Raw genomic sequence first — 46,889 nt, 5'->3', positions numbered from 1 at the left:
AGCGGCCCGACGAGGTCGCGTTCCTGCGCGCCGTCCTGGCCGATCTCGGGGCCGAGGGGCGCGTGCGGGTCGCCCGTTTGCGCAGGGACGGTCGGATCCTGGCCTCCGCGATCCTGCCGCTCACCGGCCCCGAGGCCTGGGTGCTCAAGATCGCCCACGACGAGGCGGATTCGGAGGCCGCCCCCGGGGTACAACTCGTCCACCGCCTGACCGAGGCGGTGCTGGCCGGGGAGGGGATCGACCGGATCGACTCGTGCGCGCCACCGGATTTCGCCCTCGGCTCCACCTTCTGGACGGAACGGCGGCCGATCGCTCACCTCTTGGTCGAGGCCGGGCGCGACCCGCTGTTCCCGCTGGCCCGAACCCTGGAGCGCGCCCGCGAGCGTGTGGCGCGGGCACGCCTCACCAGCCGAGGCGACCGATCTGCGTGAGTCGCGCCTGCGTCGCCGCCTCGTCGCGGCCGATGCGCGCGATCCGCTCGGACAGGGCGTAGCAGGTCGCGCAGAACGGCAGCTGGATCACCGCAACGCCCTCGCTGCGCGCCCGGCCGACCGAGGCGATCAGGCAGGCGACGACCGGCTCGTCTGCGGGCGTACCGAGGCAGTCGGCGCGCGGGCTGCCGAAGAGCGGACGGTTCGGCCAGGTCAGCTGAAGCGTGGTGCCGCCGCGCCGGTCCGGGGCCGGCGCCAGGGTATAGCTGCGCAGGAACAGCCCGCAGGTCAGCAGGACGAGCCCGGGCAGGATCAGGGCGGCGCGCATCGGGCTCAATCGCCCTCATCGAAGCGGCTTCGAAAGAACACCTCGCGGCCGGCACCGTCGATCACCCGCACGGCCTGGGCCGGCTCGCCGGAGCGCTGGGGGACCCGGGCGCGGGCGAACAGGCGCAGGGCCCGCTCCTGGGCGGTCTCCAGGCTGCCGACGCGCACCGAGATCCGCGTCTGGACCTCGTCCGCCTCGGGGCCGAGGACTTCGATATGGAAGGTCTCGCGCAACGGCACCTGCCTGATCAAGAACGCCGGTCCGGCGCGGATGGGGGCTGAGCCCGGGTTGGATGGCGACCTCGGAGCCAAGTCCAATTGCAACGCGATCGCGGGCGGCTCTAAGAGGGGCGCCCCCGACATAGGGGAGATTGTTCGAGGAGTCCCGTGGACCCGCTGAAGGCTGCCGCCGCGACTGCCGTCTGCCTCGTCCTGTTCTGGCTGGCCTTCCGGCTGACCCGCCGCCTCGTCGATATGGCGATTGCCGGCGGCTACGCGGAGGAGCGCCGGCGGCTGGCGGAAGAGGAGGCTCAGGCCGCCTTGGACGCCGTGCCGCAGGCCTCGGTCACCTGCGCCACCCCGGCGAGCTTGGGGGCGAACGGCGACCCACCGTCCGTCTCCGCGATCGGCATCGTGCAGGGCGCGCCCGCGAAATAGGGATGGTCGAGCCGCGGAGCCGGCGATGGCGCCGACCCGCCCCTATCGCGCCGGCTTGCCGGGATCCGCTTCAAAGCCGCCGGTCTGCCGCAGGGCCTCGCCGGTGATCATTGCGGCCGCCACCGCGACGTTGAGCGAGCGCAGGCCGGGCCGGATCGGCACCACCACCCTGGCATCGGATACCGCGTGGACGGCGTCGGGCACGCCGGCAGATTCGCGCCCGACCATGATGCAATCGTCCGGGCGGAACCCGAACGCCGTGTGGGGCAGGGCGCCCGCCGTGGTGGCGAGCACCAGCCGCAGGCCGGCCTCGGCCCGCCACGCCTCGAAGGCCGAAAACGAGCGGTGCCGGGTGATCGCCACGTGGTCGAGGTAATCGAGGCCCGAGCGGCGCAGGTGCCGGTCCGAGACGTCGAAGCCCGCCGGCTCCACGATCTCGACCGCCAGCCCGAGGCAGGCGGCCATCCGCAGCATCGTGCCGGTGTTCTGGGGGATGTCGGGTTGGTAGAGGACGAGGCGGAGCATGGGGTGAGGCTTGTGATGGGCCGGCGCCCCGTCGTCAAAGCCCCGTGCTCGCGATCCGGGCTACGGCAGGCCGCCCGGCTGGTTGACGGCCAGGAGCATCGTTCCGAACAGCGTCAGGATGACGCCGATCACGCGGTTGAACAGGATCTGGCGGCGCAGGACAAAGTCGCGCACACCCGGCTTCGAGAGATACGACGAGACCAGGGCGAACCACGCCAGGTGGGACAGCGATATGAACAGGCCCCAGGCGACCTGCTGCTGCAACGCGGCGTCCGGACCCAGCGCCTGGCTGTAGATGCTGATCACGAAGATCGAGGTCTTGGGATTGAGCCCGTTCGTGAGCAGTCCGGTGACGACGCCGCGCGCGCTGAAGGCGGCGGGCGGTCCGGCCGCCTCCGGCTCGGCCGCCCGGCTGCGCAGCGCCATCGAGACGCCCATGACGATGAGGTACGCGGCGCCCAGGATCCGGATGAGGCCGAAGGCGTGGGGGATCGTGCGCTCGATAAGCGCGATCCCGACGATCGCGTAGGCGACGTGGAACCAGCACGCGAGCGCGATCCCGGTGCTGACGGCAAAACCCGCCTGCCGGCCGTACAGACAGCTGTTGCGCGACACCATGGCGAAATCGGCGCCGGGGCTGAGCACGGCCAGCCAGACGACGGGAACGATCAGGGCGGCCTGCTCCATCGCGGATTCCTCAAGGCTCGCGAATCCGGCCGCGCGTCGTCGCCGACGCGCCGGTGCGCGGTGTCGCTGGTGTCGGGGTAGGGCCACGGCTTCGGGGCGCCACGGTCCAGCGCATGGAAGCACAGGCCCCGGACCGAAAAAATCGAGTTGCTCTCACCGGGATGCGTGAGGAAAGCTCACCGGATGAACGCCCCGGACCCCATGCGCGAACGCCTGCCGCAACTCGGCGCGCTGCGGGTGTTCGAATCGGCCGCCCGGCACGGAAGCCTGACCCGGGCCGCGGAGGAGCTGCACGTCACCCACGGCGCCGTCAGCAAGCAGATCAAGAACCTCGAGGCGGATCTCGGCGAGGCGCTGTTCGTGCGCCGCAACCGGGGGGTGTTCCTGACGGAGCGCGGGCGCGCTCTGGCCGCCCGGCTCCGGAGCATCTTCGGCGATCTGGAAGACACCCTCGCCGACTTCCGCACCAGGGGCTCGGGGCAGCCCCTCGTCGTGTCCTGCGAGCCGACCCTGTGCCTGAAATTCCTGATCCCGAGCCTCGGCGCGTTCCAGCAGGCCACCGGGATCGAGGTGCGGGTGCTGGCGGCCGGCGGACGCATCGATTTCCGGCGCGACCATGTCGATCTCGCGATCCGTCGGAACGACTTTCCGATCGACGGCGCGCTCCATGCCCGGGTGATCTGCGACGAGGCGATGGGGCCGGTCTGCGCGCCGGAGGCACTCGCCGGGTTCGAGGCGAAAACGGGCCGGTTCCCGCTTCCGGCGCTCCACACCCGCAGCCGGCCCGATGGCTGGGCGACCTGGAAGCGCCTGAACCGCCCAGTGATCGCCTGCACCTCGGACCGGACCTACGAGCATTTCTACCTCGCCATTGAGGCCGCCCTGGCCGGGCAGGGGGTCGCCCTCGCGTCGATCCACATGGTCGAGCGGGACGTGGCGGCCCGGCGCCTGTGCAGTCCGCACGGCTTCTGGCCGGACGGGACCCAGTATGTCGCCCTCTCGGCGCATCCGATCGAGGATGACGCGCGGGCGAGCCGCTTCGTGGACTGGCTCTCCGCGCGTATGAACGCGACCCTCGCGGCCGCGATGCCGTCACTCGGCGAGTCCCGGGCCGCGGTCGCTCAGCCGGCAAAGGGGCGGGTAATCCACGGTACGCGGTGAGAATCGGCGGAACTTACGCTGCGCCAGAGCCTTAAGGCGGCGCCACCCTCGTTCGCGGCCCTCCGTCCGAAAGTCCTGACCCGATGCGCACTTCGCTCCTCGCCTCGGCCCTCCTGCTGGCCGGCCTCGCAACCGCCGCGGCGCAGACTGCCAGCCCGACCCCGAATGCCGGCGCGCCCGCGGCGCCGGCCCCCGGTCAGCCGGCCACCATGGCCGACAACCTGCGCCCGACCTTCGTGGCCCAGACCCCCGACGACATGGTCGCCAGCAAGCTGATCGGCGCCAACGTCACCAACGCGGCCAACGACACGATTGGCCAGATCGCGGATTTCGTCCTCGACCAGAAGGGCAGCGTGAAGGCCTGGATCATCGGCGTCGGTGGCTTCCTCGGTATCGGCTCGAAGTACGTGGCGGTCGACCCGTCGGTGATGAAGCTCGACCGGACCGACGATAAGACGCTCCAGGCCCGCATCGACACGACCAAGGATCAGCTGAAGGCCGCGCCGGAATATATCTACCTCGGCAAGGAGCCGCCGAAGGGTGCAGCCGCCGCCCCGCCCGCCGGGGAGCCCGCCGCCAAGCCCTGACATCGGGTCCCAGGCGAGCCGGCTTGCCTTCGCGCGCCGTTCCGTGCTGTGCCAGCCGCTGCACGGAGGTCGGAGTCGAAAAAAGATGCGCCGCGCCTTGATCCCGCTCCTCGCCTTCTGCCTCGGTCTCGTCGGCCTGACCGGGGCGGCGGTGTTCGCGTTCATGCCGGACCGGGCGCCCGTAGGCGTGCCCGGTGTCGGCGGCCCGTTCACGCTGATCGACCAGGACGGGCGCACCGTCACCGAGCGCGATTTCACCGGCGCGCCGCACCTGGTGTTCTTCGGCTTCACCCATTGCCCGGACGTGTGCCCGACGACGCTCCAGCAGGTCTCGGACGTTCTCGCCGCCCTGGGGCCGAAGGCTGCGCGCATGCGCGTCGCCTTCGTCACCGTGGATCCCGAGCGCGACGACCCGGCGAGCCTGAAGACCTACCTGTCGAGCTTCGATCCGCGTATCACCGGCCTCACCGGCAGCCCCGAGCAGGTCGTCGCCACCGAGAAGGCGTATCGCGCCTATGCCCGCAAGGTGCCCGGCAAGGACGGGGACTACACGATGGAGCACACCGCGATCGTCTACGTGATGGACGCGCAGAACCGCTTCCTCGGCGCCCTGGACGTCTCGCGCCCGGCCGAGGAGACCGCGGCGCAGCTGGCGAAGAAGATCTGATCTGTCTCTAGGGAAACCCTACAGCGTCATCCCGGCATGGAAGCGGTCGGGGGAGAGCGGCAGCAGGAACTGCACGCCGAAGCCGCCGTCGAAGTAGCGCACCAGCCGTCCAGGGGTGCTGCCCACCGTCACAGACGCCCCAAGATGCAGCGTAGCCGAGCTGGCGATCGCCACGCCCGACATCGAGATATCGATGAGCCGGGCCTGGATCTCCCGTCCGCTCTCGACCCGCAGGGTCACCGCCGTCTGGGTCGGCACCAGACGCTCGTGGGACCGTCCCTCGGGCAGGCCCAGGATCTCCCGGTTGGCGAGCCAGGTCAGCTGGGACGCGATCTTGTCGCGCTTGCGCGGCGTGGCGTTGAGCTGGACGGCGAAGCCGCCCTCGCTGAAGCGCGCGATGACGCCCTCGATCCGCCCGATATGCTCGAGGTAGAGCACCACACGCTCGCCGATCTCGCCCACCACCGCGCAGGTCAACCGGACGCCGCCCGGCGACATGTCCACGGTTTGGCAGGGATATTCCCGCCGGTCGGCCAGCATGTAGCGGCCGAGCACGGAGACCCGCACGCGCTGGTGGCGGCGCTGGTCGGCGGCGTTGCGCCCGCGGCTGGCCGCGCGGCCCGCATCCGTTCCGGCGGTGGCGTCGACCGCGATCATACCGAGATGGGCTCCCCGCCGCGACAATCGTTATCGCAGGCTAGACGCGGACTGTTACGAAAGTCTTTTTTCCGATTCAGCAATATCCGCCGCAGGGTGAATTTTTCTGTCCTGCGCGGTCGTGCGATTCGGCTTGGCCTGTACAGGCTCCTATTTGTGCCGAGCGCATTCGATATCTCGCCGAAAAAGTGCTGTTTAATATATCGAATTCAGAATTTGTCTCACGGTATCAGGCCCGCCCGCCGGCATGGACGAGCAGGTGCCCCCGGCGCACCGGGCCGGGAAAGCCGGCCGGGCCCCGGATCGCCGCCCGTGCCGGCGGGGCGGCCTCCACCCGGCGGCCGGGCAGGATGCGCAGGGAGGTGGTTTCCGCCTCCACGAGCGGGCGCAGGCCGATCCAGTGCGGCGTGGTCTCGAGGCTCAGGGTCCCCAGTGCCCGGACCTGCATGCGCCCGCGATGGCGCAGGGGCAGGAGCAGCAATTCGAGATCTACCGCCTCGCCGGCCGTGTTCTGGCCGCGCAAGCCCGCCACCACGCCCAGGGTGTCGCTGGCGACGATGTCGACGATGCGCCAGGGATCGGGCGCCTCCGAGCCCCACAGGCTGGCGAAGGTCGCGCCCTTCAACTCCCGGCCGTAGAGGGCGCAGACCCGGGTGCCGGCGAGCCGGATGGTGGCCGAGCGCTCCGCCATGTCGAGTTCCAGGATCAGGCTATCGGCCAGCAGATGCCGGATCTCGCCCGGCTCGATCTCGGCCCGCTCGGGCGCGGCGCGCTCACCGCGCAGGCGCTCCCAATAGGCATGGAGCATGCGGCTCGTGGGATGTTTCATCGGTCGTCCCGGATCGATACGCCTGTTGTCCGTCCCCGGGTCAATCTGGCACATCCGCGGGGGAGGGGCCGGCGATCCGGGGCGATCTCGGGCTTCAGGGCGCATGCGCCGTGCCGCCCGGCGCGGGACGGTTTGGGGATCGAGATTGGCGCGATTTCGGATGCGTGGCGGTGCGGGGACCGGAGCGATGTTCGGACGCTCTCAACGGCGCCACTGCACCGGAACACCACCCGAAAAGGCTTCAATACGTCGCCGGGACTTGCCCGATCCCCCTTAGCCCCGACATGGTGCCGGGATGGATGCCTCCCCCGAATTCCCGCGCCAGAGCCGCGTGCCCGTGTTCAACATGCCGGGGGTGGTGACGCTCTCGATCGGATTGCTGATGGCGATCCAGGCGGTGCGCGAGTTCCTGCTGCCGGACACGCTCGACATCCGGGTCGTCCTCGACCTCGCGCTGGTGCCCGCCCGCTGGACGGTGTGGTTCGATCCCGGGAAGGCCGCCGAGGTGATCCAGGCGGCGGCCGGAATCGGCGACCCGGACATGGAGGCCGCCCGCGAGGCGTTCGCCCGCTACATCACCTCCGAGCACGCGCTGCAGCCCTGGACGCTGGCGACCTACGCTCTGCTGCACGGCTCCTGGATGCATGTGATCTTCAACAGCGTCTGGCTGGCCGCCTTCGGATCGCCGGTGGCCCGGCGCTGCGGCGCTGGGCGCTACGTCCTGATCGGGCTGGCGGGAACGGTGGCCGGCGGCGTGCTGCACGTGCTGATCGATCCCTTGAGCGCGGGGCCGCTGGTCGGCGCCTCGGCGGGGATCTCGGCCCTGATGGCGGCGGCCGCCCGCTTCGTGTTCCAGCCGCCCGCCTCCGGGTATTCCGGAGCGCCCTGGCAAGTGCCGCCGCACCGGCCGGCCGAGACGATCCCCGAGCTCCTGCGCAACCGCACGGCGGTGGCCTTCCTGGCGATCTGGCTCGCCACCAACCTGCTGTTCGGCCTCGTGAGCGTGCCGCTGGTGGGTGAGAACGCCGCCATCGCCTGGGACGCGCATCTCGGCGGTTTCATCGCGGGCTTCCTGTTGTTCCCGCTCCTGGATCGGCGCGAGAGGGTGCCGACCTAAGCACCTTGCCAACGCGGCGGTTCGGTCACACACTCGCCATAATGTGAACGAGCCGGGGCCTACCCGGACGACAGCGTAACGAAGGCGCCGCGGCTGACGGCGCACGCACCGCGTCACAGGGAGAGAGTCATGACCGTCGCCCGCATCCTCGCCGAGAAGGGAAGCTCCGTCGTCACCGTGAGCCCCGACAAGACCCTCGAAGAGGTGATCCAGATCCTGGCCGAGAAGCGGATCGGTGCACTCGTGGTCGCCCATCCCGACGGGTCGGTGGCCGGCATCATCTCGGAGCGCGACATCATGCGGGCGCTGGCCCGCCACGGGGGCGCGACCTTCGACGCCCCGGTCTCGGACCACATGACCACCCAGGTCACCACTTGCGGCCGCAGCAGCACCATCGAGGAGGTGATGGGCCTGATGACCGAAGGGCGCTTCCGCCACGTCCCGGTCTGCGAGGAGGGCCGCCTCATCGGCCTGATCTCGATCGGCGACGTGGTGGCGCGCCGCATCGCTACCGTGGTGGCCGAGCACCAGGCCCTGCGCGATTACATCACCATGGCGTAGGCCACGCGCCGGCTGGGTGTCCGGCCGGCGCGCGTCGCCCTCACGCCTTCGCGGGGTCGAGGGTGACGTGCCACAGGTCGGTATCGGCCGCGTCCTTGAGGGTCACGGTCATCTGCTCTGTGGCGCCGTCCACCGCGACGTGGCCGAAGAACTGGTAGCCGGCGGCCGGGGACAGGTTCACCTGGCCCTTGTCGGGCGCCTTCACGTAGCGCAGCTGCGGCCCGAACGTGTTGTCCAGCGCGTTGGGGCCGTAGGTGCCGGCGTGCAGCGGCCCCGAGACGAACTCCCAGAACGGGTCGAAATCCTGGAACTGCGCCTTGTTGGGGTCGTAGTAGTGGGCGGCCGTGTAGTGCACGTCCGCCGTCAGCCAGACCGTGTTGCGGATCTTGGCCTGCTTGATGAACCGCAGCAGGTCGGCGATCTCCAGCTCGCGCCCGAGCGGCGGCCCGTCGCCCTGCGCCACCGCCTCCGAGCCGAAATCGCGGTCGACGTCATAGGTCACCACGAGGCCGAGCGGCATGTCGGCGGCGATCACCTTCCAGGTCGCGCGCGATTCGGTGAGCGCCCGCTTCAGCCAGGCGATCTGCTGCGGCCCGAGGAAATACGCGTCGGGGCCGTATTGCTTCTGCAGGTTCTCGCCGTTCGGGCCCCGGTAGGAGCGCATGTCGAGCATGAACACGTCGACCAGGGGGCCGTAGGCGATCTTGCGGTAGACCCGGCCGGGCTCGGCCGGCTCGAAGCGCATCGGCATGTATTCGTGGAAGGCGCGAGCCGCGCGCAGCTGCATCGAGAGCACGTTCGGGTCGGCGTATTTCTTCTTCAGGTGCTCGGCCCGGGTGAGCGGCTCGCCCGGCCACCAGTTGTTGGTGACCTCGTGGTCGTCCCACTGCGCCAGGATCGGCACCGAGGCGTTCATCGCCAGCACGTTCCGGTCGGTGAGGTTGTACTTGTGGCGGCCGCGGAACTCAGCGAGCGATTCGGCGGGCTTCGACACCTCCTCGGTGACGCGGTTGCGCCAGAGGCTGCCGTCCGGGAGCTTCACCTCGGCCTGGATCGGCCCGTCGGCGTAGATCGTGTCGCCGGAATGGATGAAGAAGTCCGGCCGGTTCTTGAGGATCGCGGAGTAGATCGTCATGCCGCCGCGGGCCTCGTCGATGCCCCAGCCCTGGCCGACCGTGTCGCCCGACCAGCAGAACGAGACCGAGCGCTTGTCCGCCGGCGCGGTGCGGAACCGCCCGACCTGCGCAGGCCCGACGATGGTCGGCGCGGCGACATCCTGGAGCCGGACCCGGTAGAACACGTCCTGCCCCGGCGGCAGACCGGTCAGCGCCACCTTCACGGTGCCGTCGCTCTCGGGCAGGGCATCCGCGAAGACGCCGCCGCGGATCTCGGAGAAGCTCTCGGTGGTCGCCCACTCGATGATCGCCCGGGCCGGCCGGTCGGAGCGGGCCCACACCACCGCCGAATCGGTGCCGACATCGCCGGACTGGAGGCCGTGGCTGAGGAGCGGCCGGTCGGCGGCCCGGCTCAGGCCGGGACGGGCCAGGCCGGTGGCCATCCCGACGAGGCTGGCGCCTCCGGACAGGAGGATCTGGCGGCGGCTCGTATACATTGGAAGCCCTCTAGGTCGGTGAGGGCCCATCGCAACCGGCCGCGACAACCGCGTGACGATCCTGGCGCGAAGCCGATCGAAAAGATTGCTAGGCTCGCGCGGCGGCGCCGTTCACGACGGCGCGGATCCGGGGCAGGGCCGCCCGGGCCGCCCGGTAGCCGATATCGATCCCCTCGGCGGCCTTGTGGAAGTCGAACAGGCCGAAGCCGGCGACATCCGGGCCGATGGCGATGTCCGGTGGGTCGCGCTCCAGCCGCGCCCGGGAGATCCGGTCCTGGGTGATGTTGAAGGCGCCGAGCACCACGCGGGCGATGCCGGGAACCGGGATCTCGGGCTCCTGGGGCTCGAAGCCCGGCAGGCGCTCGCGGATCACCTGAAGGAAGCTGCGGCGCGGGGCCGGGGTCGGCACCTCGTGCACCACCGGGCCGCCGGTATCGCCGTTGAGGTTCACGCAGATCACGAGGTCGGCCCCCAGCGAACGGGCCAGCGCCACCGGCACCGGGTTGACCAGGGTCCCGTCCATCAGCACGCGGCCCTCGTGGGTCACCGGCGGGAACAGGCCGGGGATCGCGTAGGAGGCGCGCACCGCCTCCACGGTCGGGCCCTCGGTCAGGCTCACCTCCAGGCCGCTGCCGAACTCGGTGGCGACGCAGCCGAAGCGGATCGGCAAGCTCTCGATCCGGCGCGTGCCGAGATCGGCGAACAGCCGCCGACGCAGGCGGTTGCCGGCGATCAGCCCGGAGCCCGGAAAGCGCGGATCGATCAGCCGGACCACCCGGCGCCGGGTGAGTTCCCGCGCGAAGGTCTCCAAGCGGTCGAGGCGCCCCGCCGCGTAGCAGGCGCCGACCACGGCGCCGATCGAGCAGCCCGCCACCACGGTGGGATGGATGCCGCCTTCCTCAAGGGCGCGGATTACCCCGATATGGGCCCAGCCCCGGGCCGAGCCGCCGCCCAGCGCGAGCCCGATCCGGGGGCCGGCACTGGGCAGGGGCCGGATCGGCTCGACGGTGCCGGGGAGGAAATACGGGACGGCCGGACACGCTTGCCACTGCAAGGCAAGGGACGCGCTCATGCCCCGGCGGCCTCCAGGGTGATGGCGCCATCGGCCCCGCGGACGACGCGGCGGTAGAAGCAGGCCCGGCGGCCGGTGTGGCAGCAGCCGCCGTCGCCGCCGACCTCGACGCGGATCAGCAACGCGTCCTGGTCGCAGTCGACCCGCATCTCGACGACGCGCTGGATCTGCCCGCTGGTCGCGCCCTTGTGCCAGAGCTCCTGCCGGGACCGCGACCAGTACCAGGCCTCCCCGGTGGCGATGGTCCGGGCCAGCGATTCGGCGTTCATGTGGGCGAGCATCAGCACCCGCCCGTCATGGGCGTCGACCGCGATGCAGGCGACCAGGCCGTCCCGGTCGAAGCGCGGGGTGAAGGCCTTACCCTCCTCGACCTCGGCCCGGGTGCCGGGGGGAGCGAAAGCGCTATCGCTTGCGGTCATGGCGGCAGACGCTGGTCCGGTGAAGCTTGAGCCGAGGCTATTGGGTGCAGGCTGATCGATGAAAGCCGCGTGACGGTGCGGCCTGGTCGGGCCGTCCCGCCTGCGGTTACTTGGTCCCGCCGCGCACCAGGGTGAGGAAGCGCACCTGCTCGCTGGCGTCGTCCTTGAACACGCCGCGGAACTGGCTGGTGATGGTCGAGACGCCGGCCTTCTGCACGCCGCGCATCGCCATGCAGAGATGCTCGGCCTCAACCATCACGGCGACGCCGCGGGGCTTGAGGATGCTCTCGATCACGTCGGCGACCTGGGCGGTCATGGTCTCCTGCGTCTGCAGGCGGCGCGCAAAGGTATCGACCACGCGGGCGAGCTTCGAGAGCCCGACGACGCCGCGGGTCGGATAATAGGCGATGTGGGCGAGGCCCATGAACGGCACCATGTGGTGCTCGCAATGGGAGTAGAACGGGATGTCGCGCACCAGCACGATGTCGGAGTAGCCCTCGACCTCCTCGAAGACGCGCGCCAACAGGGCCTCGGCATCCATCTCGTAGCCGCCGAACAACTGCCCGAACGCCTTGGTGACCCGAGCCGGGGTATCGCGCAGGCCCTCGCGGTTCGGGTCGTCGCCGGCCCAGCGCAGGAGCGTGCGCACGGCGGCTTCGGCCTCGGCGCGGCTCGGGCGGCCGGTCTCGATGCCCTCGGGCACGCGGGTGGCGGAGGCGGGCTCCGGCGCGACCTCGACCGCAGCGGGGCGGCCGTCATCGAGCGGTCGGTTGTCGTTGCGCATACCCGTCAGACTCTGTCCCAAATCCTGCCCATCGAGGCCGCCACGGTCCAGGCCGTTTCCCTCGCCCCGGTAGGACAATGATTTAAGCGCCGCATCCATGGCATCTCCGGCCCGCGCCACACGGGACTTCATCGTGGTGCTGTCAGGCTTGGCATACATCGTCGGATCGCGTCGGGCTGTGAGGGAGATCCCGGGCTCGAAACAGGTTCGAGCCGGCGTCCCGGTTGGACTAGAGCCGTTGGGAACTACCCTGGCCGTGGGCGCAACCCTGGTCGACGGGCCGCCTCCTCGCGAAGCGACCGTATGCGGCCTATATCATTGTTCGCGCGGCAACACGCAATGCACGCGTCGCGCGGCAGACTCCCGATGGGCAAAAGCCGATCGGATGACGCACCCGGCCGAGGCCCCGATGCTCGACGACATCTACAACCGCCGTATCCTCGAACTGGCCGCCGACATCCCGCGTCTGGGGCGCCTGGAACGGCCCGACGCCAGCGCCACCGCGCATTCCCGCCTGTGCGGCTCGACGGTGACCATCGACCTCGTGCTCGGCGAGGACGGCCGCGTGGCCGATTTCGCCCAGGAGGTCCGGGCCTGCGCCCTCGGCCAGGCTTCCTCGTCGCTGATGGGCCGCCACGTGGTCGGCGCCACCGAGGACGAGCTGCGCGGCGTCCGCGAGACCATGCGGGCGATGCTGAAGGAGAACGGCCCGGCCCCTGATGGCTCCTGGGCGGACCTCGCCGTTCTGGAGCCGGTGCGGGATTTCAAGGCGCGCCACGCCTCGACTCTGCTGACCTTCGACGCGGTGGTCGACGCCCTCGACCAGATCGCCGCCAAGCGCCAAGTCCCTGCAAAGACTGCGGCCGCGTAGAGCCCGATGGTCCGGCGCGCGGCGCATTGGGCGATTCGCGCCTACCAGCTCACCCTGTCGGGCCTGATCGGCCGCCAGTGCCGCCACTGGCCGAGCTGTTCCGAATACACCGACCAGGCCATCGCCCGACACGGGCTCTGGCCGGGGGCCTGGATGGGCTTTTCGCGGATCTGCCGCTGCGGCCCGTTCGGCACCCACGGCATCGATCTGGTGCCGGACCGGCTGCCGCCGGCCGCCGCCTGGTACCGCCCCTGGGCCTATGCCCGCTGGCGCGGCGTCGAGGCCCCGCCGTCGCCGTTTGCCTGCGAGGCAGTGGAGGCGGGAGAGGCGCCGGCCGAGCGCCGCCGGTTTCAGGACGGGGCCGGGTTACAAGATTGAAGAAAGATTTTCCAAAAACAACGACGCCCTCCCAAAGTCTTTCTCATAACGTCCGCGATGCAGGCGGCGGCCTCGTAAATCACCGTGTCATTCGGGGTTGCGCAGCGCCCCCCGATCGGACGAGCCCTGGCAACCGATCACGCCCATTCCGGTTGTCCCTCCAGACAGCCCGGCCCGACTGCGGCTGAGCGCCAATCCAGAGTGTGCGAACCATGTCCACCGAGTTCAGAGGCAAGACGCATATCGACATCTTCGACCGGGTCATGCGCGAAGAGTGGGCCCAGCGCTTCGGCGTCAGCGAAGAGCGGCTTCGCAAGGCCGTGACCATGGTGGGGAGCCGGATCACCAGCGTCGCCGCCTATCTCGACAAGCCGGCCTCCTGATGAAGACGACGGCGTCGGAATCCGAACCCGACCTACGATCCTCCCCGGAGCCCGCCGCTCCGGGGAGCGGTCCACGTCCGCCCTCGAACCGGTCCGAGGACAGGACTGCGCCGGATGCGATTCCGTTCGAGGAGATCCGGGAGCGCGCCTACGAATTGTGGGAGCGCAACCACCGGCCCGAAGGGTTCGAGATCGAGTTCTGGCTGCTCGCCGAGCGAGAGCTGCGCAAGGAGCGCAACCGCAGGAAGGCCGACGAAGCCCAGCTTCCCCCGGCCGCCGATCCCGAGACGCATTAAGGCCCTCGACGGCGCGGCTGCCGCAGCGAGCGCGAGCGGCACGCTGGTTCAGGCGAGGCCGGGGAGCGCCCGCGCTCAACCCGGAGCGCTTGCTGGCGCCCCGACCTCCCAGGTCGAGCTCAGCCCGTGGCTGACGCTTCACGCGATCGACAATGCCCACGGCACTCCGGGCGCCGGCCTCGTCTGCGACCTGTCGATCCGCGCCGGCGACGTCTACCGGCCGATCAAGACGGTCACCACCCAGGCCAATGGCCGCCCAGACGGACCGCTCCTGTCGACGATGCGCTGAAGCCCGGCCGCTACGAACTGCTGCTGCCTGTCGAGGCGTATTTTGCGGCGCCCGGCGTGACGCTCTCGAGCCCGAACTTTCTGGGCCTCGTGCCGATCCGCTTCCAGATCCGCGATGCGCGCCAGCACTACCATCTGCCGGTTCTGTTTACGCCCTGGGGCTATTCGGAATATCGCGGCAGCTGAGGCCAGGCCTGATCTCGCGGCGGTTAACCGGATGGAGGCCGCGGCCGTCGACCGATTGAACGCAGCCTATCGGGCGCGGTTCGGCTTCCCGTTCATCATCGCGGCACGGCTTATCCGGGACCCGGCGGTCGAGGAGGCGACCGCCCGGGAGGAGGTCGCCCAGATCACCCGCATGCGCCTGGACGGGCTGGTCGCGGGCTGAGCCTCAGGCTCCGGCCGCCGCCTTGGCCTCGACCAGGGCCGCCTCGAAGCTGGTGAACGCCGTGGTCGCCTCGTCCCAGGCCTGGGCGCGGACGTGCCGGGCCAGGGCAGCGGCGAGCTCCCGAGCCCGCGTCAGGGCCGATTCCACCGCGGCCGGGCGGCTCGGATCGGCCGGGATGCCCACCGGCGGCGTGTCCGCCGCGCGCATTCCCACCAGGGTCGCAGCCATGGCGCGGCGCCAGGCGGCGCAATCGGCCGGGATGCGGGCGAGCCGCATCGCCGCGTCGCTCCCGGCCTGCCGGTCGAGCAGGGTGCGGCCGAGATCCTCGATCCGGTCGAGCTGGCCGAGCGCGTCGCCGATCTCCCGGCGGCCCTTGTCGGTGCCCTCCGCGATCCGGCCGACGCTCCGGGCGATCTCGCCGGTGGCCTGGATCTGCTGGCCCATGATCTCGGAGGCTTCGCGCATCTGCGCCGCCACGGTGGCGACGGCGCCGCTCTCCGCCTCGACCCGGACATTGGCGCGCACCATGGCGGCGGCACCGGTCTCGACGGCGCTGCGGCTGCGCGTCACCGCCGCCTGCATCGCCGCCATCTCTTCGCGTAATCCGCCGAGACGGGCGCGGATTTCGTCAGTTGCCTTCGCGGTCTGCGCGGAGAGCATCTTCACTTCCGCCGCGACGACCGCGAAGCCGCGGCCCGCTTCGCCGGCCCGGGCGGCCTCGATGGTCGCGTTGAGCGCCAGCAGGTTGGTCTGAGCCGAGATCGCCGCGATGGTTCCGGCCATCTCCTCGATCCGCAGGGCGGCGGCCGAGAAACTGTCGAGCCGGCTGCCGATCTCGTCGGTGCCCTGCTCGATCCCGCGCATGCCGTCGCTGGCGCGCTGGAGGTCGTCGACGCAGGTGGCGATGCCGGCGCGGGCGGTCTCGGCGGTCTCGGCGGCGGAAGAGGAGCGGGCCGCGATCTCGCTGGTGCTGGCGGCGAGTTCCTCGCTGGCGGCGGCGATCAGCCGGGCCTGCTCGGCGGTACCGGAGGCGTCGTGCGTCATCCAGCCGATCGAGGTCCCGGCATCGGAGGCCGCGGCCGACAGGCGCGCCAAGAGCGCCATCAATTCGCGATCGGGAGCGGCGGCTTCCGGCAGGACCACGTCCGCGGGGTGCGCGACGGGCGAGACGGTCCGGGCGTCGGCCGCTGCCGCGGTCTCGGCCGGGTCCTGAGCCGGGCGCTTGCGGCGCAAACTCAACATGCGGAGGCTCCTGCGAAGGTCGATTCGAGGGCCATATTCGCACGGAACCTTCAACCGAAGATGAAGGATAACCGTCTCTTATTGGAATTGGACGAAGGCGTCCGTTTCCCGGCCGGCGCCCCCCGGACGAAACCGTCCGGGGGGCGCCGTCGTCGCTCACTCGCCAGTCAGCGCGGCCTTGGTGCGGGACCACCAGCCGGCGCGCTTGGGCCGGTCCGGATCCGTGGGCTGGGTCAGCACCACCGCCACCGGCTCGCGGGGCGGCGCGACCTCGGCCGGCGCGGCCTCGGGCTGAGGCTCCGCGGTCGGCGTCTCGGCCCGCTCGGCGGGCTCCGGCGCGGCCGCGACCGGCAGGTCAATGGCGACCTCGTCGTGGACGGGGGACGGTGCAGCCTCGACCGCCTCGGCCACCGCCTCCGCACTCACCGGCTCCTCGGCCGACAGGGCGACCACATCGGAATCCGTCTCGCCGGACCCGTCGGACTCGCCGCCCTCGCGGGTGCGGCCCTCGGCGCGGCCGCGACCGCCCCGGCGGCCGCGACGGCGGCGGCGCGTGCCATCCTCTTCGGTCCGGGCACCCTCGTCCGAGCCGGCGACGGCCTCGTCGGATTCGCCACCCTCGGGCGCCACGGCCGCGATTGCGGCCTCAGCGAAGTCGGGCGTCTCCTCGGTGCCGCGCTCCTCGTCCTGGTCGTCCTCGTCCTGACGCTCGCCCTCGGCCTGGCCCTCTTCCGACCGGCCGTCCTGGCGACCGCCCCGCCGGCGACGCCGACGGCGGCGGCGACGGCCGTCGCCCTCATCGCGCGTCCCGTCTTCGCGCGTGCCCTCATCGCGCGATCCATCCTCGCGGGCCTCGGCCCGACCCTCCTCAGACCGGCCCTCCTCGGCCTCCGCCTCGGTGTCGTCGCCCTCGTCGGCCTCGTCCTCGTCGTCGAACTCCATGGCGGGCGAGATCGCCTGCGCGCGCACCCCCGTCACCGGGCCCTCGGCCCGCTGGGCCGGTTCGCCGCGGTCGAGCTGGAACGCCGTGGTCACCGCCAGCCGCTCGTCAGCCGCGATCGTGATCGTGACGCCGAAGCGGACTTCCAGCTCGCGCAGGTGCCCGCGCTTCTGGTTGAGGATGTACAAAGCCACCTCGGTCCGGGTGCGCAGGATCAGGTTGTGGGAGGCCGACTTGAGCAGCGCCTCCTCGATGGAGCGCAGGATGTGCAGAGCCACCGAAGCGGTGGCCCGCACGTAGCCCGAGCCGCCGCAATGCACGCACGGGATCGAGGATGATTCGAGCACGCCGGTGCGGATGCGCTGGCGGCTCATCTCCATCAGGCCGAAGGGCGAGATCCGGCCGACCTGGATGCGGGCGCGGTCGTTCTTCAGGCAGTCGTTGAGCTTCTTCTCGACCGCGCGGTTGTTGCGCTTCTCCTCCATGTCGATGAAGTCGATGACGATCAGGCCCGCGAGGTCGCGCAGGCGCAGCTGGCGGGCGACCTCCTCGGCCGCCTCCAGGTTCGTCCGCAGGGCAGTGTCCTCAATATCGTGCTCACGGGTCGAGCGGCCCGAGTTCACGTCGATCGAGACCAGCGCCTCGGTCGGGTTGATGACGAGGTAGCCGCCGGATTTCAGCGAGACGTGGGTCGAGAACATCGCGTCGAGCTGCTGCTCGACGCCGTAGCGGGCGAAGATCGGCGTCGGGTCGCGATAGGGCTTCACGACCTTGGACTGGCCGGGCATCAGCATCCGCATGAAGTCCTTGGCCTCGGCATAGGCCTCCTCGCCGGAGACCAGCACCTCGTCCAGGTCCTTGTTGTACAGGTCGCGGATCGCCCGCTTGATCAGCGAGCCCTCCTCGTAGACGAGCGCCGGCGCCATCGAGGTCAGGGTCAGCTCGCGGACCGATTCCCACAGCCGCATCAGGTACTCGAAGTCCCGGGCGATCTCGGGCTTGGAGCGCGAGGCGCCGGCGGTGCGCAGGATCACGCCCATCCCGTCCGGGACCTCCAGGTCGGCCACGACCTCCTTGAGGCGCTTGCGGTCGGCCGCCGAGGTGATCTTCCGGGAGATGCCGCCGCCGCGGCCGGTGTTGGGCATCAGCACCGAGTAGCGGCCGGCGAGCGACAGGTAGGTGGTGAGCGCCGCGCCCTTGGTGCCGCGCTCCTCCTTGACCACCTGCACCAGGATGATCTGGCGGCGCTTGATCACCTCCTGGATCTTGTAGTGGCGGCGATAATGGCGCGGCCGCTCGGGAATCTCGGCCAGCGCGTCGCCGTTGCCGCCGACCTGGGCGATCCGGGGCTCGGCATCGGGATCGTCGGAATCCTCATCCGACTCCTCGTCGGACTCGTCCTCGTCATCCTCGTCCGAATCGTCTTCGTCCTCGTCGTCCTCCTCGGACTCCTCGTCTTCCAGATCGGCCTCGTCGTCGGCCTCTCCGATCGCGGACGAACTCCGGACGGAGGACGCCTCGGCGGCATCCTCGGCGATCGTCTCGGCCGGCGCGTCGGCGACGGTCAGGGCCTCGGCCACGGCGACCACGGCCTCGGGCTCGACCGCCTCGTCCCGGTCGGCTGCCGGCTGCTCGGGCTGCGCCCCGGTCTCGGCCTCAGCCTTGGGCTCGGTCGCCGGCACGGCCTCGGCGGCCTGCGCAGGAATGTCCCCGGCGGCGGTTTCGGAGGCGATGGCCTCCTGAACGGCGTCCGGGTTCTCGGCGAGGGTGTCGGGCAGCCCGGTCTGGGCAGCCTGGGGCTCATGCCCCTCCGCGCGATCCTCGGCCTGCACGGTCTCGACGTCCGACGACTCGGCGCCCTGCGGCAACTCCGAACCCGATGCGAACTCCGAATCGTGCTGGGTCTCGAGATCCCGCGGGGCTTCGGACGCGTCCTCGGCGCTCACCGTCTCGTCGGTGCGGGAGCGGGCCTCGGCGCGGCGGCCGCGGGACCGGCGGGGCGACCGGCGGCGGCGCTCCTCGCGCTCGCGATGCTCCTCGGCGTCGCGGGCCTCGTCCTCGAGCAGCGCCTGCCGGTCGGCGAGCGGGATCTGGTAATAGTCGGGGTGGATCTCGTTGAAGGCGAGGAAGCCGTGGCGGTTGCCACCGTACTCGACGAAGGCCGCCTGGAGCGACGGCTCCACCCGGGTGACCTTGGCGAGGTAGATGTTGCCGCGCAGCTGGCGCCGGTTGGCGGCTTCGAAGTCGAACTCCTCGACCCTAGACCCGTGGACCGTGACGACCCGGGTCTCCTCCGGGTGCATCGCGTCGATCAGCATTTTGTTGGCCATGTCGGACTCTCGGCATGGCGGCCGACGTCGTTCTCCGTGCCCGTGGTCCCGGCGGCGCCTCGCCCGACCTCAATATGGTCTGACAGGGTGCCGGCCTCGCCGCCGAGGCGGCTGGGTTCGAGGGGAAATTGCCGTCAACCGCCGTTCGGCGCCCTGGGCGCCTGGGGTTGAACTTGGCCGGTAGGGGGAACGGGCCGGTGCGACGCAGGGTCTGCGCCTCCGGGGCACGCGCAGCGCCATGCTGGGCCGTGCATCCGTCCATCCTGGTTCCGACCTCGCGAAACAATCTCGACCGGGTGAGACCGGCCGTGAATTCCTGGATGCGGCGGAACGGCTCCACCGCGTCGTGCGACACCTGCCCGATCGGGAAAACACCCGTCGCCGCCAAGCGAGCCGAAAAAGCCCGCCGCGACGCCGCGTCCGTTTTCTCGAAGGAATTCGGCCGCGTCCGCAAGCCGTTACGACGGCCGGCGGGACCGGAGAAGGGTCAGTATCATTACAGACGGCCACGGGGATTTGGCAAGGGTCAAGCGCGGGACGATGTCACGGTATCGTCATGGCAACGCTCGCGCCGCTGCCCGCGGCGACTGGCCCGTGGCTTGCCGAAATGCGCGGCTGAAATGCGCCGGGTCCGAATAACCCAACCGGTATGCAATCTCGCCGATCGGCAGACCGGGCATTCTGAGCAGCGCCTCGGCGCGGGCGATCAGGACCTGCCCGCGGATTTCAGCATAGGACGTCCCCTGGGCCTCAAGGCGCCGCTGCAGCGTTCGGCGCGTCAGCCCGAGCCTGTCGCAAAGCCTGTCGAGCTTCGGCGGACCGGCGGGTTCACCGGCGCGGAGCAGCTCGGCCAGGCAGGCGGCCCAATCGACGGGATCCGGAATGGGGGCGACCTCGTCCGGCGCGAGGTCCGGGAGCGGACCCGGATTGATCGCGTCCAGAATGTCGACTGGGAAGATCAAGCCGGCATGAGGTCCCAATGTGATGGGACAGCCGAGCACAGCCTCGATCGCAAGCCGTCCGGGTAATGTCGCGCCGGTCACGATCGCCCGGGTTGGCTGCCAGCGTGGCCCCATGAAATGGCGCCCCACACCGAGAAGATAACCGAGGGCGAGAATCTCATTCTCCTGCCGCCCGGCTTCGATCCGCTCGGTGACAGCGTAGCCGTACCGAGCCAACGGTCCCCGTATGGTGAGCCCCGTCCAAGTCGCGGTTTGAAGGAGCTTTGGCGTCAGCGCGTGGGCGCGTTCGATCGCATGGTGGAGCGTCGGGGCTGCGGCGACGCGGAGACCGAGCGGCCCGAGCCCCTGGAGGCCGCTATCGACCGAGAGACGCGCCGGAAGCGCATCGTCGCCGATCTCCCGAGCGGCGCAGGTGAGAAGCCGAAACTGATCGCGCAACAGCACGGGCCGATCTGGCTCGTCGACCAGACTCGCGGGTAACGCCGCCCGGCGGAACACCCGTGCAACGGAACCGCCACTCGCCTCCACGGCCCGGATCACAGGGCCTATCGACCGCGCCCTCGTGAAACCGATCCCGCTCATCGATTCGCGAAGCCCGCGTTGCTGGCGCGAAATGGCAAGAACGGGCGGTTTGCGGCGCCTATCATCCTCGGAAAGCCCACGGCCACCCAAGCGAGGTAGGTGTCATGGATCTTCACATGCGAGGCGGGGAATGGATCGCGCGGCGGACGTTCGTGGCGATCCTGCTTGTGGGCGTCCTCACCTCTGCGAGGCTCGCTCACGCGGCCGAGCCGGTGTTGGCTGTGTTGCCTATCAAGCTCCTCGACACCTCTGCCGAGCCCACCGACCAACGCGCTGCTCATACGGAGCGCCTCACCTCTCTGGGGTCCGATCTCGCCTCCGCGCTCGGGACACCTGACCTGTACCGGACGGTGCGGGTGAAGGCGGACGATCTGCATGCGGCCTGCCCGAGCGAGGCGCCTGATTGCCTTCTCGGCTTCGTGCGCGCTGCCGGGGCGAGCCTCGCCTTCGTCGGCGTCGTGCACAAGAGCAGCACGCTGATCATGCAGATGTGGGCGCGGATCGTCGATGCTCGGTCCGGGCAGGTGCTGTTCACGCGTGAACTGAACTTCCGGGGCGACACCGACGAGGCCTGGCGGCGGGCGACGGAATTTCTCGTCGCCCAGATCCGGTCGGATCCCCCGTCGCAGACTCGGTGACACGCCGAACCATCCTCACTCCGCCGCCTCCAACCGCGGCGCGACGCCATGGAGCGCCGCCGGCTTCGGGCCGCCGGTGGCCCAGTCCAGCAGCTCCACCGTGTGCACGATCGGGATGCCGGTGCCCTTCCCGATCTGCGTGGCGCAGCCGATATTGCCCGTGGCGATCACGTCGGGGCGGATGCGCTCGATATTGGCGACCTTGCGGGCGCGCAGCTTCGCGGCGAGCTCGGGCTGCAGGATGTTGTAGGTCCCGGCCGAGCCGCAGCAGATATGGCCCTCCGGCACATCCTTCACGGTGAAGCCGGCGCGCTTGAGCAGGGTCTTCGGCTCGGTCCGGATGCCCTGGCCGTGCTGCATCGAGCAGGCGGAGTGATAGGCCACCACGAGGTCGCTCTCCACGGTCGCCGCCAGGTCGAGCTGCGCCACGTACTCGGTCACGTCCTTGGCGAGGCTCGAGACCCGCTGCGCCTTCTCGGCGTAGGCCGGGTCGTCGCGGAACATGAAGCCGTAATCCTTGATGGTCGTGCCGCAGCCCGAGGCCGTGACCAGGATCGCGTCGAGGCCCTTGGCGATCTCCGTGTCCCAGGCGTCGATCGCCTGCTTGGCCAGCGCGTGGGACGAGGCCTCCTTGCCCATGTGGTGGGTCAGCGCCCCGCAGCAGCCCTCCTCGGCATGGACTACCTCGATGCCGTGCCGGTTGAGCAGCCGGATCGCCGCGGCGTTGAAGTCCGGCCGCAGCACGCTCTGGGCGCAGCCGCGCAGCAGGGCGACGCGCTTGGCTGCCTGGCCGCCTTGTGGCGCGAAGCGTCCGACCCGGTTGGTCGGCTCACGTCCGGGCAGCTGCGCCGGGGCGAGGTCGAGCATCGCGGCCAGCCGGTTGCCCACTCGCGGCAGCCGTGCCACGAGCCCGCGGAACGGTGCGCCGAGCTTGGCGGCGATCAGGGCCAGCCGGAACCGGTTTGGATAGGGCAGGACCTGCGCCAGCAGGGCACGCAAAAATCGGTCACCCGCGGGCCGCGCAAAGGTCGTCTCGATATGCGCCCGGGCGTGGTCGACGAGATGCATGTAATGCACCCCCGACGGGCAGGTGGTCATGCAGGAGAGGCAGGAGAGGCAGCGGTCGATGTGCTTCACCACCTCCTGCGAGGCCGGCTTGCCGCCCTCCAGCATGTCCTTGATCAGGTAGATGCGCCCGCGCGGGGAATCGAGCTCGTCGCCGAGCAGGAGGTAGGTCGGGCAGGTCGCGGTGCAGAAACCGCAATGCACGCAGGTCCGCAGGATCTTTTCCGACGCCGCCATGGCGGGATCGGCGAGTTGGGCGAGGTTGAAGTTGGTCTGCACGATGCCTTCCTGCCTGCGCTCCCCGGTCTGGAGGGGAGGGGACCCGTCTCACACGCCCGCGTACATCCGGCCCGGGTTCAGCACCCCGGCGGGATCGTGCGCCGTCTTGATCCCGGCGGTGATCCGCATCAGCGGCTCCGCCAGGGGCTGGAACACCGGCACGGCCGCCCGCACGGAATCGGGGGCGCGCACCAGCGTGGCGTGGCCGGCCTGGTCCCGCAACGCGGCGCGCACGATGGCGGCGCCGGCATCGCCGGACGACCCGGTGGCGAGCCAGATGAGGCCGCCGCCCCAATCGTAGAACCAGCGGGCCTCGCGCTGGGCCGCGATCGCCGCCACCAGGGCCGGCCCGTGCGTCGGGGCCGTCGAGATCCGCCACAGGGCCTGGTCGCGGGGCTCGGCCAGGGGGGCGGCATCGCGCACCGACCGCCACAGGGCGGTGCCGGCCTCGCCCTCCAGCAGCTCCGGCGCGCCGAAGCGCTTGAGCAGGCGGCGCAGCTCGCCGGTGCGGTAATCGATCGACTCCGAGAACCCTTCGAGGCGCATCAGCGTCCGGGCCTCGGGGGCGCCGATCCCGGCCGGCAGATGCGCGGCGCCGGTGAGCTCGAAGGGCGAGCCGAGGGCCGCCGCCAGGGCCGCGATGGCGCGGGCATCGTCGAGGCCGGAGAACACCAGGGTGGCGACCCGCTCGCAGGCCGGCAGCACCTTGAAGGTGACTTCGGTGAGCAGCCCGAGGGTGCCGTGGGCGCCGGCCATCAGCTTCACCAGGTCGAGCCCGGTGACGTTCTTCATCACCCGGCCGCCCGACTTGATCGCCTCGCCGCGCCCGTTGACGAAGCGCACGCCGATCAGGCTGTCCCGGGCCGCACCGGCATTGATCCGGCGGGGGCCGGCATTGTTGGTCGCGGCGACCGCGCCCAGGGTCGGTTCACCGCCGGTGCCGTAGATGTTGCGAAAGTCCATCGGCTCGAACGGCAGCATCTGGCCCCGGGAGGCGAGCAGCGCCTCGACCTCGGCAAGCGGCGTGCCGGCCCGGGCGGCCACCACCATCTCGGCGGGCTCGTAGAGCGTCACGCCTGTGAGCTTTTGGGCCGAGAGCGTCGCGGTATCCTGCGCGGGCCGGCCGAGCCCCGCGGCGGTGCCGCCGCCGGCCAGCCGCAGGCGCTCGCCGCGCCCGGACGCCGCCCGCACGATGTCCTCAGCCTCCGCCTCGGTGCCGGGCTCGTAGCCGCCCATCGTCTCCGCCCCGGTTCTTTTTGGACTTGTTCCAGACCCGGTTTCGCCGGAACCGGCGACGGATTCAAGCGGAGGCGGCGTCGCGGGGTTGCAGGTACGCGAAAGTTGAAAATCCGGAAGGCGGCTACTCCGCCGCGATGGTCCGGCCCGGGCGCAGGCGCCCGGCGACCTGCCGGCGCAGGCCGGCGATGTCGAAGATCCAGACCAGCGCCCCGTAGAGCGCCGCCCCGGCCGGAACCAGCACCGCCAGGGCGGCGGCGGGCGGCAGGTGCCGGAACGGTGCCAGCGCCAGCCCCATCGCCCCGCAGGCGAGGGCGGCTGCGCCGATCTGGCCCCAGGGCAGCACGATCCGCTCCGGACCGGTCAGCGCCCGCCAGCCGAGCCAGAGCGCGGCGGCGGCGAGTCCCAGGGTCTGGGCCAGGGCGACGCCCATGCCGCCCATCAGCTCGGGCAGGAGCAGGAGGCCGGCGCCGTTCACCGCGAGCCCGACCAGGGCGGCGGCGATCACCGGCAACGTCCGGCGGCGGATCTGAAAGACCGGGTTGAGGGCGTAGAACATCATCGACAGGCAGAACAGGCCGGGCATCAGCGCGACGCTGTAGCTCTCGAACGGGCCGCGATAGGCATCGGGCACCACCAGCCCCTGGAGCGCCGGCAGCACCGCCCAGAACCCGACCGCGCAGGGTGCCAGCAGGGCGAACACCGTGCCGGCATTCTCGGCGACCTGCGCCTCGGCGGCCGCGCGGCCGTGCTGCTCCTCGGCCTGGACGGCGAACTGGAACAGCAGCAGGTCCAGCGCGGTGCCGAGCGTCATCAGCGACCGCGACGTGACGTCGGCGGCGAGCGCGAAGTAGCCGGCCTCGGCGAAACCGGCATGGCCGGCGATCGCGCCCCGGTTCACGAAGGCGAGGCACTGATAGGCGGTGTTGGCGGCGATCAGCGGCAGGCCGTAGCGGGCGAAGACCCCCCAGGTCGCCCCGAGGCGCGGCCGCTCGAACGGATGTTCGGGATCGCGCAAAGGATGGCGCAGCAGGATCACCGCGGCGAGCTGGCTGAGCCCGGCCGCGGCCAGCACCCAGGCCGGCTGCGGCAGCCACCAAGCGGCCCCGGCCATCATCACGAAGGCCAGGACGTTCTTCACCGCCACGAGGCCGAGATAGAGTTTCCCGTCGAACCGAGCCCGGGCCAGGGCCGCGTGGTAGTCGAACACGCCGATGCCGAGGGCGGCGAGCCCGGTGCCGCACAGGACCGCCTCGCGCCCGGCCGCGCCGCCGCCGAAGCCGAACGCCCCGCACAGGGCGGCGGCAGCGAGCAGCAGCAGGCCGATGCGGAGATAGGCCCGGTCGAGCCCGTGGCGGATCCAGGGCTCGTCGACGCGCACGCGCCCCGAATAGAACCGCGTCGCGGACAGCCGCAGCCACTCGAACAGCACCGTGTTCAGCACGATCGCCCCGGTGGTCGCCAGGGCGAACCGGCCGAAATCGGCCGGCCCGAGCAGCTGGGCGATCAGCAGCCCGAGGACGAAGTTGAGCCCCGCATTGATCACGAAGGCGGCGATCACGGCCATGGACGGCGCCTCATGCGCGGCGAAGTTCTTCGGGCTGCCCCCGGGATGTAGGCTGGGACCCGTAAGACTCTCCTAACAGGGCGGGAACAGGGCGAGGACTGACGGGCCTACAACCCGCGCTCGTAGCGCCAGGCCTCCATCCCGTCTTCATAATAGGCGGGCTGGACGGCGAAGCGGGTGTAGCCCCGGCGCTGATAGAGGCGGATGCCGGCGCCGTTGTCGGCGCGGACTTCGAGGCGCAGGCGGTCGCAGCCATGGGCGCGGGCCTGGGCCTCCGCCGCGTCGAGGAGTTTTCCGCCGAGCCCGAGGCCGCCGCGGTTGGGCGCCACCGCGATCGAGGCGAGGCGGGCGATCCGGCTGCCGCGCCGACGCTCCAGCACGGCCGCGCCGACGAGCACCAGCTCCCGATCCCCGTCCGGCCCCGCGATCAAGGCCGCCAGCACATCCATGCTGGGCGACAGGATCGCGTGGCGGATCGCCCGGCGCTCGGCCCGGTCGGTGGCGAAGGCGGCGTGCTCCAGGGCGACCAGGGCGTCGAGATCGGCGAGGCCGGCCGCGCGGATCACCGGCTCCGGGAGCCCGTCTCCGCGTGGGTCGCGCACGGGCACGCCGACGGGGGCATTCACGGGGGCGCTCACGCCCGGGCCGTCGCGCCGGCGCCCAAGCCGGTTCGGCGCAGGCGGACATATAAATACAAGGACCCGGGCGCGATGGCGACGCGATCGGGCTCGGCTCTCGATCTGTTCGGCCCGGCCATCGTACGCTCGACTGAGGACATCGCTCCGGCGGTCAGATGCCCGCTTCCGGTCCGCTTGGGAAGCCCGCCCGGGCCGGCCGCCCCGCCGGAATGCGCCGTTTTTGCAACGGCGGGGCCGCGGTGCGGATTTGGCGGGGAAATGCGGCTCGATCGGGGGGCAATCCCCTTGTTGTCGGGGGCCATTCTCCGTATATGCGCCGTGCCCAATTTCGCACGTGCCTGTGGCCGCGTGCCGGTTGGTGGGCATCCGGTCAACTGCCGGACAGCCGCCAGGGGTCTTAAAGGATCGATGGTCGCAAGGGTGGATCCCTACGGCCGGCATCCAGGTGGCAACACCGGACCCCGACAACAACCGGCAGCCGGAGGCGAAACCGGCGAACCCCGCTCTCCACGGGGGACGCAGCTTAAAGCAACGACGAACGGGCTTTTTTGGTCTCGTCGGCCCTCCAAAGGCCGGCACCGAAGAGGCTTGTTTCTCTTTGCCCGGCGTGCGGTGGGGGTCCTCCCTTCCAATCCACGGCAGCTTCCGGGTGCTCTGCGCCCGCATGGATCGACGCGTCTCCAAAGCGCTTCGGTCCGCGCGACGCGTCGCCCCCTGACGCCGGCGACCCGTTGGGTCGTCACATCGACAGCGCGCCCGCAGGACGGGCGCCCGCGAACCCGTGCCGGGAGACGACCATGACCGATCGCATCCGTGATTTCCTGCGCGTGCGCCGTGACCTCGGTCAGGACGAGGGGCCCGTGATGGTCCTCGACCTCGATGTCGTGCGCGACAACTACACCGCCTTCGCGCGCTCCCTGCCGGATACCCGCGTGTTCTACGCGGTGAAGGCCAACCCGGCCCCCGAGGTGCTCCGCCTGCTCGCCGAGATGGGCTCCTGCTTCGACACCGCCTCGGTGGCCGAGATGGAGATGGCGCTCGCCGCCGGCGCCACCCCGGACCGGATCTCCTTCGGCAACACCATCAAGAAGGAGCGCTGCATCGGCCGCGCGCTGAAGCTCGGTATCCGCCTGTTCGCGGTGGATTGCCAGGCCGAGGTCGACAAGATCGCCCGGGCCGCCGAGGCCGTGGAGGTCGCGGCTTCCGACGTGCGCGTGTTCTGCCGCATCCTGTGCGACGGCGCCGGCGCCGACTGGCCGCTCTCGCGCAAGTTCGGCTGCGTGCCCGAGATGGCCACCGACGTGCTCGAGCACGCCCACCGGCAGGGGCTCGAGGCCTACGGCATCTCGTTCCATGTCGGATCGCAGCAGGGCAACACCGAGGCCTGGGACGGGGCGCTGGGTTCCGCCGCGGCGATCTTCCGTGAGTGTGCTGAGCGCGGCATCTTCCTGTCGATGGTCAATCTCGGCGGCGGCTTCCCGACCAAGTACCTCAAGGCGGTGCCGGGCGTGGAGAGCTACGGCGAGGCGATCTTCCGCGGCCTGACCAAGCATTTCGGCAACCAGATCCCGGAGACGATCATCGAGCCGGGCCGCGGCATGGTCGGCAATGCCGGCCTGATCGAGGCCGAGGTCGTGCTGGTGTCGAAGAAGTCCGCCGACGCCGACGAGGTGCGCTGGGTCTATCTCGACATCGGCAAGTTCGGCGGCCTGGCCGAGACCATGGACGAGTCGATCCGCTACCCGATCCGCACCACCCGGGACGGGGACCGGACCGAGCCCTGCGTCATCGCCGGGCCGACCTGCGACTCGGTGGACGTGCTCTACGAGCGGCAGCTCTACCCGCTGCCGGTCTCGCTCTCGATCGGCGACAAGGTCCTGATCGAGGGCACGGGCGCCTACACCACGACCTACGCGGCGGTGGCCTTCAACGGCTTCCCGCCCCTCCAGCAGATCGTCATCTGACGTTTTCCAGCTGAGACAGGGTCCGGTTCAGGTGGCAGAGACGGTGCCGTCCTTGCGAGCGGAGCGAAGCAATCCCGTGGCGCCACGCCGACCGAGGTCCGGCTGCCCTGGGTCACTTCGCTTCGCTCGTGATGACGGCCCGGGCGACCCGGCCGGGCACTGACCTTCACCACGGCTTCGACGGAGGGCGCTCGGCTCTCCGTGGAAAAGAACGCTTCTCCCGCTTGTCGGCCCGGGGAGGGCATTGCCATGATCGAGATCCGCGCGGAGCGCATCCATGACGTCCCGGCGCGCGAGCGCCTGCTCGACGCCTGTTTTGCCGGCAACCGACGCGCCAGGACCTCGGAGCGCCTGCGCGAGGGACGTCTGCCCGCCCGCGGCCTCGCCTTCGCGGCGACCCGGCGCGGTCGCCTCGTCGGGACCCTGCGCCTGTGGCACGTCGAGGCCGGCCTCGCCCGCCCGGCGCTGCTGCTCGGGCCACTCGCGGTCGATCCGGAGATCCAGGGCCAGGGGCTCGGCTCGGTGATGATGCAGGCCGCCCTCGGCCGGGCAGAATCGCTGGGCCACGGCGCCGTGCTGCTGGTGGGCGACGCGCCGTACTACACCCGGTTCGGCTTCGATCCTGCGCTGGCAGAGGGCCTTACCCTGCCGGGCCCGTTCGAGCGCGCCCGTTTCCTCGGGCTGGAGCTGCGTTCGGGGGCGCTCGCTGGCGCCGAGGGGATGGTCCGGGCCACGGGCGTCCTCGCTCCGGTCGAGACGGTGTCGGACGAGGCCGCGGTCGCGCGACGACGCGCCGCCTGATCCGTCACGACAGGACCGGTCCCGGTGAGCGTGGGACCGGTCTCAGTGAAGCGTCTCGCCGTTCTCGATCGTCGACGGGGCGGGCGCGACCGTCATCTTCTGCGCGATCTCCTGGCCGACCCGGAACAGGGCCTCCCGCAGGGGCGCCAGCGCCGACTTGCCGCCATCCACCTCGATCAAACCGTGCGCGATCAGCAGGTGGTCGGCCACGAGGTCGAGGGTCGAGGCCGGAACTGTCGAGGGACGCGGCGGCGGCGGCACGAATCGGCCGAGGCCGCCCTGCGCCTCGGTCTCGCTGCCGCCGGGCGCGAGCTCGGTGATCGAGCCGAGGAAGCCCAGGAAGGTCTGATTCGGCGGCCCGTAAGAGGGCACGGCCCCGGCCGCCGCCCAGATCGAGCCGCCCCCGTCGCGGGCCAGCCGAAACCGGACGACGAACTCCGCCTGCGCCTGCGCCGCCTCCTTGATGACCGCCCGCAGCACCGCGCCGTCCTCGGTGTGGAGCCGCTCGAACCAGCCCTGCCCGACGGCGTCCAGACGGTCCTGCCCGGTAAGGCCGTGCCATTCGGAGCTGACATAGGTCAGGGCCCCGGCGGCGTCGGTCATGAAGATCATCGGTTGGCCTCCGGTTGCGGATGGCGGCTCGATCGGCACATTCGCAAATCGGGAGCCCGGGGTGCATCGGCAATCGTGCACGGCGGCGGCCCGTTCCGGATACGCTGACAGGAAAGTCGGAATGCCGCGGGTTCATCCGTCGGCGCCGCAGCCCGAGCATACCGGCGATGCGCCCGGTCGCGGCGGCGTCCACCGCCCTGGCCGCCATCGTGCATTGCGCCCGGCGGCCGCGATCCCGCATAGACGGGGCGCCGGCTTCCCCAGAAGGCTTTTCGACCGATGCAGATCGCCACGCCCTATCTGATGTTCCTGGGCGACGTGCCCGACACGCTGGCGGCCAAGACCGCCTATGGCATCAAGGACTGGCGCCCGGACTGGTGCGTCGGCCAGATGCGGCTCCCCGGCTGCGCCGCCGATCTCGGCATCCCCGACATGACCCTGCCCGAAGCCCTGGCCAAGGGCTGCCGGACCCTGGTGATCGGCGTCGTCAACGCCGGCGGCGTGCTGCCGGACCATTGGGTCAAGGAGATCGTGGCGGCGCTCGAGGCCGGGCTCGACGTGGCGAGCGGCCTGCACGTCAAGCTCGGCGCGGTCCCGGCCATCGCGGAGGCTGCTGCCCGGCGCGGGCGCCAGCTCCACGACGTGCGCCACACCGACGAGCGCTTCCCCACCGGCAAGGGCACCAAGCGCGCGGGCCGGCGCCTGCTCACCGTCGGCACCGATTGCTCGGTCGGCAAGAAGTACACCGTGCTGGCCCTGGAGCGGGGCATGCGCGAGCGCGGCCTCGACGCCGATTTCTGCGCCACCGGCCAGACCGGCGTGTTCATCTCCGGAAGGGGCGTCGCCATCGACGCCGTGGTGGCCGACTTCATCTCCGGCGCCGTCGAGACGATCTCCCCCGAGGCCGCCCCGAATCACTGGGACCTGATCGAGGGCCAGGGCTCGCTGTTCCACCCGTCCTTCGCGGGCGTCAGCCTCGGGCTGCTGCACGGCGCCCAGGCCGATGCCTTCGTGGTCTGCCACGAGCCCACCCGCACCACCATGCGCGGCGTGAAGCACCCACTGCCGACCCTCCAGCAGGTGATCGACCTCACTGTGCAGCTCGGCAGCCTGACCAACCCGGCGATCCGCCCGGTGGGGATTTCCGTGAACACGCAGGCCCTGGGCGAGAGCGAGGCGAAGGCGCTCTTGGACAAACTCGCCGCGGAGCACGGCCTGCCCGCCACCGATCCGGTGCGCTTCGGCGTCGCCGGGCTGGTCGACCGGATCGTTTCCGACTTCCCGGAGGTCTGACATGGCCCGCCGCCTGACCCTTTCGGTGGAGCGCTTCCCGATCGCCGGGGCCTTCACGATCTCCCGGGGCAGCCGCACCGAGATCGCCGTGGTGGTGGCGACGATCACGGACGCGAACGGGGTCGGGCGCGGCGAATGCGTGCCCTATCCGCGCTACGGCGAGAGCGTCGAGAGCGTCGTCGCGTTGATCGAGGGGCAGGCGGATGCCATCGGCGCCGGGATCGGGCGGGACGAGCTCACGGCGCGGATGAAGGCAGGCGCGGCCCGCAACGCCCTCGACTGCGCCCTGTTCGACCTGGAAGCCAAGCTCCAGGGGCGCCGGGCCTGGGAGATCGCCGGGCTGACCGCCCCCGCCCCGGCGGTGACCGCCTACACGCTGAGCCTCGGCACCCCCGAGAGCATGGGCGAGGCCGCCCGGGCGGCGTCCCACCGGCCGCTGCTCAAGGTCAAGCTCGGCGGGGCCGGCGACCCCGAGCGCATCGCCGCCGTGCGGGCGGGCGCGCCGCAAGCGCGGCTGATCGTCGACGCCAACGAAGCGTGGCGGCCGGAGACCGTGGAGGCCAACCTCGCGGCCTGCCTGGAGGCCGGCGTCGCGCTGATCGAGCAGCCGCTGCCGGCCGATGCCGACGCCTTGCTCGCCGAGATCCCGCACCCGGTCCCGGTCTGCGCCGACGAGAGCCTGCACGACCGCGCCGGCCTCGACGTCCTGGCCGGGCGCTACGACGCGATCAACATCAAGCTCGACAAGACCGGCGGCCTCACCGAGGCGGTGCTGCTCGCCCGCGAGGCCCGGGCCCGCGGCCTGTCCGTGATGGTCGGCTGCATGCTCGGCACCTCGCTCGGCATGGCGCCCGCCACGCTGCTGGCCTCCCAAGCCGACTTCGTCGACCTCGACGGCCCGCTGCTCCTCGCCCGCGACCGCGACCCGCCGCTGCGTTACGACGGGAGCATCGTGCACCCGCCGGAGCCGGATTTGTGGGGGTAGGGGAGGCGTGCGGCAGCCAGCGATGGTGGTGAATCGAGGCCGCGTTTAGCCGGCTCTCCTCCGCCTGGCAGCCGTAACCGTCCCGGTTCAGGCCGCCCGGACTGTCGCGAGGAAGCGAAGGACCTCGCCGTTCAGATGCTCGGATTGGTGTGACAACTCGGAGGCCGCCGACAGCACCTGATTGGCGGCCGCCCCCGTCGCTTCCGAGGCGCGCGCGACGCCTGTGATGTTGCTCGTCACTTCGCTGGTGCCGGTGGACGCCTGAGCGACGTTGCGAACGATTTCCTGCGTCGCCGCGCCCTGCTGTTCGACGGCGGCGGCAATCGAGGTCGCCACGCCGTTGATCTCGCGGATGCGCGTGGTGATCGAGCCGATCGCCGCCACCGCTTGACCCGCCACGCCCTGGATCTGGCTGATCTGGCCGCTGATTTCCTCCGTCGCCCGTGCCGTCTGAGTGGCCAGTTCCTTGACCTCGGTGGCGACCACCGCGAAGCCCCGACCGGCCTCGCCGGCGCGCGCCGCCTCGATAGTGGCGTTGAGCGCCAGAAGATTGGTCTGGCTCGCGATGTTGGAGATCAGCCCGACCATGTCGCCGATCCGGGATGAAGCTTGGCTGAGGGCCCGGACGAGCTGCAGGGTCTGGTCCGCCTCTCCGACCGCCGTCTGTGCCAGATCGGATGAGCCCGACACTTGACGCCCGATCTCTTGCACGGACGATCCAAGTTCCTCGGCCGCCGCAGCCACCGTGTTGACGTTGGCCGCGGCTTGTTCGGCGGCGGCCGCAACCGAGCCGGACTGGTTTGCGGTTTCTCCCGCCGTGACCGTCATGGTCTGTGCGGTCGTCTGAAGTTCCGTGGCGGCAGAGGAGACCATGCCGACGATACCGCCGACCGCGTCCTCGAACGCATCAGCCATCTGGCGCATGCCGGCCTTGCGTTGTTCCTCGGCAGAAGCCCGGGCCAGCAACGTTTCCTCTTCCAGTTGACGCGTCCGCACCAGATTTTCCCGAGACGCCTCGACGGCAGCAGCAATGGAACCGATCTCGTTGGTGCGGTCCGTGTAAGGAACCGAGGCGTCGACATCGCCGGAAGCCAAATTCCGCATGCGCAGGATCAGGCGGTCGATCGGTCGCGTCACGCCGACGAGCACATAGACGATGCCGGCAAGCCCAAACGCGAAGGATACGCTGCAGAGCAGGCCGATGATCCAGAGGCCATGCACATAGGTCTCCTCGGATTTGATCTTGGCTTCGTCGCCCCCCGAAACGTTCAAGGCCGTGCTTCGATCGAGCGACTCGATCGAAGCATCGAACGGTTTGCGCGACGCCTGAAAGATCTCGTTCAAGACCCCCTGATCTTTTGCTTGCGCAGCAGACATGATCCGCGATCGGAATTTCAGATAGGCGTTCCAGTTCTGCTGATAGGCCATCCAGGCGGCTCGTTCTTCCGGGCTCGCGATCAGCGGTTCATAGCGGGTTGCGACGGCTTCGACGTCCTTGAGGCGGCGCGCCGACACCGAGTCCAGTTCAGGAACGGGTTCGATTGCCGTCACGTATCGGGCATCGACGAGCCGGAGGCGTGTCACTTTGTATTTCAGCTCGCCAAGGGCTTGCACGCTGGGCATCCAGTTATCGGATAGATCTCGAGCATTGGCGTTGACGGCGCGCAACTGCAGTGCGCTCATGGCGCCTTGAACGAGAAAGCCGATCGCGAGCAGTCCGATCAGACATCTCAGAACGAACGATATCTTCATGCTCATCACCAGATCCCAGTTAAGAGGGGCGTACAAACACGCGATAAATTGACAGTTAAATCGCGAGCATAAATTTTGTAACGCGGTGGGCGGGGCCGGATCTGCGATCTGCTGAGCCCTGTGTTGCCACGATCTGCCCGACGAAGTGTCTGCTTAACCGCTTGAATTAAGAACCAATACAACTAAATATATTGGTTATAGACTCAAACGACCGTGATTTGTTGACTTCAGTGATATGAATATGGTCGATGGTATATCGATGGCGAGGACGACAGCTTATTCCGCCAGCTCCAAGAAATGCCGCCCCTGGCGATCGTCGATCTCGACGATCCAGAGATCGAAGTCGAACCGGATTTCCTTGGTCAGCCGCTCCTCGACGTCGAGCGGGGTGCCGCCCGTGACCAGGGCGGCAAAGCGGCGGTCGCCGCTGTCCTCGGCCTCGAACAGAGCCTGGGGGGCGGGGCCGTAGAGATCGGCGGTGCCGTCGAGGCGGTCGACCTTCACGAAGATCGCGCCGGCCTCCGGCGAGCCGCGTCGGCGCAGCACAGCCGGGATGCCCTCGACCCCGAGGCGGCGCAGGTGGGCCGAGACCCAGAAATCGGAGCGCAGGCGCATGCGTGTCGGGCCTCCCGGAAGCGGGACGCTGCCGGTCGCGACCAACTAAAGTCGTTCCCGATCGCGTTGCAATCGGGAACGACTTTAGGCTCTTGATGTGACGCGCTCGCTGACGCCGAACCGGCATCCACCTCGGCGGCGCGCGCTCTAACCTTGGCCGGCGCGGGACGTCAGCGCGCGCAGGGTCCGGCCCGCGGCCTCGCCGGTCACCGGCAGCTTGGCGCTGCGCTCGAATTTCTCGATCGCCGCCCGCGTCCCCGGCCCCATGGCACCGTCGGGCTTGACCGGATAGCCGAGCTTCGACAACGCCTTCTGCGCCCGCAGCACCGGATCGGCTTGCGTCTCGGGCTTGGCCGTCTTCGCGGCCTCCTTGGGCGCGTCCTTCTGCACCGGCTTGGCGGTCGTCCGGGCCGCCACGGCCCGGGGCGTCACCGAGGCGGTGGTCTCGTCGGAGCGGATCAGGTCGGCGATCGGGTCCCGGGCGGCCTGCTTGGCGGGGGCGGCGGCCCGGTCGGGCTGCGTCGGCTCCTTGACGACATCCCGGATCGCCTCCTTCGCGGCCGCTGCCGGTTCGCGGGGGGCGGGGGCCTTCTGGGTCGCGACCTTGGGCAGGATCGGGGCCGGATGGCGCCCGGATTGATGGCCCAGCGCGTTGAAGCAGATGAAGCCCGCCGCGCCCACGGCCACGACGCTGCTCAGCACTGTGCCCGGGCTGTTCCGGCACGAGGCGCCTGTCGCCTTCACCGCACCGACCAGCACGCCGCGCCAATCGCTCGGGGCGGCGGCGTGGCGCGGCGCCGGGCGGCGGACGGCGCGTGCCTCGCCCGGGACGGTGATCTCGCGGTAGCCTGACATCGTGTCTCCTTCTCGCGGATCGCTGGCTCAGCCGGCCCGGCGCAGGGTCGGCTCCGAGGCGGCGGGCTCGGCGTCGAACAGGCCGAGGGGCAGGCGCACCACCGACCGGCGCGGGGCGGCTGCACCCCGCACGGCCGTGCGGATCGGGGCAGGGCCGGCGGCGGCCGCCGGATCCCGGCAGATCAGGGGCAGCGTCACGGTCACGACGGTGCCGGCCTGGGGGGCGCTCTCGATCAGCATCGCGCCGCCATGCAGGCCGACGAGGCCCTGCACCACCGAGAGGCCGAGGCCGGTCCCCTCGTGCTGGCGCTTGTAGCCGCCGCTCCCGGCCTGGAAGAACGGCGTGCCGAGCTTGGGCAGATCGCCCTCGCCGACGCCGACGCCGGTATCGGCCACAACGATGTCCAGCCCGTCCGGGCCGTGGCGCAGGGACAGGTCGACCCGGCCGCCCCGCGGGGTGAACTTCACCGCGTTCGAGATCAGGTTGATCAGCACTTGGCGGCACGCGCTCGGATCGGCCGTGATCTCGATCGGGCCCGGCACGGAGGCCGCCAGGGTCACACCCGCGGTCTCGGCCTTGAGGCGCATCAGGTCGCAGCAGGTCTGCACCAGCGCGGCGGCGTCGAACGTCTCCGGCGCATAGTCGAAGTTGCCGCTCTGGATCCGGCTCATGTCGAGCAGCGTGTTGACGACGCCGAGGAGGTGGTGGCCGGACGAGCCGATGATCCCGGCATATTCCCGCGCCTGGTCCGGGCTGAGGCTGATCGCGCCTTCGCCGGCCAGAACCTCGGAGAAGCCGATGATCGCGTTGAGCGGCGTGCGCAGTTCGTGGGTGACGTTGGCCAGGAAGCGCCCCTTGATCGCGTCGGCGCGCTCGGCCTCGGCGCGGGCGCGCTCCAGCTCCTCGGCGTGCCGGTGATGCTCGGTCATGTCGCGGGTCACGGCGACGACGGTCATGGCCGCGTCGTGGGGACCGTGTGCGATCCGGTGGGCGCGCATCTCGGCATGGATCAGGGTGGCGCCGTCGGGCCGGCCGGCGGCGGGCTCGACATGCAGCCGCAGCGGCAGGGTGGCGGGCTGTCCGGTCGCCGCGACATCGCTCACCGCCTTGAGGAAGGCCGGCCGGTCGGCGACGTGGACCCGCTCCAGCAGGCCGTGGCCGCGCAGCCGCGCCGCGTCGCTGCCGACCAGCCGGCTCGCCGACATCGAAGCCTCCAGCACGCGGCCGTTGCGGTCGTGCCAGGTCACAAGGTCGTCGATCGCCGAGAGCAGCAGGCGGTCGCGGGCTTCGTTGTCGCGCAGCCGCTCGCGCCAGGCGCCCTCGTTGCGCATGTGCTCCAGGGCCTGGGCGGCGACGTGGCCGATCGCGGTGATCGCGAAGACCGGCAGGGCGACGCCGGCGGAGATGTCCATCACCGGCAGGGTGCCGGGCCAGGAGCCGAGGGAGACGACGCCCAGCACGCCGAGCACCGCCAGGAAAGCCGCGGCGGCCGTGGCGCGCATCGAGCCGGAGACTAGGGCCTCCAGGGGGATCGCCACCAGCCAGACCGCCGCCGGGGAGGTCGCCCCGCCGGTGAGGCCGGCGAGGCAGACCACGAGCCCGGTCAGGCCCGCCGACGAGACCGCATGCGCCACCCAGAGGGAACCGGTGCGGGCGAGCAGCACCGCGGCCAGAACCGGCAGCAGCAGGCTCGCGATCGCCAGAACCTCGATGCCCGACGGGACCCCGCGCCAGAGCAGGTAGGGCGGCAGCGCCGCCATCATCACCATGCCGGTGGCGAGGCGGGACACCAGGAAGCGCTCGTGCCGGAACCGAACGCTCGCATCATCGGCCACGGATTCGTGGACCAGACCCGCGAGACGGTCGTCGAGCAGAGACGTCAGGGCTTTTTTAACAGGCAAGGCTCACACGCGCCGCGGTGAATGCCAATCGACATGTCCCGCGCCTCCGGCTCGACTTCAAAACGACTACCGGACAGTCGCAGGGGCGGCTTAAACGAGTGTTGCGAGACTTGGCCGAATGCGCGGGATGCTTTCCGTAAGGTAACCAGCGGCCAGCGCGGGCGCTTCGTTCACCATGGCGCGCGAAAACCCGACGCGGTTGAGGTGGAGTTCACGAAACCGGGCGGATTTTCGGGATCGAGACCCGCGAAGGAGCCCGTCCGATGACCTTCCTGCTGCGCGCCGCGCTGGTGATCGGTGCGCTCTCGTACTTGGCGCTGCTGCGCAACGGCGCCGATCCGGCCGCGGAGACCCGCAAGCTCACGGGATCGGTGGCTGCGGGCGCCAAGGCGACGCTGCCGGCCGCCCTCGAAGCGGTTCCTGCCGAGACCCGCGATCGGGCCGTGCGCGCCGTCCTGGCCCGGGGCCTGATGGCGGAGCTGAGCCGCCGCGCCGGCGCAGACGAGCCGGAGCCCGCCTCGAACGACACGCTGGAAGCCTCCGACCGGCAGCCCGCCTGGCGCGGTCCTGCGGAGCCGCGCTGATCCGCCAGAAAACCATGGGTTTCCAAAGGGCTCAGCCCTTTGGCAAGGGTTCGGGGGCAGAGCCCCTGAGTACCAGGGCTCCGCCCTTCACCCGCAAAAGGGCTGAGCCCTTTTGGATCCTCTGATTTTCGTGCCTCAGCCGGCTTCGCCGCTGGTCGCCCGGAAGGGGCGCATCGGCAGGGGCGGGCGCTGGGCGCCGGCGCGCTCGGGACCCTGGCGCAGCTTGGCCTCCGGGCCGTGCAGCGGCTGGTGGGCCTCGCTCCGGCCGCGCTCGGCCAGGGGCGTGTCGAGGATCGCCGCGATCAGGTCGCGGGAGGCCGGGCGGCTCACGGTCCGGAACAGGCGCACCAGACCGGCCACCCGCTCGGCGGAGCGCGCCACGCCCTGGTTCAGCGTGAGGAAGATGTAGACCGCCTCCTCCTCGTGCAGGCCGGCGGCGCGCAGGCCCAGCGTCAGCAGGTCGTAGCGCGCGCCCGGATCGTCCACCACGGTGAGGAAGTCGTGCGCGACGCCGAGGCCGTCGGCCAGGGCGGCGATGAAGGTCGGGACGTCCTGCGAGGCCGAGAGACTAGTCAGGGTCTCGCCGAGGCCGCGCGGCGGGGGCGGGCAGGGGCGCAGGGCCGCGGTCGCCTCGACGGTCCGGCCGATCACCTCGCGGCGGATCGGGTCGGCGTGCAGGTAGAGGGGCACGAGGTCGGCGGCCGAGACGTCGGGGCGGGCGAGGAGCAGGCGCGCCAGTTCGGCGACGCTGCGGCCGCGGCTCACGAGGCGGGCCAGCGCCGCCCCGCGCAGGGTGATGCCGAGATTGGCTGCGAGCGCCAGGTCGATCTCCAGGCGACCCTCGCGGGAGAGTTCGTCCACCGCCTCGCGGCTCAGCCCGACCCGGGCGGCGATGCGGGCGGCGATGTCGGAGCCGTCGGCCAGCGCGGCCTCGATCAGGCGGTGGCTCAGCACGGGGGCGAGCGTCACCACCGTGTCGCGGACGGCGCCGCCTCGCATGGCGAGCGCCTCCAGGACCGAGGGCGGCGTCTCCGGAAAGGCGGCGAGCTTGGCGGCGACGACCTGGGCGGTCTCGTCGTCCACCCGGGGGATCAGTCCGCAGGCCAGGGACTCGAAGATCTCGATCTCGGCCCGATCCCGGCCGGGCGCCCGAACGAACAGGTCGGTCTGCACCCGGAGGATCACCGGCTTGAGATCGAGATTCTCGATCCGCGCCAGTTCGAGAAGCCCGGACAGGTCCGGCGGAGCGTCGACGGATGGGGGCATGAGGATCGGTTTACGCAAGACTGCAGTAAGCTCACGCTAACCGCATCGACGTGAATCGACCTTTAAGCCGCCCCCATCGCGGCCGTGCCGTCCTGCATCATCCCGGGACTTGCCGGGTTCAGTGCGTCAGCCAGAGGGACAGCGTCAGAACCACCGCGATCGCCACGATCGCGCTCGCGAAGACGGGCGTGATCCAGGGCGTGCGCTGCTGCATGATGCCGGCCGCGGCCTTCTCCGACGGCGCCCGCTCGTTCTGCCGCGCGAGGCGGACTTCCTGCGAGGTCGGCGGCGCCCCTCCGGCTTCCTCGCAGGTGCCGAGCGGCGCGGCCCCGACATCCACATGCGGGACCTTGTCGCCGGTTCGCCCACTGTCGATGTCGCCCTTCAGCTGCGCCGAGGTCGGGTTGTCGGAATCCGGCGGCGGATCGGCCTGCAGGTTCCCGGGGGACGGTGGGGTCTCGGATCGCAGCATCGGTGGAACTCCAGTATTCCTGGGTCAACGCTCGATCCTGGCCGCCGGCTGTGCCCATGGTGTCGCGGATCTCAAGTCTCCGCGGGCCCTCGCTTCAGCAAAGGACGCGTGAGGATCTGCCCATCCGCGGTGAATCCGGCCGCGGCGGCGAAGGCGTGCAGCGCGTCCTGCCCGGGGCCGATCGTCAGGACCAGCCGCTCGCAGCCGGCCTGCCGGGCCGCCCGCGCCGCCGCCTTCAGCAAGACCCGGCCGATGCCCCGGCGCCGGGATTCCGCCGCGACGACGAGGGTGGTGATCAGGCCCAGGGCCTTGGCGGACTCGAGGGTGCGCATAGGCGCGAGCGCGATCAGCCCGCTCGGCGGCCCCCATTCCACCGCGACCAAGGCCGTGCCGCCGCTGCCCTGGAGGGCGTCGAGCCGGGCGGCGAGATCCGCCGCCGCGACCGCGATGCCGGCCTCAGCCAGCAGGTCCGCGAGACCCGGAGCGTCGGGACCCGCGGCGGCGCGGATCTCCAGCCCGTAGCGATTGCCCAATCCCTGCTCCCGTCCCCTGCTGCCGGGCGTTCAACGCAGGTCCGCGCAAATCAGTCGCGTCCGATCGGTCCGCGTCAGACCCGCCGCCAGCCCGGCTGCGACGGGTCGACCAGCGCATAGTTCACCGGCGCCACCCCGCAGATCGCGATCACGGCCGGCTCGCTGCCGTCGCGGACCACGCCGTCATAATGCGGCGTGCCCGCCACGCGGCGGACGAAGCTGCCGGCCTTCACGGGGACGCAGGCCGCGGGGTCGAAATCCGGTCCGCTGTTGCACCACCACGTGCCGGACAGGATCATGCAGAACCGGTCCGTCGTATAGGTGTGCGGCGCGCTCATGTAGCCCGGCCACCAGCGGATCAAAGTATAGTAGAGGCCGGTGCCGTTGATGTCCCCGGTGAGCGCGCAACGGTCGGCGCTGCGCTCGGGATAGCCCTTCGTCGGCATCCACGGGAGCGCGTCCGGCGACAGGATGATGGTCTGCGCGGGGTTGAGCGGGCTGGCCGGCGCGGCCTCGGCCAGAAGGAGCGGAAGGGCTCCGAACAGCGAGGCCGCCAGTAGGTCTCGGCGGCTCGCTTCCGCGCCGGGTCGCGTGTCCGTCATCGCGCGTTCCATCCCTCGGGTCGGCGGCTCGTGGCGTCCGCGCTCGCGGCGTCACCGTTCCACCTTTCCGCCGGGGCCTGAAGGCCTGCGGCTTTCCGGTTGGGCCGTGCTGTCATGGCGCCGGCGGCATCGGGCGCGGAACGGGTGCGGCGCTGAAAGCTTAGCTCGGCAATCGATAAGGTCGACGGGAGTGCGCAGCATGACGAGCCGGGTGCCGGACCGGACCGAGGACGGGCAGGGCGGTGATGCGCCGACGGATGGCGGGCGGTCGACAGTGCCCGGTCGTCAGCCCGAGGCCGACAAGCCTGAGAAGAGCGAGGCCGAAAAAGCCGAGACGGAGCGGGAAGCGGGGGACGTCGCCGACGATCTCGCCGATTTCGCCTGATCGGTCTCGACAGCGCTGCGCGGGGCCTGCCGCCCGAGCGAGACCCGGATGCGGATAGGGTTCGGGCGGCACGCTTGAACCTGTGCCGCCCGGAACCATCGGCCGGATCGAGGCCCCGGTATGGGGGCGCTCAAGATCAGACCGCTTGCGTGATCAGGCCGTTTCCTTGGCCTTGCGCGGACGGGTCGCCTTCTTCGGCTTCTCGGCCGGCTCTTCCTCGGGCTCCGGCGCCGGGGCGGCGGCCGACTTGCGGCGCTGCTGGCCGAGGCCGAGGCTGCGGGCGAGCTCGGAACGCTGGGCCGAGTAGCTGGCCGCCGTCGAGGGATAGTCGCGGGGCAGGCCGAAACGCTCGCGATACTGCTCGATGGTCAGGCCGTTGCGCGACAGGTGGCGCTTCAGGGTCTTGTAGGGCTTGCCGTCGATGAACGAGACCAGCGCATCCGGGGTCACCGACTTGCGGATCTGGGCCGGCGTCGGCTTGTCGGCCGTCTCGGTGACGGCAGCCGCGGGCGCGGAGAGCTTCGCCAGAGCCGCGTGAACGCCGGCCAGGAGCGCGGGCAATTCGCTGATCGGGACGGAATTGTTCGAGACATACGCGGACACGATGTCCGACGCCTGCTCGATAAAGGTCTGCTGCTGATCTGTGGCGATGTCGTCCATCAATGACTCCCTTTATCCGACGGTGGGGCACGGTTCTATGGTCTGTGCAACAAAATCAAGTCGTCGTCGAGATTTTCTTTGCACAACGCGTCGGCCATGAACACGCATATTACTCAAGCCGTCGGTGCAGCTGCAATCGTCGCCCGAGCAAACCGACAGCGGCGCGCGGGACTTGAACGGGATCGGGTCCTTGCGGACCGCCTCTGTTACGCCTTTGGCCACAGCCAATCCGGCTGCTTCGTCTGCGAAAAGCCCTGACCGGTCTCGCAACGGACCGGAAACACGTCGCGTCAGGCGGTATCCGCCGCGTGGGATTGTAGACTGCACGCACGACGACGCTGTCGGCGGGACGAGATCTGGGGAAATCGACGTGGACCAATCATCGGAGCAGGGCACGGTTTTCGGAGCCCACATCCCGTTCGTGAACCATTGCGGGATCGAGGCCCTGGACGTGCAGGAGGGTCGCACCCGGCTGCGCCTCGTCCTGCGGCCGGAACACGCCAACAATATCGGGATCGCGCATGGCGGCGTGATCTGCACCCTGCTCGATGTCGCCCTCGGCACGGCCGCCCGCCTCAAGGCCGGGCGGCCGGTGGTGACCCTCGACATGCAGACCCGGTTCCTCGCCCCGGGGCGGGGAATCCTCATCGCCGAGGGCCGCGTCACCCGGGCCGGGCGCTCGGTGATCTTCTGCGAGGCCGAGATCCGCGACGCGGAGGGCGCGCTAGTGGCGAGCGCCACCGGCCTGCTCAAGCCCGTGCGCGAGAGCGCCCTGGGCTGACGCGCGGTCGGTTCGGCGAGCGCCTGCGCCGAACCGAGGCCGGGGAGCCGGCCTACGCGGTCTTCAGGTGATCGAGTTCGGTCAGGCCGCTGCCGCCATCGGCATAGGCCGCCTTGAAGCTCGCCCGCGCCTGCCAGCGCCGCCACAGGGCGTCGAGCTGCTCGAACCGTTCGTCGAGCGGGGTGGCGCAGACCGGAAATTTCGAGAACGCGATCGCCGTGCAGAGCGTGATGTCGGCAAATGTCGGTTCATCGCCGCCGAGCATCCACGAGCGGCCGTCCGCGAGATGGCGGTCGACCAGGGCGGCGTGGCCCAGCGCTTCCTTGCGGCAATGCTCGCCCCATTGCGGGTTGTGCGTCAGCTCGAGCTTCGGCCCAAGGCCCTGGTTCAGCACGTGGAACATCGTGGTGATGCGATAGAGGATGTGCACCCAGATCCGGTTGTCCCACATCGTGTCGAGCCCCTGCTCCAGGGGCGTGTCGCCGGTGATGCGGCGCCCCGGATGGGCCGCGTCGAGGTAGCGCACGATCGCGGCCGTCTCGGACAGCACGGTCCCGTCAGCGAGCAGGAGGGTCGGCGTCTCGCCCCAGGGGTTCATCTTGAGATGGCGCCATTGCCGCTGCTCGCCCCCCGGCGCCATGTCGTAGACCACCTCGTCGAACAGGTGGGCGATGCCCTTCTCGTGCGCGAACAGGCGCAGGCGCTGCGGGTTCGGGAAGGCGGAGGGGGAGGTGAAGAGGCGGAGCGTTTCGGCCATGGGCTCGGGCTGTCCTGACGATTCGAGCGGGCGCCGCACCGGCGCGTGACCGGGCGATCTAGAGCGCGCGCCGCCGAAGGGGGCATCGGTTCGGCGTCGGCGCGCGCGGCAAGCCGAATTGATGCGCGCCGATTGACGCCCCATCGGCACAGTGGGAAAGCCTAGCGTATGACGATGCCGGACGACGCCCGCGCGGCGCTGACTGCCCCCCAGTCCGAGGCCGACGTGACGGCCATGAAATCCGAGGCCGCGGCCTGGTTCGCGACCCTGCGCGACCGAATCCTCGCGGCCTTCGAGACCCTGGAGGCTGAGGCCGAGGGGCCGTTCCACCCGGATGCCCCCGCAGGGCCCGGGACCTTCGTAAAGACCCCCTGGGACCGCACCGACCATACCGGCCAGCCCGGCGGTGGCGGCGTCATGGCGATGCTGAAGGGCCGGGTGTTCGAGAAGGCCGGCGTGCACATCTCCACCGTCCACGGCGAGTTCGCCCCGGAATTCCGCGCCCAGATGCCCGGGGCCGCCGAGGATCCGCGCTTCTTCGCCACCGGCATCTCGCTGATCGCCCATCCGTGGAACCCACATGTGCCGACGGTGCACATGAACACCCGGTTCGTCGTGACCACGAAGGCGTGGTTCGGCGGCGGCGCCGACCTCACCCCCGTGCTGGTGCGCCGGCGCAACCAGGAGGACCCGGACAGCCGGCACTTCCACGCCTGCCTGGAGCGCGCCTGCGCGGCCCACGGGGTCGACCATGCCCGCTACAAGGCGTGGTGCGACGAATACTTCCACCTCAAGCACCGGAACGAGCCCCGCGGCATCGGCGGCATCTTTTATGATTATCGCTGGACCGGAGATCCGCAGGCGGACCTGGCCTTCACGCGCGATGTCGGCGGCGCCTTCCTGGAGGCCTATCCGAAAATCGTCCGCGATAACGTCCGCACCGCCTGGACCGAGGCCGATCGCGAGGAGCAGCAGGTCCGGCGCGGGCGCTACGTCGAGTTCAACCTGCTCTACGATCGCGGCACGATCTTCGGGCTGAAGACCGGCGGCAACGTCGCCTCGATCCTGTCGTCCCTGCCGCCCACCGTGCGCTGGCCGTGAGCGCCGGGCTGCCATCGGCCTATGCGCCGCAGCAGGACGCGGCGCTGAAGGCCATCGCCGCGTGGCGGAAGGACGGCGGATCCCAGGTGTTCCGGCTGTTCGGCTATGCCGGCACCGGCAAAACCACGCTCGCCCGCCGGATCGCCGAGGATGTCGACGGCACAGTGGTGTACGGCGCCTTCACCGGCAAGGCGGCCTCGGTGATGCGCCAGAAGGGCTGCTACGACGCCGCCACGATCCACTCGCTGATCTACCGCACCAAGGAGGCTGAGGAGGGCGGCCCGACCTTCACGCTGAACCGCTCCGGCGCGGCCGCGAAGGCCGACCTGATCATCATCGACGAATGCTCGATGGTCGATTCCGACCTCGGCAACGACCTCCTGTCGTTCGAACGGCCGGTTCTGGTTCTGGGCGACCCGGCGCAGCTGCCGCCGGTGCGCGGCGGCGGCTTCTTCACCGAGGCCGAGCCCGACGTGATGCTCACGGAGGTCCATCGCCAGGCCAAGGACGACCCGATCGTCCGCATGGCCATGACCGTGCGCGAGGGCGGCCGGCTGGAGCTCGGCACCTACGGCCAGAGCCGGATCGTCTCCCGCCGCACCCTCGACCCGGCCGAGGTGCTCGAATGCGACCAGGTCCTGGTCGGCCTCAACAAGACCCGCCGCCTCTACAACAATCGGCTCCGGGAGCTCGCCGGCCATACCGACCCGATGCCGGCGGTGGGCGAGAAGCTGGTGTGCCTGCGCAACGACCGGGTGAAGGGCCTGCTCAACGGCTCGACCTGGACGGTCCAGGCCCTGCGCGCGCCGCCGCGCCCGGACCTGATCCGCCTCGACGTCGTTCCCGAGGACGACCCGGCGCTCCGCCGCCGGGCCACGGACATCAAGGTGCTGCGCGCGATGATCTCGGGCACGGACGAGGAGATCCCGCTGTTCCTGCGCCGGGAGACCGACGAGTTCACCTACGGCTACGCCTTGACCGTCCATAAGGCGCAGGGCTCGCAATGGGACCGGGTGACCCTGTTCGACGAATCCTACGCCTTCCGCGAGCACCGCGCCCGCTGGCTCTACACCGGCCTCACCCGGGCCGCGCAGGCGATCACCATCGTGGTCTGATCGGCGCCCGGCGCCGCGACATCGCTTGTGAAGCGCGGTCGCGCATGCTAGGCACCGCCCGTCTCATCGAGGCACCTTGCGGAGAGGTGGCAGAGCGGTTGAATGCACCGCACTCGAAATGCGGCATGCCTGCAAGGGCATCGGGGGTTCGAATCCCCCCCTCTCCGCCATTCATCATCCACATTATAAATTTGCTTTCTTCGTAGTGATCGTTGCTATGATCGCAGCATAATTCGACGTCCGCAACATCGCAACCATTGAAAAATCAGCGTTTTTTCCCAATTTATACACGATAGATTTCGTAAGGTGTCGCCATCTGACACCGAACGCAGCATCTCGTTCGCAGCCACGACCGTCGATGGGGACGAAGGATCAACGCCGCTCGTAGTTGGGCAGGCTGGTCGGGCCGAATCGCAAATTCTCATGCGATTCGCGCGGCCGCACGTCGATTTTGGGCGGATGCAGAATGTATGTTGGCAAATTGTATCGTTGAAATGAAGACCGCGATGGCCGAACAGGAGGGCGGCGCCTTCGTCTGCAGCAACGTCACGAGCCGGCCGCGGGGCTTCCTGAGCTACGTCACGGTCGTCAACTCGGCCTGGGTACCGGGCAAGCTCGGCATCATCGTCACCGGGGCCTTCCCGTTGCATGTGTGTGTGAATGGAAGCCCGGTTTGGGAGTTTTGCCGGGGCGATTGAGTATTTGAATAACGAAAGTTTGAACCGCTGATGCAAAGGGGACAGTTCGCCCGCAATTGTCCACATCGACGCCCGCAAATCCGACCGAGGTTGGCCCGCACGGTGCGTCAGCTCAAAATTTCCGAGGCGATCGATCTCGTTTACCGGAGCGTCGACCGAAGCGCCGATATTGAGGCCGCCAAGGCCGAGATCATGGATGGCGAGGCCCGATTCGTGGCCGTCTTCAGCCAGTATGCTCCCTGAGCCGCTTCAACTCGGCGGCCAGCACATGCCGACGGACGGCATCCTTCGACGGCGCCCTGTAGGCACCGAATTCCAACGCGAGCGCGCCTGCCGTCATCTGCCGGGCCCGCGTCAACGCCTCCTCGGCGGCGCCCGACGGACGGAGGGGGACGGCCTCCACGGCTTCCAGGCGCTCGACGGCGAACCATTCATCCCCCGCGAGGAAACGCGGGTCGGCAACCGGGGTAACCTTGGGCGGAAGTCGGTGCCTCGCCGTGTCGCCATCCTTGGCTGAACGTGATGACATGGCGCCGTCGGGTCTCCTGGTCGGAGAGATGACGGAAGCACGCGTGGCGTTAAGGACCGGTCACCCGCGCAGGGGCTGGGGGTCGGGGCCGCAATCGCTCAGCCTGTCGATGGCCTCCCTGACCTCGGTCGGGACGGATGCCCTAAAATCGTCCCAAGCCTTCCAGGGCTCTAACTGGAACCCGCTAAAGACGCCCATCGTATCGATCCATTCCAGCAGCCTCGAGTCCGCCCTTTCCCGAAACTCAGCGATCCATTCGCTCGCCTTCTCCCTCCCGGCCGCGGCCGCTACCGGATCCACCGTCTGTGTTTCGGCGTGTAACTTTGGTTCATCCGCACTTTCGGTGCTGGCGAGCCTCCGTACGGCCAAGCTCTACGGGTCGATCTCAGGCGGTATGGAGGACGCGCTGGCGCAGAAGATCGAACTTCGCGCGGCCGTACATGCTCCGCTT

General features: G+C 70.3%; 55 protein-coding genes and 1 tRNA gene. 27 read left to right on the top strand and 29 right to left on the bottom strand.

The annotated features are described in order from the left end of the window. The coding region (locus MKK67_RS29415) for a GNAT family N-acetyltransferase (RefSeq protein ID WP_243972231.1) at nt 1-431 on the top strand (431 nt) is incomplete at its 5' end. On the opposite strand, the gene MKK67_RS29410 is transcribed toward MKK67_RS29415, so the two are convergent. After that, nucleotides 403-759, bottom strand: a complete 357-nt coding sequence (locus MKK67_RS29410; RefSeq protein ID WP_243972229.1) for a hypothetical protein — start codon at nt 757-759, stop codon at nt 403-405. The two genes, MKK67_RS29415 and MKK67_RS29410, sit on opposite strands and share 29 nt — an antisense overlap. Before the next feature lie 5 nt (nt 760-764). After that, entirely contained in the window at nt 765-992 is a 228-nt protein-coding gene (locus MKK67_RS29405; protein ID WP_243972245.1) for a hypothetical protein, read from the bottom strand. 153 nt (nt 993-1,145) lie between these two features. Between MKK67_RS29405 and MKK67_RS29400 the strand changes: the two genes are divergently transcribed. Next, nucleotides 1,146-1,415 (top strand): hypothetical protein, encoded by a 270-nt coding sequence (locus tag MKK67_RS29400; protein ID WP_243972227.1) that lies wholly within the window; start codon nt 1,146-1,148, stop codon nt 1,413-1,415. 42 nt (nt 1,416-1,457) lie between these two features. Here MKK67_RS29400 and MKK67_RS29395 read toward each other — a convergent pair whose 3' ends face one another. Together MKK67_RS29395 and MKK67_RS29390 are read right to left on the bottom strand one after the other, a co-directional pair. Next, entirely contained in the window at nt 1,458-1,940 is a 483-nt protein-coding gene (locus MKK67_RS29395) for a tRNA (cytidine(34)-2'-O)-methyltransferase (RefSeq protein ID WP_243972225.1), read from the bottom strand. A gap of 60 nt (nt 1,941-2,000) precedes the next feature. Then, nucleotides 2,001-2,627, bottom strand: coding sequence for a LysE family translocator (locus tag MKK67_RS29390; RefSeq protein ID WP_243972223.1), 627 nt, complete (start codon nt 2,625-2,627; stop codon nt 2,001-2,003). A gap of 183 nt (nt 2,628-2,810) precedes the next feature. Between MKK67_RS29390 and MKK67_RS29385 the strand changes: the two genes are divergently transcribed. The 3 genes from MKK67_RS29385 to MKK67_RS29375 all read left to right on the top strand — a co-directional run bounded on the left by MKK67_RS29385 (nt 2,811) and on the right by MKK67_RS29375 (nt 5,042). Then, on the top strand, nt 2,811-3,788 hold the full coding sequence (locus tag MKK67_RS29385; protein ID WP_243972221.1) for a LysR family transcriptional regulator: 978 nt from the start codon (nt 2,811-2,813) through the stop codon (nt 3,786-3,788). Nucleotides 3,789-3,871: 83 nt separating this feature from the next. Beyond that, nucleotides 3,872-4,375, top strand: a complete 504-nt coding sequence (locus MKK67_RS29380) for a PRC-barrel domain-containing protein (RefSeq protein ID WP_243972219.1) — start codon at nt 3,872-3,874, stop codon at nt 4,373-4,375. Nucleotides 4,376-4,460: 85 nt separating this feature from the next. After that, the gene (locus tag MKK67_RS29375) at nt 4,461-5,042 is read left to right on the top strand and encodes an SCO family protein (RefSeq protein ID WP_243972218.1); all 582 of its coding nucleotides are present in this window, start codon (nt 4,461-4,463) and stop codon (nt 5,040-5,042) included. Between the two features lie 18 nt (nt 5,043-5,060). Here MKK67_RS29375 and MKK67_RS29370 read toward each other — a convergent pair whose 3' ends face one another. Next, on the bottom strand, nt 5,061-5,699 hold the full coding sequence (locus MKK67_RS29370) for a PilZ domain-containing protein (RefSeq protein ID WP_243972216.1): 639 nt from the start codon (nt 5,697-5,699) through the stop codon (nt 5,061-5,063). Between the two features lie 229 nt (nt 5,700-5,928). Continuing rightward, a complete protein-coding gene (locus MKK67_RS29365) occupies nt 5,929-6,528 on the bottom strand; it encodes a PAS domain-containing protein (RefSeq protein WP_243972214.1) in 600 nt (199 codons plus the stop codon). Between the two features lie 295 nt (nt 6,529-6,823). Between MKK67_RS29365 and MKK67_RS29360 the strand changes: the two genes are divergently transcribed. Continuing rightward, the gene (locus MKK67_RS29360; RefSeq protein WP_243972212.1) at nt 6,824-7,645 is read left to right on the top strand and encodes a rhomboid family intramembrane serine protease; all 822 of its coding nucleotides are present in this window, start codon (nt 6,824-6,826) and stop codon (nt 7,643-7,645) included. Between the two features lie 129 nt (nt 7,646-7,774). Then, a complete protein-coding gene (locus tag MKK67_RS29355; protein WP_243972210.1) occupies nt 7,775-8,206 on the top strand; it encodes a CBS domain-containing protein in 432 nt (143 codons plus the stop codon). A gap of 40 nt (nt 8,207-8,246) precedes the next feature. Here the strand turns inward: MKK67_RS29355 and MKK67_RS29350 are convergent, their stop codons facing one another. The 4 genes from MKK67_RS29350 to folE form a co-directional block, all read right to left on the bottom strand. Then, nucleotides 8,247-9,818, bottom strand: coding sequence for an alkaline phosphatase D family protein (locus MKK67_RS29350; RefSeq protein WP_243972209.1), 1,572 nt, complete (start codon nt 9,816-9,818; stop codon nt 8,247-8,249). Nucleotides 9,819-9,906: 88 nt separating this feature from the next. Then, entirely contained in the window at nt 9,907-10,890 is a 984-nt protein-coding gene (locus MKK67_RS29345) for a patatin-like phospholipase family protein (RefSeq protein WP_243972207.1), read from the bottom strand. Then, entirely contained in the window at nt 10,887-11,309 is a 423-nt protein-coding gene (hisI, locus tag MKK67_RS29340; RefSeq protein WP_243972205.1) for a phosphoribosyl-AMP cyclohydrolase, read from the bottom strand. The genes MKK67_RS29345 and hisI overlap by 4 nt, the downstream gene beginning before the upstream one ends. Nucleotides 11,310-11,415: 106 nt before the next feature. Next, nucleotides 11,416-12,252 carry a GTP cyclohydrolase I FolE gene (gene folE / locus MKK67_RS29335; protein ID WP_409568460.1) on the bottom strand — a complete coding sequence of 279 codons (837 nt, stop codon included), beginning with the start codon at nt 12,250-12,252 and terminating at the stop codon, nt 11,416-11,418. Between the two features lie 250 nt (nt 12,253-12,502). Here folE and MKK67_RS29330 point away from each other — a divergent pair, with 250 nt between their 5' ends. From MKK67_RS29330 to MKK67_RS29305, 6 genes are all read left to right on the top strand, one after another. Further along, complete coding sequence (locus MKK67_RS29330; RefSeq protein WP_243972241.1) at nt 12,503-12,964, top strand: iron-sulfur cluster assembly scaffold protein; 462 nt, start codon at nt 12,503-12,505, stop codon at nt 12,962-12,964. Nucleotides 12,965-12,970: 6 nt separating this feature from the next. Beyond that, on the top strand, nt 12,971-13,342 hold the full coding sequence (gene yidD / locus MKK67_RS29325; protein WP_243972203.1) for a membrane protein insertion efficiency factor YidD: 372 nt from the start codon (nt 12,971-12,973) through the stop codon (nt 13,340-13,342). 212 nt (nt 13,343-13,554) lie between these two features. After that, on the top strand, nt 13,555-13,725 hold the full coding sequence (locus tag MKK67_RS29320) for a DUF3606 domain-containing protein (RefSeq protein WP_147857855.1): 171 nt from the start codon (nt 13,555-13,557) through the stop codon (nt 13,723-13,725). Further along, nucleotides 13,725-14,021, top strand: a complete 297-nt coding sequence (locus MKK67_RS32725) for a DUF2934 domain-containing protein (RefSeq protein ID WP_279601893.1) — start codon at nt 13,725-13,727, stop codon at nt 14,019-14,021. Before MKK67_RS29320 ends, MKK67_RS32725 begins: the two co-directional genes overlap by 1 nt. A gap of 126 nt (nt 14,022-14,147) precedes the next feature. Next, nucleotides 14,148-14,495 carry a hydroxyisourate hydrolase gene (locus MKK67_RS29310; RefSeq protein WP_243972201.1) on the top strand — a complete coding sequence of 116 codons (348 nt, stop codon included), beginning with the start codon at nt 14,148-14,150 and terminating at the stop codon, nt 14,493-14,495. Between the two features lie 31 nt (nt 14,496-14,526). Next, nucleotides 14,527-14,697 (top strand): 2-oxo-4-hydroxy-4-carboxy-5-ureidoimidazoline decarboxylase, encoded by a 171-nt coding sequence (locus MKK67_RS29305; RefSeq protein WP_243972199.1) that lies wholly within the window; start codon nt 14,527-14,529, stop codon nt 14,695-14,697. Nucleotides 14,698-14,700: 3 nt separating this feature from the next. Here MKK67_RS29305 and MKK67_RS29300 read toward each other — a convergent pair whose 3' ends face one another. From MKK67_RS29300 to MKK67_RS29290, 3 genes are all read right to left on the bottom strand, one after another. Next, nucleotides 14,701-15,939, bottom strand: coding sequence for a methyl-accepting chemotaxis protein (locus MKK67_RS29300; protein WP_279601892.1), 1,239 nt, complete (start codon nt 15,937-15,939; stop codon nt 14,701-14,703). Between the two features lie 156 nt (nt 15,940-16,095). Continuing rightward, on the bottom strand, nt 16,096-19,209 hold the full coding sequence (locus MKK67_RS29295) for a ribonuclease E/G (RefSeq protein WP_243972197.1): 3,114 nt from the start codon (nt 19,207-19,209) through the stop codon (nt 16,096-16,098). A gap of 554 nt (nt 19,210-19,763) precedes the next feature. Continuing rightward, nucleotides 19,764-20,753, bottom strand: coding sequence for a helix-turn-helix transcriptional regulator (locus MKK67_RS29290; RefSeq protein WP_243972195.1), 990 nt, complete (start codon nt 20,751-20,753; stop codon nt 19,764-19,766). 221 nt (nt 20,754-20,974) lie between these two features. Between MKK67_RS29290 and MKK67_RS29285 the strand changes: the two genes are divergently transcribed. After that, nucleotides 20,975-21,391, top strand: a complete 417-nt coding sequence (locus MKK67_RS29285; RefSeq protein WP_243972234.1) for a DUF2380 domain-containing protein — start codon at nt 20,975-20,977, stop codon at nt 21,389-21,391. 15 nt (nt 21,392-21,406) lie between these two features. Here MKK67_RS29285 and glcF read toward each other — a convergent pair whose 3' ends face one another. From glcF to MKK67_RS29265, 4 genes are all read right to left on the bottom strand, one after another. After that, the gene (gene glcF, locus MKK67_RS29280) at nt 21,407-22,735 is read right to left on the bottom strand and encodes a glycolate oxidase subunit GlcF (protein WP_243972193.1); all 1,329 of its coding nucleotides are present in this window, start codon (nt 22,733-22,735) and stop codon (nt 21,407-21,409) included. Between the two features lie 48 nt (nt 22,736-22,783). Continuing rightward, a complete protein-coding gene (locus MKK67_RS29275; RefSeq protein WP_243972191.1) occupies nt 22,784-23,971 on the bottom strand; it encodes an FAD-binding protein in 1,188 nt (395 codons plus the stop codon). 124 nt (nt 23,972-24,095) lie between these two features. Continuing rightward, nucleotides 24,096-25,538: a lipopolysaccharide biosynthesis protein gene (locus MKK67_RS29270; RefSeq protein WP_243972190.1), complete on the bottom strand. Its 1,443-nt coding sequence runs from the start codon at nt 25,536-25,538 to the stop codon at nt 24,096-24,098. Between the two features lie 107 nt (nt 25,539-25,645). After that, entirely contained in the window at nt 25,646-26,140 is a 495-nt protein-coding gene (locus MKK67_RS29265) for a GNAT family N-acetyltransferase (protein WP_243972233.1), read from the bottom strand. An 833-nt stretch (nt 26,141-26,973) separates the two neighbouring features. Here MKK67_RS29265 and MKK67_RS29260 point away from each other — a divergent pair. Together MKK67_RS29260 and MKK67_RS29255 are read left to right on the top strand one after the other, a co-directional pair. Next, a complete protein-coding gene (locus tag MKK67_RS29260; protein ID WP_243972188.1) occupies nt 26,974-28,140 on the top strand; it encodes a type III PLP-dependent enzyme in 1,167 nt (388 codons plus the stop codon). A gap of 249 nt (nt 28,141-28,389) precedes the next feature. After that, complete coding sequence (locus tag MKK67_RS29255; protein ID WP_243972186.1) at nt 28,390-28,941, top strand: GNAT family N-acetyltransferase; 552 nt, start codon at nt 28,390-28,392, stop codon at nt 28,939-28,941. Between the two features lie 42 nt (nt 28,942-28,983). Here the strand turns inward: MKK67_RS29255 and MKK67_RS29250 are convergent, their stop codons facing one another. Then, the gene (locus MKK67_RS29250; protein ID WP_243972183.1) at nt 28,984-29,553 is read right to left on the bottom strand and encodes a PAS domain-containing protein; all 570 of its coding nucleotides are present in this window, start codon (nt 29,551-29,553) and stop codon (nt 28,984-28,986) included. Nucleotides 29,554-29,832: 279 nt separating this feature from the next. Here MKK67_RS29250 and dgcN point away from each other — a divergent pair, with 279 nt between their 5' ends. Next, on the top strand, nt 29,833-30,846 hold the full coding sequence (gene dgcN / locus MKK67_RS29245) for an N-acetyltransferase DgcN (RefSeq protein WP_243972181.1): 1,014 nt from the start codon (nt 29,833-29,835) through the stop codon (nt 30,844-30,846). 1 nt (nt 30,847) lies between these two features. Continuing rightward, complete coding sequence (gene dgcA / locus MKK67_RS29240; RefSeq protein ID WP_243972179.1) at nt 30,848-31,831, top strand: N-acetyl-D-Glu racemase DgcA; 984 nt, start codon at nt 30,848-30,850, stop codon at nt 31,829-31,831. Nucleotides 31,832-31,918: 87 nt separating this feature from the next. On the opposite strand, the gene MKK67_RS29235 is transcribed toward dgcA, so the two are convergent. The 4 genes from MKK67_RS29235 to MKK67_RS29220 form a co-directional block, all read right to left on the bottom strand. After that, a complete protein-coding gene (locus MKK67_RS29235) occupies nt 31,919-33,589 on the bottom strand; it encodes a methyl-accepting chemotaxis protein (protein WP_243972177.1) in 1,671 nt (556 codons plus the stop codon). 270 nt (nt 33,590-33,859) lie between these two features. Further along, the gene (locus MKK67_RS29230) at nt 33,860-34,198 is read right to left on the bottom strand and encodes a DUF1491 family protein (RefSeq protein WP_243972175.1); all 339 of its coding nucleotides are present in this window, start codon (nt 34,196-34,198) and stop codon (nt 33,860-33,862) included. Nucleotides 34,199-34,345: 147 nt separating this feature from the next. Further along, a complete protein-coding gene (locus MKK67_RS29225) occupies nt 34,346-35,053 on the bottom strand; it encodes a peptidoglycan-binding domain-containing protein (protein ID WP_243972173.1) in 708 nt (235 codons plus the stop codon). Between the two features lie 27 nt (nt 35,054-35,080). Further along, a complete protein-coding gene (locus MKK67_RS29220) occupies nt 35,081-36,955 on the bottom strand; it encodes a sensor histidine kinase (protein WP_243972171.1) in 1,875 nt (624 codons plus the stop codon). A 263-nt stretch (nt 36,956-37,218) separates the two neighbouring features. On the opposite strand from MKK67_RS29220, the gene MKK67_RS29215 reads away from it, so the two are divergent. Then, nucleotides 37,219-37,539, top strand: a complete 321-nt coding sequence (locus MKK67_RS29215; RefSeq protein ID WP_243972169.1) for a hypothetical protein — start codon at nt 37,219-37,221, stop codon at nt 37,537-37,539. Nucleotides 37,540-37,674: 135 nt separating this feature from the next. On the opposite strand, the gene MKK67_RS29210 is transcribed toward MKK67_RS29215, so the two are convergent. The 4 genes from MKK67_RS29210 to MKK67_RS29195 all read right to left on the bottom strand — a co-directional run bounded on the left by MKK67_RS29210 (nt 37,675) and on the right by MKK67_RS29195 (nt 40,412). Continuing rightward, nucleotides 37,675-38,805, bottom strand: coding sequence for a DUF2336 domain-containing protein (locus tag MKK67_RS29210; RefSeq protein WP_243972167.1), 1,131 nt, complete (start codon nt 38,803-38,805; stop codon nt 37,675-37,677). A 118-nt stretch (nt 38,806-38,923) separates the two neighbouring features. Next, on the bottom strand, nt 38,924-39,277 hold the full coding sequence (locus tag MKK67_RS29205; RefSeq protein ID WP_243972165.1) for a hypothetical protein: 354 nt from the start codon (nt 39,275-39,277) through the stop codon (nt 38,924-38,926). Between the two features lie 71 nt (nt 39,278-39,348). Further along, entirely contained in the window at nt 39,349-39,810 is a 462-nt protein-coding gene (locus MKK67_RS29200; RefSeq protein ID WP_243972163.1) for a GNAT family N-acetyltransferase, read from the bottom strand. A 74-nt stretch (nt 39,811-39,884) separates the two neighbouring features. Continuing rightward, complete coding sequence (locus MKK67_RS29195) at nt 39,885-40,412, bottom strand: hypothetical protein (protein WP_243972161.1); 528 nt, start codon at nt 40,410-40,412, stop codon at nt 39,885-39,887. Between the two features lie 199 nt (nt 40,413-40,611). Between MKK67_RS29195 and MKK67_RS29190 the strand changes: the two genes are divergently transcribed. Beyond that, the gene (locus MKK67_RS29190) at nt 40,612-40,797 is read left to right on the top strand and encodes a hypothetical protein (RefSeq protein WP_243972158.1); all 186 of its coding nucleotides are present in this window, start codon (nt 40,612-40,614) and stop codon (nt 40,795-40,797) included. A gap of 153 nt (nt 40,798-40,950) precedes the next feature. Here MKK67_RS29190 and MKK67_RS29185 read toward each other — a convergent pair whose 3' ends face one another. Next, nucleotides 40,951-41,457 carry a MucR family transcriptional regulator gene (locus MKK67_RS29185; RefSeq protein ID WP_243950450.1) on the bottom strand — a complete coding sequence of 169 codons (507 nt, stop codon included), beginning with the start codon at nt 41,455-41,457 and terminating at the stop codon, nt 40,951-40,953. A 370-nt stretch (nt 41,458-41,827) separates the two neighbouring features. Here MKK67_RS29185 and MKK67_RS29180 point away from each other — a divergent pair, with 370 nt between their 5' ends. Then, nucleotides 41,828-42,238: a PaaI family thioesterase gene (locus MKK67_RS29180; protein ID WP_243972156.1), complete on the top strand. Its 411-nt coding sequence runs from the start codon at nt 41,828-41,830 to the stop codon at nt 42,236-42,238. A gap of 52 nt (nt 42,239-42,290) precedes the next feature. Here the strand turns inward: MKK67_RS29180 and MKK67_RS29175 are convergent, their stop codons facing one another. Beyond that, nucleotides 42,291-42,995 carry a glutathione S-transferase family protein gene (locus tag MKK67_RS29175; protein WP_243972154.1) on the bottom strand — a complete coding sequence of 235 codons (705 nt, stop codon included), beginning with the start codon at nt 42,993-42,995 and terminating at the stop codon, nt 42,291-42,293. 168 nt (nt 42,996-43,163) lie between these two features. Here MKK67_RS29175 and hemF point away from each other — a divergent pair, with 168 nt between their 5' ends. The 5 genes from hemF (at nt 43,164) to MKK67_RS29150 (ending at nt 46,152) form a co-directional block, all read left to right on the top strand. Then, nucleotides 43,164-44,096: an oxygen-dependent coproporphyrinogen oxidase gene (gene hemF, locus MKK67_RS29170; RefSeq protein WP_243972152.1), complete on the top strand. Its 933-nt coding sequence runs from the start codon at nt 43,164-43,166 to the stop codon at nt 44,094-44,096. Continuing rightward, on the top strand, nt 44,093-45,211 hold the full coding sequence (locus MKK67_RS29165) for an ATP-dependent RecD-like DNA helicase (protein ID WP_243972151.1): 1,119 nt from the start codon (nt 44,093-44,095) through the stop codon (nt 45,209-45,211). Before hemF ends, MKK67_RS29165 begins: the two co-directional genes overlap by 4 nt. Before the next feature lie 80 nt (nt 45,212-45,291). Continuing rightward, nucleotides 45,292-45,381, top strand: a tRNA-Ser gene (locus MKK67_RS29160). A 336-nt stretch (nt 45,382-45,717) separates the two neighbouring features. Further along, entirely contained in the window at nt 45,718-45,909 is a 192-nt protein-coding gene (locus MKK67_RS29155; protein WP_243972149.1) for a hypothetical protein, read from the top strand. A gap of 90 nt (nt 45,910-45,999) precedes the next feature. Continuing rightward, complete coding sequence (locus tag MKK67_RS29150) at nt 46,000-46,152, top strand: hypothetical protein (RefSeq protein ID WP_243972147.1); 153 nt, start codon at nt 46,000-46,002, stop codon at nt 46,150-46,152. Here the strand turns inward: MKK67_RS29150 and MKK67_RS29145 are convergent. Continuing rightward, nucleotides 46,133-46,438 carry a hypothetical protein gene (locus MKK67_RS29145; RefSeq protein WP_243972145.1) on the bottom strand — a complete coding sequence of 102 codons (306 nt, stop codon included), beginning with the start codon at nt 46,436-46,438 and terminating at the stop codon, nt 46,133-46,135. The genes MKK67_RS29150 and MKK67_RS29145 overlap by 20 nt on opposite strands. 109 nt (nt 46,439-46,547) lie before the next feature. Between MKK67_RS29145 and MKK67_RS29140 the strand changes: the two genes are divergently transcribed. Next, nucleotides 46,548-46,889, top strand: a 342-nt coding sequence (locus MKK67_RS29140; protein ID WP_243972143.1) for a hypothetical protein, incomplete at its 3' end; no start/stop codon positions are given.

Origin of the sequence: Methylobacterium sp. J-072, assembly GCF_022829425.1 — a bacterium.
Lineage (GTDB): Bacteria > Pseudomonadota > Alphaproteobacteria > Rhizobiales > Beijerinckiaceae > Methylobacterium.
Note: the sequence above shows the minus strand (reverse complement) of the source record. Positions and strands in the feature narration are given on the sequence as shown.

Excerpts from the sequence above, each read along its gene's own strand:
- MKK67_RS29410 (WP_243972229.1), bottom strand. The coding sequence starts at position 759 with ATGCGCGCCGCCCTGATCCTGCCCGGGCTCGTCCTGCTGACCTGCGGG.
- MKK67_RS29395 (WP_243972225.1), bottom strand. The coding sequence starts at position 1,940 with ATGCTCCGCCTCGTCCTCTACCAACCCGACATCCCCCAGAACACCGGC.
- MKK67_RS29390 (WP_243972223.1), bottom strand. The coding sequence starts at position 2,627 with ATGGAGCAGGCCGCCCTGATCGTTCCCGTCGTCTGGCTGGCCGTGCTC.
- MKK67_RS29385 (WP_243972221.1), top strand. The coding sequence starts at position 2,811 with ATGAACGCCCCGGACCCCATGCGCGAACGCCTGCCGCAACTCGGCGCG.
- MKK67_RS29380 (WP_243972219.1), top strand. The coding sequence starts at position 3,872 with ATGCGCACTTCGCTCCTCGCCTCGGCCCTCCTGCTGGCCGGCCTCGCA.
- MKK67_RS29375 (WP_243972218.1), top strand. The coding sequence starts at position 4,461 with ATGCGCCGCGCCTTGATCCCGCTCCTCGCCTTCTGCCTCGGTCTCGTC.
- MKK67_RS29370 (WP_243972216.1), bottom strand. The coding sequence starts at position 5,699 with ATGATCGCGGTCGACGCCACCGCCGGAACGGATGCGGGCCGCGCGGCC.
- MKK67_RS29365 (WP_243972214.1), bottom strand. The coding sequence starts at position 6,528 with ATGAAACATCCCACGAGCCGCATGCTCCATGCCTATTGGGAGCGCCTG.
- MKK67_RS29360 (WP_243972212.1), top strand. The coding sequence starts at position 6,824 with ATGGATGCCTCCCCCGAATTCCCGCGCCAGAGCCGCGTGCCCGTGTTC.
- MKK67_RS29355 (WP_243972210.1), top strand. The coding sequence starts at position 7,775 with ATGACCGTCGCCCGCATCCTCGCCGAGAAGGGAAGCTCCGTCGTCACC.
- MKK67_RS29350 (WP_243972209.1), bottom strand. The coding sequence starts at position 9,818 with ATGTATACGAGCCGCCGCCAGATCCTCCTGTCCGGAGGCGCCAGCCTC.
- MKK67_RS29345 (WP_243972207.1), bottom strand. The coding sequence starts at position 10,890 with ATGAGCGCGTCCCTTGCCTTGCAGTGGCAAGCGTGTCCGGCCGTCCCG.
- hisI (WP_243972205.1), bottom strand. The coding sequence starts at position 11,309 with ATGACCGCAAGCGATAGCGCTTTCGCTCCCCCCGGCACCCGGGCCGAG.
- folE (WP_409568460.1), bottom strand. The coding sequence starts at position 12,252 with ATGTATGCCAAGCCTGACAGCACCACGATGAAGTCCCGTGTGGCGCGG.
- MKK67_RS29330 (WP_243972241.1), top strand. The coding sequence starts at position 12,503 with ATGCTCGACGACATCTACAACCGCCGTATCCTCGAACTGGCCGCCGAC.
- yidD (WP_243972203.1), top strand. The coding sequence starts at position 12,971 with ATGGTCCGGCGCGCGGCGCATTGGGCGATTCGCGCCTACCAGCTCACC.
- MKK67_RS29320 (WP_147857855.1), top strand. The coding sequence starts at position 13,555 with ATGTCCACCGAGTTCAGAGGCAAGACGCATATCGACATCTTCGACCGG.
- MKK67_RS32725 (WP_279601893.1), top strand. The coding sequence starts at position 13,725 with ATGAAGACGACGGCGTCGGAATCCGAACCCGACCTACGATCCTCCCCG.
- MKK67_RS29305 (WP_243972199.1), top strand. The coding sequence starts at position 14,527 with ATGGAGGCCGCGGCCGTCGACCGATTGAACGCAGCCTATCGGGCGCGG.
- MKK67_RS29300 (WP_279601892.1), bottom strand. The coding sequence starts at position 15,939 with ATGTTGAGTTTGCGCCGCAAGCGCCCGGCTCAGGACCCGGCCGAGACC.
- MKK67_RS29295 (WP_243972197.1), bottom strand. The coding sequence starts at position 19,209 with ATGGCCAACAAAATGCTGATCGACGCGATGCACCCGGAGGAGACCCGG.
- MKK67_RS29290 (WP_243972195.1), bottom strand. The coding sequence starts at position 20,753 with ATGAGCGGGATCGGTTTCACGAGGGCGCGGTCGATAGGCCCTGTGATC.
- MKK67_RS29275 (WP_243972191.1), bottom strand. The coding sequence starts at position 23,971 with ATGGGCGGCTACGAGCCCGGCACCGAGGCGGAGGCTGAGGACATCGTG.
- MKK67_RS29270 (WP_243972190.1), bottom strand. The coding sequence starts at position 25,538 with ATGGCCGTGATCGCCGCCTTCGTGATCAATGCGGGGCTCAACTTCGTC.
- MKK67_RS29260 (WP_243972188.1), top strand. The coding sequence starts at position 26,974 with ATGACCGATCGCATCCGTGATTTCCTGCGCGTGCGCCGTGACCTCGGT.
- MKK67_RS29255 (WP_243972186.1), top strand. The coding sequence starts at position 28,390 with ATGATCGAGATCCGCGCGGAGCGCATCCATGACGTCCCGGCGCGCGAG.
- MKK67_RS29250 (WP_243972183.1), bottom strand. The coding sequence starts at position 29,553 with ATGATCTTCATGACCGACGCCGCCGGGGCCCTGACCTATGTCAGCTCC.
- dgcN (WP_243972181.1), top strand. The coding sequence starts at position 29,833 with ATGCAGATCGCCACGCCCTATCTGATGTTCCTGGGCGACGTGCCCGAC.
- dgcA (WP_243972179.1), top strand. The coding sequence starts at position 30,848 with ATGGCCCGCCGCCTGACCCTTTCGGTGGAGCGCTTCCCGATCGCCGGG.
- MKK67_RS29235 (WP_243972177.1), bottom strand. The coding sequence starts at position 33,589 with ATGAGCATGAAGATATCGTTCGTTCTGAGATGTCTGATCGGACTGCTC.
- MKK67_RS29230 (WP_243972175.1), bottom strand. The coding sequence starts at position 34,198 with ATGCGCCTGCGCTCCGATTTCTGGGTCTCGGCCCACCTGCGCCGCCTC.
- MKK67_RS29225 (WP_243972173.1), bottom strand. The coding sequence starts at position 35,053 with ATGTCAGGCTACCGCGAGATCACCGTCCCGGGCGAGGCACGCGCCGTC.
- MKK67_RS29215 (WP_243972169.1), top strand. The coding sequence starts at position 37,219 with ATGACCTTCCTGCTGCGCGCCGCGCTGGTGATCGGTGCGCTCTCGTAC.
- MKK67_RS29210 (WP_243972167.1), bottom strand. The coding sequence starts at position 38,805 with ATGCCCCCATCCGTCGACGCTCCGCCGGACCTGTCCGGGCTTCTCGAA.
- MKK67_RS29205 (WP_243972165.1), bottom strand. The coding sequence starts at position 39,277 with ATGCTGCGATCCGAGACCCCACCGTCCCCCGGGAACCTGCAGGCCGAT.
- MKK67_RS29195 (WP_243972161.1), bottom strand. The coding sequence starts at position 40,412 with ATGACGGACACGCGACCCGGCGCGGAAGCGAGCCGCCGAGACCTACTG.
- MKK67_RS29190 (WP_243972158.1), top strand. The coding sequence starts at position 40,612 with ATGACGAGCCGGGTGCCGGACCGGACCGAGGACGGGCAGGGCGGTGAT.
- MKK67_RS29185 (WP_243950450.1), bottom strand. The coding sequence starts at position 41,457 with ATGGACGACATCGCCACAGATCAGCAGCAGACCTTTATCGAGCAGGCG.
- MKK67_RS29175 (WP_243972154.1), bottom strand. The coding sequence starts at position 42,995 with ATGGCCGAAACGCTCCGCCTCTTCACCTCCCCCTCCGCCTTCCCGAAC.
- hemF (WP_243972152.1), top strand. The coding sequence starts at position 43,164 with ATGACGATGCCGGACGACGCCCGCGCGGCGCTGACTGCCCCCCAGTCC.
- MKK67_RS29155 (WP_243972149.1), top strand. The coding sequence starts at position 45,718 with ATGGCCGAACAGGAGGGCGGCGCCTTCGTCTGCAGCAACGTCACGAGC.
- MKK67_RS29145 (WP_243972145.1), bottom strand. The coding sequence starts at position 46,438 with ATGTCATCACGTTCAGCCAAGGATGGCGACACGGCGAGGCACCGACTT.